Origin of the sequence: Sporosarcina sp. FSL K6-5500, from assembly GCF_038005665.1 — a bacterium.
Lineage (GTDB): Bacteria > Bacillota > Bacilli > Bacillales_A > Planococcaceae > Sporosarcina > Sporosarcina psychrophila.
This window is the reverse complement of the sequence record NZ_JBBOTP010000001.1, coordinates 576,713-634,383: the sequence shown is the minus strand read 5'-3', so window position 1 is coordinate 634,383 and position 57,671 is coordinate 576,713. Positions and strand designations below refer to the sequence as shown.

Genomic DNA, 57,671 nt, shown 5'->3' with positions numbered 1-57,671 from the left:
TCATTACATTTACAGCATTTATTGCATTTATTACATTTTCGTTTATTGTAATCATAATAATTCATTTTTTCACCCCCTTTCTGTAACATCCTATTCGAGCAATAGTTGGGGGGACGGGCAATCAACTACGTGCATAAAATAATAGATTAGGAAATGCCACAGAGAGGGCGGGAGATTTCTTTAATATTTATCCAGGTTTATTAAGGAAAGGGCTTTGGTTTTGAATATGCTCGCCATCTTGGACACTGATGCCCCCAACTAACTAGCCGCTCCGACAAGTTGTCGAAGCGGCTAGTTAGTTAGATATATGAAGCTACTGAAAGTAGTTCTTGAATGAATTTCAACTGTAGGCTACACAAATACTCATTCTGCTGGCTATGTGTATTGACTCTTAAATTTTCTCCTGATTATTTTTAATTACTTCATCTAAATACTTTTTATTTTTCATTATACTGTCATTATTTGGTTTGTATTTTCGGGCTAATTCATTATGATGATAGGCTTTGTCGTACTGTTTTAAGCGATCGTAAAGAACACATAATTGAAGATTGGGTAGCCAAGTAGAAAATGAGGTGTTTTGAAAGCCTATCTGTTGATGATTTTCATATAGGAACGCTTGACTATACCAGTGGATAGCCTCGTGGTTTTTAAATTGTTCCATAAAGTAATACCCGAGTCGGCAACACGCTTCGGGACGAGGAACGTCATAGGCAAGGGTTCGTAAGGTAGAACTAAGTTCTTTATTCTTGTCATTTAATTTATGGTAGCAGTCAGCCAGTCTGAAACACGCCCTAATATTGTCTTCAATCCAGCCCAGTTTCGAATCTAAAAACTCCTCATAGTAAAGGACTGCTGTTTCAAAATCACTATGATCCATCAATTCATTGGCGTAATAGAATGTATCACGGGGGGACAATGTTTTCCCTGAAGATAACAACTTTTTATAGATCGTGATATTACGTCCACTATCATGACTTAAAGGGGAGTGGGTAACTGCTACATCACTATCGAATAAATTACCTGACACGGAAAGAAACTCGTGTACCGCTCCTATCCATTTAAACTCATTTACTTTTTTTACTAGACGATATCTCCTCAAAAGGGAGGTCACATTGCCTTCATGATCAAAACTTAAATGGTAATTCATTGAAACGGCATCAATCGTTGGTTGTAAGGATTGTTTCAATAACTTGAACTTTTCCTGATCTTCAGCTGTAAATACATCATCCGCATCGAGCCAAAGAACATAATCCATTGTTGCTTGTTGGAATGAGAAATTCCGTGCAGCTGAAAAATCGTCAATCCACTGAAAATCAAAAATTCGATTGGTGTACTTATTTACGATTTCTTTTGTTCGGTCGTCAGACCCTGTATCCACAATATTGATTTCATCCACTAACTCGCAAACAGAATCTAAACATCTACCTATTACTTCCTCTTCATTTTTCACAATCATACACAAACTTATCGTTATCACTTTTTATCCCTCCAAGCTTCCTTCTATTTATATGCAGTCTCTAAAATTTTGACGAACAAATTGCGGTCGAATGTTACGAATATATATATATATATTATGTAGGAAATATTCTTGAAAGTCATTTAATGATGATGAATATATTTCTTTATTTAAAAGAGTTTTTAGTTAGTTTCCAATTGTGAATTCATTAAGGAATTCTAAGTAGTCCGTTAAATTTACTAGAACTTTAATAAATGTTATTGTAATATGAGTTGATAAAAAATATGCTTTTTATATTCGTGTAATCGGTTACATAGATGTTAAGAAAGGGGCATTTAATTCAGCAAAAAAATAATGTATAGATTAGGAGAATAGTTATATGGATTTTTCACCATGGGTTTTATTTACGGATATCGGTTTGATATCATTGCTTCTGCTTGTAGGGACGATTATTCGAGCAAAGGTTAAGTTCATCCAACAAATGTTTTTGCCGGCCAGTATTATTGCGGGGCTTCTGGCTTTGCTGTTAGGGCCGAATGGTTTCGGAATTTTGCCGTTTTCAGATCAAATGAAAGTCTATCCGGCAATCTTAATAGCAGTAATCTTTGGAACGCTGCCGTTACTATCACCACGGATTGACTGGAATGCGATTAAGACAAGAGTCGGGAGCATGTGGTCGTACTCTCAACTTGCAATGGTATTAATGTGGGGTGGAGGATTGTTATTCGCACTTCTACTGATAAATCCATTTTGGGATGTACATGACGGCTTCGGTTTGTTACTTGCAGCCGGCTTTGTAGGGGGACACGGAACTGCAGCGGCAATTGGTGCGACATTTGAGCAAAATGGCTGGGAAGAAGCGACTTCTTTGGCTATGACATCTGCCACTGTAGGGATTATGAGTGCGATTCTAATTGGGATCCTCTTTATTAAATGGGGGTCTTCGAAGGGGCATACATCATTCCTTGCTTCGTTCAAAGATTTGCCTGACGAGATGAGAACGGGATTAATCCCGCCAGAATCTAGAACGAAATCTGAAACAGATACGGTATCGTCGATTTCGATTGATCCATATGTTTTTCACCTGTCTATCATTACGATTATCGCCATGGGCGGTTATTATTTAAGTCAATTAGGTGCAATGCTATTACCAAGCGTTGTTATACCGGCATTTTCACTGGCATTTCTTGTTGGATTGTTCGTGAAGAAGATATTGAATTCGACGGATACGGATAAATATGTAAGTAAGGATGTTGTGTCAAGAATTAGTGGAAGTGCAACGGATATTCTCGTTGCATTCGGAATTGGTTCAATTAGTATTTCAGTCGTACTTGATTATGCTGTTCCGTTAATTTTGTTATTTGTGTTTGGTCTTGTGTATGCATTTTTATTCTTCGCGGTATTTTCGAAGAAGTTTTTCCCGGAATACTGGTTTGAAAAGGGGATATTCACATGGGGCTGGACAACAGGAACGGTCGCTATGGGTATGGCGCTACTTAGAATCGTAGATCCAAAATCGGAAAGCAAGACGCTGGATGATTACAGCTTGGCCTATATACCAATTGCGCCGGTTGAAATTATGCTCGTGACATTTGCTCCGATGCTTGTATTGAACTCACAAGGATTTGTCTTTGTTGCTATCACGTTTGCATTTGCATTCGTTATTTATCTGATGGCAATTAAATATAAATGGTTGAATAGAAAAGCGTAATGAAACAGGGTCCCTGCCGTCGAATGACAGCAATGGGGCCCTGTTTTTTTACTGAATAGCAGTCAACCAATAAATTGCGCGAGTTCTTTGTTGAATTTTTCTTTTTTGTAATAAAATATTCCATGGCCGCTGTAGTAGAAAGGGATGAGCGTGGAGGTTTTGATACCTTTTTGCATTTACTCTGCTAAAATGAAAGGACATACCTTATCTTGTATACTATTGAATATAGCGGTAGGTACACGAATTAGGGGGAGGTCGCGCCGCAAGACTTCGTCACGAAGGGAGACTAAACTTTTTTGCGTTATCAGAGGCTTTTAATCCATGCTCTTGGAACCAAACGATAAAGTAATTTGTCGGGAAATGTGCGAGTTTCGAGACTTTATGTCCATCATGACGTGTCATATAGCATCTGGCGATAGCACCGCCCATCGAATGGCCAGCCAACTCAATATTCTTGAGTCGCAATATATCGATAATTATTCGGATGTCATCTGCCAAGCGATTGTATGAATATCCGTCCCATGGTCGACTTGATTTACCAAATCCATGAATATCAATCCCGATGCAAAGATAACCCGTTGCTGGGAGATGATTGTACTGGTACTCAAATATTTTATGATTTGATGATTATCCGTGTATAAATAAAATGGTTTTAGTCGAGATCAGATTGTTATCTTCAATATAAATATTGATACTGTCTACTACTTTCACAAAATAACCCATTTAAATCTCTCCAGTATATTATCCGACATCTTCAGTTGAGTACTGTATAAATGCAGTTATTCAATTACTTAATTTGTTACAGTGGAGATAATGAAAATAGTGGTACTTATAAGTTACTAAATAACTTTGGGATTATGCCGATAATGAGAAAGGATGGTATTATCTAGACGTCATATAAATTTGAATGAAAACTATATATAAGAGGTGTATTTGTGTTTGTTTCTTCAATAAGTAACCAGCAATCGTTCTCTATGCAAGTTCGTGATGCGGATAGCACATCGGATGATACGTGGCGTAAGGTATTTGGTAAAGAGGCAGCTGCGGTGAATCCGTTGGCGGCTGTCAACCACGGTCGTAATGGCTTGATTCTTGAATCGATTCGAACGAATGATTGGTCTAATTATCATGATTTCCAAGCAAAACAACAACCTGCTTGGTACGATAAAGTAAATGGTGAATTTAAACAAAATAAGATGTATTATAGCAATCTGATTGATGTGCAAAATCGTTCGTTGAAAGAAGCAATTCAGTCTGGCGAAGAAACAGAAATTGCGAAACGTAAAGCACATTTGAATGAGTTAATTTCCGATTTCAAGAAAGCACCAGGTGAGGTGCCACATGTTATTGCATTCATTACAGACCCAGCACTTGCGGCAGAGCATGGGATTGGAAAACCATCTAATGATTGGTATAACTCACCTTATAATAATCCGCTTGTAGCATCACAGGGGCGATTTGAAAATCAGAATTGGTACGATAATCCGTATTTCATTGACAATCCTAAAGAATTGACATTTGCAATGGAATCGGTGAAGGAATTCAGACCCGAAATCGCTAAACTTGCCGCTCAAATCAATAAAGGCGCATATGAACGAAATGTCGCATCGACATCATTCACGGCAAAGGCTACACAATCGATTACGGGAGCAGTTATTGAAGAGACTGTAAAAGATATGGAGAAGACTTTAAGTAGTTCGCCGATAGAAACGATACAAGAGCTAGTAAAACCCACTGTAAATAAAGCAGTTGTAATGCAAGCAGAACAGATTATCCAACAGTTCAGTGCAACGACGATTATTGAACAATTGTTTAAACAAAAAGAACAAATGGAAACAAAAAAGTTAAAGACTTTTTACTCGATGGGCTAGCAAAGAATACCAAACAATAGAAATTTTTAAAAAGTGTGAGCCTTGCCGCTCACACTTTTTATATGTTAGGATAATATATACTTTAGATGAAGGAGGAGAACCTAATATGAAAAAATCATTATTGTTTGCAGCATTGTTAGGATCAGCTCTTTTGCTTGGTGCATGCGGGGAGTCGGATAAGAAAGATGAGCCGAAAACTGATGAAGAGAAGAAAAGTGAGGCAGTTGAAAAAGACCTTAAGGAACAAGGAGCTGTCGATAAATCAGAAACGGCAAAATCGGACGATGACTTAAAAGAAGAGTTTGGTAAAGAAGAAGGCGTTTCTTCGGTCGGTATTATCGTGACAGAAGATAGCGGTGGCTTCGTTCTACTCGATTTTGATGTTGCTGCTGATATGAAAGAAGAGAAGGCGAAAGAACTTGCTGGAAAGTTTGCTGAAAAATTAAAAGCTAAATACGCGGATTATCAGATTGATGTTCAAGCCCATAAAAATGGCGAAACGTTTGCACAAAAGACAATAGAGTAACGAATCAGCCTCCTGGTAAATGGGAGGTTTTTCTATGCCCATATATGGTATTATAGATGGATGACTGTACAGATTAAGTAAGGAGAGGGAGGATATTTGTAAATGTTACACAAGAAAAAAATGAAAGGTCCAATGAAAGTCGGACTTATTGTCGTAGTTCTTTCACTGTTTGGCTTTGGTATATTGAATGCTAGCGCGAATCCAATTAGTCCAAGCTTTACGGACGTACATAATGATTTCTGGGCAAAAGATGAAGTAACACAACTTGTCGACTTAAAAATTATTAACGGTTATCCGGACAAGCAGTTCAGACCAAGTTTAGAGGTATCACGGGCACAAGCAGCAAACTTGATAACGAACGCACTCGAGTTGCCATTTTCATCCTACAAGCCGATTTTTAAAGATGTCAGTGCAAAGTCGTCCCATTTGAAAGGTGCCATGGCTACATATGAAGCCGGTATTTTCTTAGGGAAAGAAGACGGGACGTTCGGCGTTGGTGACTCTTTGACACGTGAACAGATGGCGACTGTCATCGTTCGGGCTTTCAAATTGCAAGATACGGGAGAAGAAATCACGTTCAAGGACGATAACAAAATTAGTGAATCTCATAAATTAGGCGTAAAAGTACTTGCGCAACACGGTATCACAACTGGTAAGGAAGACGGTACATTCGATCCGAAAACAGCTGTCAACCGCGCGACATATGTCGTATTTCTACACAGGGCGATGCTGCAAAATAAGCTAATAGAGAAATTGCCTGCAACAGAATTCACGGAGCCAAATACGTACGGTACGTTTGATACCGTCCGACATGAGCAACAATTTGTCGAAGTACCACTTTCGACTACTGCCAAAACCTATTTGCGTTCGAACTATATCATGCAGTTTGCGGGAGAGAAAACCGTCAAACATGCACATGCTACAGATATTATTTACACATACCGCATAAGTGGCTTTCCGTCCGTCACGGTGAAAATGACGAAAAGGGAACTGCCTAACGGCGATTATTTTTTATTCAACGAACTGAGAAATCCTCAAAACATACCAGTAACTGTTGATGTTATCCAGACGGAAGAAGGATTATCGAAAGCCGTGCTTCACGAGTATAGTCGATTCCCAATCAAGAAAAGTGTGGATGAGACATTTGGCTATGACTTGATGACGTACCCCACAGGTATTTTCGAAAAAATACAAACAGACGGTAAAGTATCTCAGCGGATGATTGGGAAGTCATACCAGTCAACAGAACTGAACCAGAAATACCCTACAGGCGCAGAAAGCCATACGAGGGAATTACATCAGGAAAGCGAAGCGTTTAGCGGCGTTATGCTTGGAGAAACGCAACTCTCCGTTTACAGATTACAGTCAAGAGGTTTTGATGTTGTTGACCAATGGCTCCTAGCTTCTGAAGAACGATTGTTTGAGGATCGGAAGCAAATGGACGCTTGGATGCTTGAGTCAGCAGTTAATTATAAAAAACGAAATAAATGGTACACAGCCGAAGGTCCATACAATAAGATGGCGGTAACGGTTGAACCAATGCCGAAGTCGGGTAGAGGGTATGGTCGTAATCTACTTCTTGTGAAAGAGGACCGAGTTATGGCCCTTTACTCCGAAACTGGTGCACGGTATTATGAAAACCTTCTCTATAATTCATTTGCTAATTTGGATGTATTCAGAGGGAAATCGACGTATTGGGAGACAGAAGTAACAAGCACGTATCTGAAAAGCTTGTACGGTATAACGGCTCCGTTCGTCGATACTCGATTCAACGAACAAATTGCATTATTCATGTATAATGGCGGCAAAGCGTTTGAACATAAGGACTATAATGTCGGTCTGAAAAACTATGCCAATTTGCTTGTATCGCAAAAGGAAAAAGGGAATATCATCAAAGTGGACAACGAGTCCTACTATATTTCTGATTACTTCCCTGGGGCGCAAAAAGTGAAGACACATACGTCCATGAACCATGCGCTTGGTGGAATGAACATTCTTTTATTGGCTTATCAAGAGTTAAACGATCCTGCATATTTAGCTACTGCAACGAGTATCCAGACAGCGATCGTAAAGGAAAAGAATAAGTGGATCCGTCCTGACGGTGACATTTGGTATAAAATTTCGCCGGAACGTGAATTCTCTGGACGCGATTATGTTCATTTAACTTTGGAAGATTTGATCAATTCTTATGAATTGTGGTCGGCGATCGATGAATCGAAGTTGCCTATCTTTGAAGAAATGATACGTTCCAAAGCGGGTTATTTGAACGAAAACAAGTTAGGTTATACGACGAAGATTAAAAAAGGCCTTGAGCGTATCAACATGTCGGATATTCTTCCGGCAGGTAGTGAACATACGGACGCACTTTGAGGTAAAGTGATTGAAATGTGAAATCCTCCGCACTGGAATCATTCAGTGCGGGGGATTTTTTGATGGGGGAAGGGGATTGCCATTTTGATTATATATTTAGCTATCACAGTTACGGGCGAAGCCAAGAGAGTTTGACGTAATGCCATTAGAGTTGGATGAAGCCATGAGAGTTTAGTCGTAAGCCATCACAGATTGACGAATTGCCATTAGAGTTTTGTCATTAACCATTACAGTTACAAGTGGTGCTCAGAAAATTTTTTAATCAAGTTATGACCAATGTCACATTAACTAGGGGAGGCTAATTGCGTAAAAAAAATCCTGTCCACTTAAACACCAGTGGACAGGATTTACCTATTTTACTCCGTAATTCGTTCTATAAGGTCTGAACGAATCCAGCCGTAGTCTGCAGGAGGATTGCTATCTGCAATTACCTTATACCATTTGAAACCGTCGCTACCGACTGTTTCATCGACAATAACTACTGGATAGCCGAATGCGGCATTGGCGCCGGGGTCTTTCTGTTTGTAAGAGAATAGTTTAGCACTTAGCGGATCAGGGCTTGTCCGTACATTGACACCTACGGGACCGGTATAAATGATGCGGCCGAGATCCGCTTGTTTGTAATCTTTCTTGCCGAGGAATGTATCGATTCTCCACATATGTCCGGCGATTTTACTTCCCCAGTTTGGATCAGAAGCGTACCTGACATTAAAGCCGACTGCTTTATTGCCTGGAACAGCTCCATACGAATATCCGCCTAGCGGGTTAGCGTAATTTTTGTTCATGTATTCGTTAATAAATGCATCGACACTATTGTTGGGATGTTTGTATGTTCCACCTGATTCCGGACTAGAATCAAACACTTTAATACCGAAAATATTATTTTTCGTTAGTGAATTTCCGCTTATTCCGTAATCACTTTCGTGGATGGCAGTTGCAAGAATGAACAATGCGTTGACACGATGTGTTTCTTCAATTGCTTTTAGGTAGTTACCAAGACCAATCAACTTCGATGTAGTCGGAGCATCTTTGTAACGAGCGAGACCGGTTTTCTGACGGTCTTTCAAAATCTCAGTGATGAAGTAATCAAGTTCTGCACCGCTGTATGAAGAGGGTTGACGGACGGATTGGAATTGGAAGTATGGGTAATGTGTAATTGTGTTTTTCGTACCTACTTCATCAAAATGAACGCCATCAAGACTTGTATACCTTTTCCCGTTTTTCATGGATGAAGCTGCAGGACCGATAGAATAAACCCCACGTGTTTTAGTCAAGTTGTTATACGTATCATGATATAAGACACCATCTGTGCCTACTTCATAAAAGCTGTTGCCCGTGACAAGTTCTGTTGGAACAAGATCGACTTCGTTAGGTTTCGCGTAGAAAGTTAACCCACCAACTTCCAAAATAACATGATTCTCACTACTTCCGATATAGTTCATTTCATAACCTTTTTGAATATATGTTACTTCAGTCCGTAAAGTGGAATCGCTGTAGAGAGAGGTATATTGTTTAGGGTTTTCTGAACCAAAAGCTCGTCCAGATTTTATTTTAATAATCCTATTGTTTTTTCCAATGGCCTTAACAGATGAAGATGCATTGTAAGCAGCCAATGCATCTTCATAAGTTTTATAGAGTGCCGTTGTAGGAAGGAGTTTTCCGCCTGAAATTGTACTTACTTTGTATACTTCAGGATCAACGTCGGGTACAGAAGGAACTTCGGGTTTACCTGGTTCGTTTGGATTCGGCTCACTCGGTTCTGTCGGTTTCAACACTTCCGCGGCAGCGAATAATCTAAATAGGAATGCTGAAGCGTGTGCAATCGTTGCGTTATCTTTAGGGTTGAAATAAACACCATCTTTCCGGTGATCCCCTCGAATAATGTTCAAGTTTACGGCAGTTGAGACGGCGTCAACAAAGTTAGCTGAAATCTTTTTTGAATCTTTAAATTTCAAAGCTGTCTTTTGTGCAGGAAGGTCCATATAACGCATCGCTTTATACATCATACCTGCCATTTGTTGACGGGTAATTTTTTCGCTGGCTTTGAATGTACCATCGGGATAACCCGAAAGGATTCCTGCGCCGGCTGCATTTTGAATCTCAATTGTTAGACCCATGTTTGCCTTTAAGTCTTTGAATGTGTACTTTGTGGAAACAGGTAATTTAAGAGCACGTGCAATGTACGAAGCAAATTCGCCTCTCGTAACGGCTCTATTGGGATTGTAATTTCCTTTTGCGTCTGCACGAATGACGTTTTTTCCAATCCAATAATTCAAGTCGCTTTCCATCTGATGACCTTTAATGTCACTCGCCTGTGCTTGTATCTGGAAGACAGGGGAGAACATGAGTAGTGTGAGTAAAGTGAAAGTAATTAATTTTTTCACTCGTAAACCTCCTTCTATAATCTTACTTAATAGTATCAGAAGTTTGCTAGAATAATAAGGTTCAATTTGCACAAGTAGAATTTGTAATAAATATGAAACTAAAGAATAAGCCACAACGTCCTATAAGATGCTATAATTACGGAGGACTTTGTTCATTATTATGAGACGATTTAGTCGTAGAAAGGGAAAATGTTTCATGACAACTATAAAAGAAAATTTAAAAGATAAAGAAACAATGTATTTCATTGCAGCATTGGCAGTCATCGGCGTAGCATTGATGCTCCCATCATCGATTGCACTTGTTCTATCTTCCCTGTTCTTTGCGTTATTCGCATTTTTCAGACCGCAACAAAGCCTGCTTTTCCTCGTAGTCTATGTGAGTATCCGTCCATTTCTTGTCGAAGTGAATCCGGGACTTAAACTAATCGGGGATCTCATTACGTTCATCGCATTTGCAAAAGTACTCATTGCGGGTAGAAAGAATTGGAAGTCACTGTTTTCGTTCAAATGGTTTGAATGGGCATTTTTTGCTTTCCTATTGTTCGGGGCTATCAGTGGACTAGTCCAAGGCGTTTTACCTTCTGCGGTCATTTTTCAACTACGGACATTTATTATTATGTATTTGCTTTACTATACTGTTTCACGGATGCTGTTACCGGAAGGATGGTTCCAACGGCTTGCATGGGTAACTGTATGGACAAGCCTAATCGTGTCAGTTCATGGCATTATTGAAAAGCTATCTATGAGGCAGTTCCTATTGCCAGATGTATGGAAATATAAAACGTTATCGGCGACGAACTTGGTAAGAATCTATGGGTTACCAGGAAATCCGAATTCACTGGCGTTATTGTTGCTGTTCGGAATTATTGCTGTGCTGTTCCTTCAATCAATCTACAAAACCGAGAAATATAAATGGTTCCTAACGATTAATCTTGTCTTGTTCCTTGGTGTATTTATCCTCACCTATTCAAGGGGAACTTGGATTTCAGCATTTATCCTCGGTGTGATTTTCATTATCATGTCGAAAAACTGGCATCTTATGAAACGACTTGTGATTGCGGGAGTGGCCTCTATCATCCTTGTTTATATACCAGTCAATCTCGGTGTACAGTACTTCAAAGAGCTTGGTCTTGCTGCACCAGACACCGGTCCAGGAAGCATCGCAGAACGATTTGGAGAGACGTTCGATCAAAAAAACTTGGCGCTCATGACGGAAAGTGGTCGTTTCTTCTATATTAATAAAGGGTTTGAAGTATTCAAAGACTATCCAGTGGCAGGAGCTGGATTCGGTTCATTCGGCGGGTCTGCGACACTGTCATACGGATCGCCAATCTATAAGTATTATGGAATCCGTTCAGATATCTACGGCGGAAAGTACTTCTACTCGGATAATCAGTACATTCAAGTAATTGCTGAAACTGGTGTTGCAGGTGTTGCCCTATTCTCAGCGTTTCTTCTAGGAATGTTTGCGCTGTTCTGGAAAGAACGTAAAACAGTATTCGGCAAGTTCATGATTGCCTTCTGGTTTGCGACCGGATTCTCAGGATTCTACTATAATATTTGGGAATTGAAATTCTATACGATGTTCTATTTCATCATCTTTGGAGTGTTCGCATCTTATACAAGTCAATATGTGAAGTTTAAAATTAAAGACTTATAATAGAGCGGTTCGGGGAAGAGTAATCTGCCTCGGACGGCTTTTTTTTGTGTCTACGTAGTCGGCACTTAACAAATAGACTGTTCTTCCAACACCGTTTTGTCGCTAGGTGATGGCCTCACGCAATAAGCCCGTCAGAAGATCATTAGGGAGGGATTGAACTGCATCCCTCCTTGGTCTTATTGCTCCGGCGCCTGCAGGATGCGGGTGTTCAGCCATTGCCGCAGGACGCGGCGATATTTGGCTGCCTTTCATGTGCGCCCTGCATGGGCGAATACTCGGTGGTGAAAGTCCACTACAGGCTTGGCAGTAGGAACTGTTAGCGAAAGACAAGGTGGCTATCGTGAGGTAGTGGCTGAAGGAAGTCGGACGCAAACTCCTGAACTGACGAACAGAAACTAGATAGAAGGCTGAATTAGGTCGGATAAGGTTGCATGACAAACCGAAGTCCAATACTGCCCGAAACCTATACAGTAAATCTAGCAGTTACATGGGAGGAAAGTATTCGCTCTTACCGGGGGAGGTCTTACGAGGGCACAGTGCAAGTTAAATGATAACGAACCAGTGCAATCTCTGTGGTGACATGAAGATGAATCGTAAGAAGTCAGCAGAGGTCATAGTAGTGTTCACTGACAGGACATGAAGGACTGAACAATAATAATTTTGAGGATACAAGGAGGTGTGGAAATTGCGAAAACCGCAGAAAATAGGGAAACCTAGCTACCGTCAGAGAGATAATGTGGAACATGAAGGGTATGACGGAGTGCATAGTAATTTCCATGGTGAACTGAACAATCAAAATGGTGTACATCTGTTTGAGAAAATCCTCTCAAGGAATAATCTCAATCAAGCTTACCTACAAGTTGTCAGAAATAAGGGAGCCGCAGGCTCAGATGGTATAACCTATGACCAGCTACTCCCATACTTGAAGGAGCACAGGGAAGAATTACTAGTGAAATTACATAACGGAACTTACCGCCCGCAACCCGTGTTGCGGGTTGAAATTCCTAAACCAGACGGTGGTGTAAGAAAACTAGGAATTCCAACTGTAATCGACCGGATGATTCAACAAGCAATCAATCAAGTCTTACAACCCATTTTTGACCCTACGTTCTCCGATAATAGCTTTGGGTTTCGTCCAAAGCGTAGTGCACATCAAGCTATCACCCTAGCGAAGTCGTACTACGAACAAGGATACAAATATGTTGTAGATATGGATATGAAAGCTTATTTTGACACAGTAAACCACGATAAACTTATGCACTATATTGAGGAAAAGGTTCAAGATAAGCGTGTTTTACGTCTTATCCGCCAATATCTCAAAAGCGGTATTATGGTAAACGGTTTATTTCAAGCATCCGAAGAAGGAACCCCGCAAGGGGGGAACTTATCGCCGCTATTAAGTAATATTTACTTGAATGAATTCGATAAACTCCTCACAACACGTGGGCACAAATTCGTCCGTTATGCGGATGACTGCAATATTTACGTCAAAAGTAGACGGGCAGGTTATCGAGTGATGGAGAGTTCAACCAACTTCCTTGAAGGCGAACTAAAATTAACCGTAAATCGTGAGAAAAGTGCGGTAGGAAGTCCACTGAAACGAAAGTTTCTAGGGTTCTGCCTATTGGCAACTAAAAACGGCGTCAAAATTCGACCACATCAAAAGGCGAAATCTACTGTGAAGCAAAAGTTGAAGAAAATAACAAAGCGGAACAGAGGGAGAAGCATTGAAGTTCTATTCAAGCAAATCAAGCAGCTAATGACGGGGTGGATAAACTACTACGGTATTGGTGAAATGAAAAGCTTTATGAATGAATTAAACGGTTGGTTGAAACGACGAATCAGGCAATACATTTGGAAACAGTGGAAAAACCCACGAACGAAATGTAAAAATCTAATTCAACTAGGTACCGAAGAGCGAAAAGCCTTTGAATGGTCAAATACCCGAAAGGGTTACTGGAGGATTTCTTCCAGTTATATCCTTCATAGGTCTTTAACAGATAGAAAACTGGCACAACTCGGATATATGGATATATCCGTGAAGTACCAGTTTGTACACTCAAATTATTGAACCGCCGTATACGGATCCGTATGTACGGTGGTGTGAGAGGGACGAACGAATCAAATTTCTGATTCGTTCACTCTACTCGATTAGTGTCGCTCCTTCGCTAGAGTTGTTCGTTATACGGGTGAGGGATACCACCTAGTTAATTCTATATAAGTAGTGCCGAAAATATAGATGGCGCCTTCCGCTTGGGTCTACAGGATGTAGGTCATGCAGTCATTGCGACACGATGTCGCGAACTTAGACTGCTTTTCTCTTAATTTCCTTCTTATGGATTATGGTAATATATCGAATCCTTTGGTAAGCTGTATATTCATAGGAAGGGAGAGTGTCGTTTTATCACTAGTAAAGTAGCTTCAATGAAACGTTTCAGTAAACAAGTCGCAATGACAGCGGTAGCAGCCACGCTTCTTTGGACTGTACCAGCAAGTGCCTCGGCCAATCAGAATGCGGTGAAGAGTTATCCGGTATCATCGGGTGTAACTTATTCTCAATATACGCAATCAGCTTCAAAATACATAAATCATCTATCTGTCAATTTAGGAGATCCATATACAAAATTACAAGTTGGACTTCCTTCACCGATTGCGAAGAGACAAGCAACAACAGTGCTCGCAAATCGCGATTCAAAAGATGGGAACCGTGTCGTTGGAGCGATTAATGCTTCATTTTTCGACATGAAAAACGGCTTGCCGATGTATTTGATTTCACAGGGGAACGAGATTGTTAATGGCGGCGTGATCTCCGATTCGACAAGTAATTATGTAAGTCAACCGATTGCATTTGGTGTGACGAAAGATGGACTTTCTGAAATCGATCAATTTAATTTTAATGTTCGTATGGATTACAAAGGAACAAACCATCTATTGACGGGGATAAATCGTCAGCGTCAAGATGATGAAACAATCATTTTCACACCACAGAATATTGAGACACATACGAATTCCAATCAGTACGGAATTGAAATAGTTATCGACACAGGACAGCCAATTACAAATACACAATACGGCCAGAAACTGACGGGCAAAGTTGTGAAAGTACGCGGTTATGGATCGAAAGAGAAAGTAGAAATACCTAAAACAGGATTCGTTCTTTCTGTCCATGGCGCAAAAGGTCTTGAGAAATTCAAAAATATGCAAGTGGGTGAAGATGTATCCCTTGCATTGACTATCGATGATAAATGGATGGATTCTGAGTTCATGTTGGCGAGCGGTCCGATGTTATTGAAAGATGGCAAGGTGAATATTACGATGAATACATCTAATTCACGAGCTACTGCACTTACCGCGCGTACAGCAATTGCAATTAGTAAAGATAAGAAACAAGTGCATCTTGTAACAGTAGACAACGTAAGAGGCTATAGCAACGGGATGTCGCTTACACAATTCGCAAATTATTTAGCAGCACAAGGCTATGATCGGGCACTCAATTTCGATGGTGGCGGTTCTACAGCGATGGGTGTACGGAATCATGGCAGTAATACGGTCGTGCTGGCAAACCGGACGTCAGATTCTTCGGAACGCCAGGTGTCCGCAATCATGGAAGCAATCAGTACAGCACCTGTAAGCGAACCTGCACAACTTAGCGTTTCGCGCAATCAAGTTGGTACGATGCTTGTCGGTTCAAAAACATCCTTGACAGTGAATTACTTACTGGATGCTTATTACAATCCATTAAAAGTGGACAACAGTCAGATTCAAGTGACAGCAGAAAAAGGTAGCGTTGCTGGTTCGGGACTAACGTACAGTGCCGTAAAAGCTGGGGAAGATCGAGTTTCCGTGCAATATGGAAATGCGAAGCAGTCATTCCCTGTATCAGTTGTCGATGCACCGGCTAAGTTAACAATTGTACCTTCTACAACGAAAGTGAAACCAGGTGCAAGCGTGACCTATAAAGCAAATGCAACGGATGCACTAGGAAAGCCAATCATTTATTCTCCAGAACAAGTGAAGTGGAGCGTTACAGGTGATATCGGAACGATTACACCGGCTGGGGCCTTTAAAGCTGTTAATAAAGCAGGCAAGGGGTCAGTAAATGTGACACTCGGATCGAAAACGACAAGCATTCCTATCGTTTTGTCTGATGATACACCAGCGTTTTCTGATATACCTTCCACTTACGCATACTATACAGAAATAAGTTTCCTAAAAGACCTTGGTTATATACAAGGAGATTTGGATGGTAAGTTTAACCCAGGAAATACATTGTCGCGAGAACATGCGGCCGTCATTTTAAGTCGTGTGTTCAACTTAGATGCATCTGTTGCAAGTACACAACAGTTTAAAGACGTACCTAAAAAACACCGTTATTACAATGAAATCAATGCTATTGCAAGTGCGAATCTAGTAGGCGGTAAAGGGGACGGAACATTCGACCCGGCTGGCCAGTTGACACGTGCTCAAATGGCAGCAATCCTTGTGAAAGCGTACAAACTGTCAGGCGAATCGTCTAAGAAATTCAAAGACGTCCCTACAAGTCACTGGGCGTATAAACAAGTTCATATTCTAGCAAACAGTGGGATTACAACAGGGAATGAAAAAGGCAATTTCGAGCCGAATAAACCTGTGAACCGTGCGCAATTCAGCGCATTCCTATACCGCAGTATTAATAAATAAGAAAAGCGGAAGGCGCCGTTTTAGCCCCGAAAAGCGCAAGACACTAGACACCCTATGAACAGGTGCTTTTGGATCACTTTGGACTGAACGACTACTATACAATTATTGGGATTACTTACTGCGTAGGGATGCGACAAAGTCGCATCCCTACGCAGTTTTTCCGTTAATCTTATGGTGGCCGTTCGTCCGTTGCTCTCCAAAGTTACAGGTACACGAAGTGCTAAAAACTTTGGGAACGAGTGAATAACCACTCACCTATTTATAAAGGAGCAGCCAAAGATGCAATTTTGGCTGCTTACTCCTTTTTAATAGCGTTTCCTTTTCGAATGAAAGGCAGTGTCACTTTCTATCTAGCGTCACACTGTTACTTGTATGATCTTTGCTTTATTAAAAGCTGTGACGTGCCCGAAATTTCATCTTCGGGCACGTGTAACCTCTATAGAAAGGTTGTTATTCTTTCATCGTCCAAAGCGAGCCGGAAATGTACAAGTGCAACTTCAGGCTAAAGGGTTCCATTTTCATCGAGTAGCACAGCTATGTTATACTAAATTCATCATGTAGTAGAGGAAGTCGGCTAATGAAAATAGGTATTGTAGGCAATTATGGCAACGATAATAACGGGGACGAAGCGATCTTATTCAGCATTATTAAACAAGTGACGTCAACGTTCAAGATAGACAGTAATGATTTAACGGTATTTAGTAATAATCCTAAACAAACAGCAGAACGGTATGGAGTGACTAGTTTTCCACTGTATTATAAAAATGGCAACGCAGTAAAGACATTTTTTAAAACGTACCAAAATAATAAGAGAATCGTAAAGACGTTTGATTTGCTGATTATTGGTGGCGGCGGAATCTTAATGGATTTATATAAAAGGGAAGCGCCATTATTTGGGTCATATGCAATGATGGCTAAAAATTCGAAGACGCCTTATGTTGTTTACGGATGCGGCGCGGGTCCGCTAAGTAGCGGTATAGGAAAATGGTTCATTCGCTATATGGCTAAACATGCGGAAAGTATCTCGGTGCGCGATCCCGAATCTGTTGAACTGTTGAAGTCAATCGGTGTGAAAGAACACGTTCTGACTATCGGCGATCCAGCATTTTCCCTGCGTCAAACGGGTGTTGAGAAATCGACAGTTCCGACGAAAATCGGTATCACAGCTGTTCCTTATTACAATGCAGGCTATTGGCCTGAAGGGAATCCTGCCATCTATAACGATTATATAGAAGGCATGGCAAAGAATCTGGACAATCTAGCTGAACTAGACAATGTTGAGCTGACATTTTTCGCGACAAAATACCCACAAGATGCAGATGTTACAAAAGATATTCAGAAGAAAATGACACATAAAGATAAGACGACAATCATCGATGATAATCTACTACCAACTATGATCCTTGATGTGACAGCACAGCAAGACATTATTATTGGGACGAGACTCCATTCCTTGATTTTGGCAACATGTACTGAAACACCTGTCATGGCAATTTCTTATCATCATAAAGTGAATGATTTCATGAAACTTGCTGACCTGGAAAAGTATGCATTTCCAATCGGAAACATCAACAAACAACAAACACTATTCCTGGATGCATTCAACGACATGAAAGAAAACTGGCCTGCAACGGTTGAAAGTACGAAGAAACTCTCTCAAGATTTGTATGATGAATCGATGAAAGGAACAGAGCAGTTTATAAAGGCAATAAAGAAAAAGTAAATGACATAAAAACAGCCACAAAAGTGAAACTTACTTTTGTGGCTGTTTTCGTATTGTGAATGAATGGAATGAAACTGTTGTTGACAAACAAATCAATAGATTGGTATTATGTGTGTAACCGGTTACACACATAATAGAAAAGGGTGAAATAGTTGGCCAATATTCGGGATGTAGCGAAAGAGTCCGGTGTTTCAGTAGCGACTGTTTCACGCTTTATAAACCAAAAAGGATATGTTAGTAAAGAAGCAAAAGAGGTTATTGGACGGGCAATCAAAGAATTGGATTATAAACCGAACCTTGTTGCGCGATCATTAAGTACGAAGCAAACGAAACTTATTGGCTTAATTGTACCGGATATTATGAATCCGTTTTTCCCAGAGCTTGCTCGTGCAGTGGAAGATGTTGCACTAACTTATGACTATACGGTCGTGTTGTGCAATTCGGATGAAAAAGCAGAAAAAGAAATCCACTATATTGAGACATTAAGGCAAAAATATGTAGCGGGTTTCATCGTCACAACGAATCAGTTGCAAGCGAGTCATTATCAAAATTTGGATATACCAGTGGTTGCACTGGATCGTACGATAGATGCTTCGATACCGACAGTTTCATCGAACAACAAAGAAGGTGCACGGTTAGGAACTGCCCATTTAATCGAACAAGGTTGTCAACATATCGTCTGCATGCGTGGACCGACAGGACTTGGACCGGCGGATGACCGATTAGACGGTTTTTTAGAGGCTGTAGAAGGTAAGGAAATAGTGACGCATATTATCGAGTGTCCATTTCATTTTGAGCAATCAGAAGAGATAGCTAGAAAATTTCTGTCAGAGCACAAAGGAATTGATGGGGTTTTTGCAAGTAGCGATGTCTCGGCGGCAGGTGTGTTGAAAGCAGCACATTCACTAGGAATTATCGTACCTGATGAGTTGCAAATTGTCGGGTTTGACGGTATAGCACTTGGCGGTATGTTATCACCTGGGCTAACAACAGTAGCGCAAGATATATATAAGCTAGGGGCACTCGTTACACGAATGCTTATTAAGTTAATTGAAGAAATAGAGCTCGAAGAAAAAGAAATTCAAGTTCCGGTTAAACTGATTATTCGAGGGACAACGAGGAGTGAACAATGATGATTACGGTTGTCGGTAGCGTCAATATGGATTTAGTTGTGCAAACGGATGTTTTCCCAAAACAAGGCGAAACAGTTTTAGGTCAATTATTCACCACGGTGCCAGGAGGCAAAGGAGCCAATCAAGCAGTGGCTGCAGCCCGTCTTGGCGGGAATGTCCATATGGTGGCAAATGTTGGGAATGATGGTTTTGGTGAGGAATTACTGGAAAACTTGAAGGGCAACTCAGTAGACGTTTCCGGAGTAACGGAGAGTACGGGGGTAGCTACTGGCATTGCCAATATATTGTTGTCGGATGGAGATAACCGAATCATCGTCGTACCAGGTGCGAATTATGAACTGACGCCTGCATGCATTGATGAAATGAAAGAAACGATTCGAGCAAGTAAACTTGTTTTACTGCAACTTGAAATACCGATACCGACAATTATACATACGTTGAAAATCTGCGCTGATCTGAATGTTCCTGTGTTATTGAATCCGGCACCTGCTGGAGGTTTCCAAAATGAATTTATGTCATATCTTACGTACCTAACACCGAATGAGACAGAATGTGAACAAATTTTTGGGCCGGATATGGAGGCTGCGTTGGAAAGTTATCCAAATCAATTAATTGTTACACTCGGCAGTGCAGGAGCTCGTTATTATGATGGTGAAAAGCATGTCATCATAGAAGGTTTTAAGACAGACGTTGTCGATACGACAGGAGCAGGGGACACGTTCAACGGTGCATTTGCGTATGCGATTGTCGAAGGATTTGAATTGACTGAAGCGGTTACGTTTGCAAACGCTGCCGCATCTTTATCCGTCGAGAAATTTGGTGCACAAGGTGGTATGCTGGCGCGCGCTGACGTAGAACTGCGACTCGGGAGTGATTGGCGATGAAAAAACATGGCATATTGAATCGTGAACTGGCAGCCGTTTTTGCAAAGCTTGGTCATACCGATCAAGTGACAATAGCGGATTGCGGATTGCCTATACCAGATGGTGTCCATTGTATCGATCTTTCATATACGATTGGAAAACCTTCTTTTATTGAAATAGTAGGCGTGGTTTTGGAAGATTTGGAAGTAGAACATGCATTTATTGCGAGTGAAATAGAGAGTAGTAATACTGAAGTGTATGAAATCCTTTGCACTAAATTACCAAGTATAACAAAGCTGGCACATGAAGATTTGAAGCAATTGACGCACAAGTCAAAAGTAATCATTCGCACCGGCGAAGCAACGCCTTTTGCAAATATTGTTCTGCAGTCGGGCGTCATATTTTAAGAGAGCTTGGAGATCTGGGTGACTGTCACCGTCAAAGACTGCTAAATGAAAGTGGGTGAAGAAGTATGATTGAAATGACTGGGATTTCAAAGTCTTTTGATGGGAACTCCGTTCTTACTAATGTGGAATTCTCCGTGAAAAAGGGAGAGATTCATGCCTTAATGGGTGAGAATGGTGCGGGGAAATCAACGCTAATGAAAATACTAACCGGTATTTATGCACGTGATACAGGTGAAGTCAAAGTGAGGGGCAAGCTAGTCGATTTCAAAAACCCGAAAGAAGCAGAACATGCTGGAATTGCAGTTATACATCAGGAACTAAATATATTGCCAGATTTGACGGTCGCTGAAAATTTGTTTTTGGGGAATGAAAAGACGTTTGGTAAAAGTGGTATTTTAAAAACCAAAGAAATGAATAAGAAAGCAAAGGTGATTTTGGGAGAACTCGGACTGGATGTTGACGTAAAAACAGTTGCCAGGGAACTTTCGGTAGGTAAACAGCAAATCATTGAGATTGCCAAAGCAATGTCATCGAATGCAGAAGTGATTGTTATGGACGAGCCGACAGCTGCACTAACTGAGCGAGAAATCGTATCGTTGTTTGAAACAATCAGAGCTCTTCAATCGAACGGTGTATCGTTTGTTTATATATCCCACCGGATGGAAGAGATTTTTGCATTATGTGACCGAATTACCATTTTACGTGATGGCAATTATGTTGGCGTTAAAGAGATTAAAGAAACGTCATTTGATGAAATTGTTCAGATGATGGTCGGACGCGAACTGGGTGAACGATTCCCAGAACGTAACGCTACAATTGGTGATGTGAAATTGACCGCAAGTGGTTTAACACGCAACGGGCATTTCGAAGATATATCGTTTGAGTTGCGTAAAGGTGAAGTTCTCGGAATTGCAGGTTTGATGGGAGCGGGAAGAACCGAAGTTGCTCAATCCTTATTCGGTTATAAAAAATTGCAAAAGGGAACTATTTCACTTAATGGAAAACCTGTGAAAATTAGCAGTCCACTGCAAGCGAAAAAACTAGGTTTCGGCTATGTTACGGAAGACCGAAAGTCGGAAGGCCTTATCGTAGATTTCTCGGTAAAAGACAATTTAAGCTTAACGAATTTCAATAAAGTTTCAAGCAATGGCATCATCAAAGCGAATGAAGAGAAAGTGTTGTACGAAACAATGGTTAAACGGTTGGGTGTCCGAACGTCGGGTCCCAATCAAGCTGCCAAATCGCTTAGCGGGGGAAACCAGCAGAAAGTCGTTATTGCAAAATGGCTGGGTATCGAACCGAATGTGCTGATTTTAGATGAGCCGACTCGGGGTGTCGACGTCGGAGCAAAAAAAGAAATTTACTCGATCATTAATGAACTTGCCGAAAAAGGTGTCGCGATTTTGATGATTTCGTCGGAACTTCCCGAAATTATTGGCATGGCAGATCGGGTACTTGTCATGCATGAAGGTACTCTTACAGCCGAACTGCAAAAAGCTGAAATGACGCAAGAACGAATTATGCATTATGCTACGGGAGGTGACAAAGTTGCTCAAATCTAATACACAGTCGGTACTGCAAAAAATCGGACCCCTTATTGGGCTCTTATTAATTGTCATTATCATTTCAATCATGAGTCCGAATTTTCTTACGCTTAACAACTTACTCAATGTTTTAAGACAAGTGTCGATAAATGCGCTCATAGCATTTGGGATGACCTTCGTCATTTTGACAGGCGGCATCGATTTATCTGTTGGGTCGATATTAGCTTTAACGGGAGCGGTGACTGCCGGATTAATGGCTGGTGGAATGGACCCGCTTCTCGCAATGTTCCTCGGATTACTTCTAGGAGCTGTTCTTGGTGCAATTAACGGCGTCATAATTGCCAAAGGAAAAGTTGCTCCGTTCATCGCAACACTTGCGACGATGACGATTTACCGTGGATTGACTCTTGTATACACAGAAGGAAAACCAATTTCAGGACTTGGTGATTCACAAGCGTTCCAGTTGCTAGGGAAAGGGTACTTCTTCGGAATTCCTGTCCCTGTTATAACGATGGCCATTACTTTTGGGATTTTGTATTTCATTTTGAAAAAGACTACATTTGGTCGCCGCGTATACGCAGTAGGCGGCAATGAAGAAGCTTCACGACTTTCTGGAATCAGCGTAGATCGTATTAAAATTTACGTTTATGCACTGACGGGAATGCTAGCGGCACTTGCAGCATTGATTTTAACATCAAGGCTAAATTCCGCTCAACCAACTGCGGGTAACATGTTTGAACTTGACGCCATTGCGGCAGTTGTCCTTGGGGGGACAAGTTTGACGGGTGGACGGGGTTGGATTGTGGGGACGTTGATTGGAGCACTCATTATTGGTGTTTTGAATAATGGTCTTAATCTTATCGGTGTATCCTCCTTCTTCCAACAAGTGGTGAAGGGTGCAGTTATATTGGTCGCGGTTCTATTGGATCGTAAAAAAACAGCTTAAGGGGATGTTGGGAAATGAAAAAAATGAAAATAGCATTGATCATGGCGATTATGCTCGTACTTGCAGCATGTTCAACAGAGGCACCAGGAGCCAAGAAAGATGAAGAAACTAAAGGTGGAGAAGGAAGTTATAAAATTGGTTTTTCCATTTCAACGTTGAATAACCCGTTCTTCGTAACATTGAGCGAAGGAGCAAAAGAGCAAGCGAAAGAAATGGATGCAACGTTAACAGTTATCGATGCACAGGATGATGCAGCAAAACAAGCGAGTGATGTAGAGGATTTAATTCAACAAGGCGTGGACTTGATTTTGATTAACCCGACGGATTCTAGCGCAGTTGTAGCCGCGGTTGAATCTGCAAACAATGCAGGAATTCCTGTTATCACAGTCGACCGAAGCTCTGAAGGCGGAGACGTTGTTTCTCATATCGCTTCAGATAATAAAGCAGGCGGAGAATTAGCTGGTCAGTTCTTAGCTGAGTTAGTTGGCGATGGAGCAAAAGTTGTAGAATTGGAAGGAATCGCTGGTTCTTCGGCTGCACGTGACCGTGGAATGGGCTTCAATGAAATAGTAAAAGGTAAATTGGATATCGTTGCTAAACAAACAGCGAATTTCAACCGTGCAGAAGGATTGACAGTTATGGAGAATATCATGCAAGCAAACCCTGACATTAAAGGCGTGTTCGCGCATAATGACGAGATGGCACTTGGTGCTCTTGAAGCAATTGAGGCTGCAGGGAAAGAAGTTAAAGTTGTTGGATTCGATGCAACAGATGATGCAGTAAAATCAGTCGAAGCGGGCAAATTGGCTGGAACTGTCGCTCAAAAACCGGATCTTATCGGTAAAAAAGCAGTAGAAGCAGCTGTTCTATCACTTAAAGGTGAAACAGTGGAAGCGTCAATTCCAGTTGAATTGGAATTAATCAAGAAATAATATGCTAATGAATTGCGAAAGCCGCCCTAGATTAAATTCCGGGCGGCTTTTTTTATTCCTTTGAGTGTCTAAATTAGTGTGTAGACCGATCATATAACTACGCCAACCGAGCATATCCACTGTCAAAGCGATCATATATCCATGACACCCAGCATATCCACTGTCCAAGCGATCATATCCCAATGACATCGAGCATATCCACTGTCAAAGCGATCATAACCCAATGATACCGAGCATATCCACAGTCAAAGTGATCATATATCCTTGACACCGAGCATATCCGCAGTCAAAGCGATCATATCCCACTGAAACCGAGCATATCCACAGTCAATGCGATCATATAGGCGTGACACCGAGCGTATCCACAATCAAAGCGATCATATCCCACTGACATCGAGCATATCCACAGTCAAAGCGAACATATAGGCGTGACACCGAGCGTATCCACAGTCAAAGTGATCATATATCAATGACACCGAGCATCCCCACAGCCAAAGCGATCATATCCCAAAGAAACCGAGCATCCCCACAGTCAAAGCGATCATATCCCAAAGACACTAAGCATATCCGCTGTCAAAGCGATCATATCCCAATGACACCGAGCATATCCACAGTCAAAGTGATCATATATCCTTGACACCGAGCATATCCGCAGTCCAAGCGATCATATCCCACTGAAACCGAGCATCCCCACTGTCAAAGCGATCATATAACCCCGCCAACCAAGCATATCCACTATTCAACCAATCATATAACCTCACCAACCAGCATATCCAAACGACTAACACTCAACCTCGCCCCTAATCACCCTAAAATCCAAGCGCTTTCCTAACATCGGCCATATACGTCTGACCAACAGGCAACTCTGTCCCATCTCTCAATGTAAGTACTAGATTGGAAGTAATGTCCCTGGAAATGCGCTGGATAGATGGGATGTTAACAATGTAAGACCGATGGATACGTAGAAACGTCTTTGGCAGTCGTAATTGTAAATCTTTCAGCGTGTAGCTGATACAGAATTGTTCACTTGCAACATAAAACCAAGTTTTCTTTTGCAAGCTTTCTATATATGCGATCTCTTCAATTGGAATTGGACACCATTCTTCTTCCTGTTTGCCCGTGAGGAAACGAAAGGGTTCTTGTTTCAGTATATGATAGTTTGAAGGCAAAATGACGAGTAGTGCAGCGGGCTCGCCTTGGAGGTCAATCGGATAACCGATTCCATAATACGGGGACCCGAACAATGTGTTATCCATAACTTTATCAACTTTGAGTCGTTTATTAATTACTTTATCCGCAATGCTGCCGGGTACAACAGGTTGCCCTTCTATTAGTTGGATATCCTGAATGCCTTCCACATAATAAATGTAGCGGTCGCCCATGGCAATCGCGATTGCGGCGTCTTTCGGTATCCAATCACCTAGTATAGAAACATATTGTTCTAACGTTTCTCTTGTAATTACCATATTTGTTTCCCCCTTGTTTTCTATGAAACTCTAAAATAACAAACTACTTCGTCATCGTAAAATCGAGTTCATCCTAAAATAATGCCCTTTCGTCGGAAAGTACAGACAACTTTGTATCTTCTGTTATATATTACTGTATAACAACTTCAGCTGTTATGAAACAGTACTAAAGAATTAATTTCATAACTGGTTGAACATAAAAAAACTGGAAGGTGTGACTGTAGATATGACTAGACAAGAGCAGATTAAACAATTGGAGAAAAGCTGGGCGGAGGATAGCAGATGGAAAGGAATTGAACGTCCTTACACTGCCGAAGATGTTGTGAAACTGCGTGGATCTGTTTTAATCGAACAAACACTGGCAACAAAAGGTGCAACTCGCTTATGGAGTTCATTGCATGAAGAAGATTTCATCAATGCTCTTGGTGCTCTAACAGGAAATCAAGCTGTTCAACAAGTAAAAGCTGGACTTCAAGCAATCTATCTAAGTGGTTGGCAAGTGGCGGCAGATGCAAACCTTTCGGGTCAAATGTATCCGGACCAAAGTTTATATCCGGCAAATAGTGTTCCTTCTGTCGTCAAACGTATCAACCAGGCACTTCAACGGGCTGACCAAATCGACCACTCAGAAGGGCGCGTAGACGGTTTTGACTGGTTCGCTCCAATTATTGCAGACGCTGAAGCAGGTTTCGGAGGACCACTTAACGTATTCGAATTAATGAAAGGCATGATAGAAGCTGGAGCAGCAGGCGTTCACCTTGAAGACCAACTTGCATCCGAAAAAAAATGTGGACACTTGGGTGGTAAAGTATTGCTACCTACACAAAATGCAATCCGTAACTTAGTTGCTGCAAGGCTTGCGGCTGACGTTCTCGGCGTACCAACTGTTCTTATTTCACGTACAGATGCAGATGCAGCAGATATGGTCACAAGCGATATTGATCCAGTAGACGCTGAATTCCTTACTGGAGAACGTACACCTGAAGGGTTCTACCGTACAAAACCAGGTATCGATCAAGCGATTGCACGCGGATTAGCATATGCACCTTATGCCGACCTTGTCTGGTGTGAAACATCGCATCCATCTCTGGAAGAGGCACAACAGTTTGCAGATGCAATCCATGAGAAATTCCCTGGAAAGATGCTTGCTTACAACTGCTCGCCTTCATTCAACTGGGAAGCAAATTTGGATGAAGCGACAATCGCGAAATACCAAGTGGAACTCGGCAAAATGGGTTACAAATTCCAGTTCGTTACACTTGCGGGCTTCCATTCATTGAACCACAGCATGTTTAACCTTGCACATGACTATAAAGACAATGGAATGGCGGCCTATTCAAAACTGCAACAGGCTGAATTTGCTAATGAAGACAAAGGGTACACAGCGACTAGACATCAACGTGAAGTTGGAACAGGATACTTCGACGAAGTGTCACAGATCATTTCTGGCGGTACATCTTCTACGACCGCGATGAAGGGCTCGACGGAAACCGCGCAATTTGTTTGATCTTTCGGTTCCAGTTGCTGCCACAATTCGAAGGGCATGAATGGTATCAGTAATTGGGCACCAACAACAATCGGGGAGGGTGATCAATCTGTCTACGAATCAAGTGACATCTCATACTATAAAAGTTTTAGGCGAACTGACTGCTGAAAGTGAAGAGATTTTAACGCCGGAAGCACTTGCATTCCTACAATCTCTTCATGATAACTTTGACGAAAGACGGAGAGAGCTTTTGGCTAACCGGCAACAGCGTCAAAGTAGCATCGACAGTGGAATAAAACTGGATTTCTTACCCGAAACACAACATATACGGGATGGGGATTGGACAATTGCTCCCCTCCCGCATGATCTACAGGACAGACGAGTGGAAATTACAGGTCCTGTCGGTCGGAAGATGGTCATCAATGCATTGAATTCAGGTGCAAAAACATTCATGGCTTGTTTTGAAGATGCAACATCTCCCACATGGGCAAACATGTTGGAAGGACAGCTCAATATGAAAGATGCCGTTCGGCGGACGATTGAGTTTGAACAGCATTCCACTGGAAAGACATACAAGTTGAACGATGAACCCGCGGTGCTCATGATACGGCCGCGCGGATTGCATCTGCTGGAAAAGAATGTCGTAATTGATGGAGAGTCGATTGCAGGAAGTTTCTTTGACTTCGGATTGTACTTTTTCCATAATGCCAAGGAATTAATCGCTCGCGGATCTGGGCCATATTTCTACCTACCTAAGCTTGAAAGTCATTTGGAAGCAAGATTGTGGAACGATGTGTTTGTCTTTGCGCAGCAGCAACTTGGAATTCCAACCGGTACAATTCGGGCAACGGTGTTAATCGAAACGATTGCGGCGGCATTTGAAATGGACGAAATTCTATATGAACTTCGGGACCATTCAGCAGGTCTCAATTGTGGACGCTGGGATTATATTTTCAGCTATATTAAACGGCTGCGCAATCAACCGGACGTTATCTTGCCTGATCGTGGGCAAGTAACGATGACATCGCCATTCATGCGGGCTTATACATTGCTTTGTATTCAAACCTGTCATAAGCGCAATGCACCGGCAGTCGGTGGGATGGCTGCACAAATTCCAATTAAAAATGACCTAGAAGCAAACGCAGCAGCATTTGGCAAAGTAAGTGACGATAAACGCCGTGAAGCGACGGATGGACATGACGGAACGTGGGTAGCGCACCCAGGACTTGTCGCGGTTGCGATGGAGCAGTTCAACGAGCATATGCCGACACCGAATCAGATTGGTCGTAAACGAGAAGATGTCAAAGTTACCGCTGATGACCTGCTGGAAGTCCCAAAAGGAACGATTACGGAACAAGGCTTGCGAATGAATTGCAGTGTAGGCGTTCAATATATCGCATCTTGGCTCAGGGGGAACGGGGCAGCTCCTATTAATAATTTGATGGAAGATGCGGCGACAGCTGAAATTTCAAGATCACAAGTATGGCAATGGATTCGTCATCCGAAAGGGAAACTTAGCGATGGGCCGGATATTACAGAGAAATTGGTTGCAAAAGTATTGCAAGAGGAACTGGAATTAATTAAACAGACTGTTGGTGACACTGCGTTCACTACTGATAAATATGAAGCAGCTGCAGAACTGTTTTCAGCATTGATCGTGCAAGATGACTTCGTTGAATTTTTGACACTGCCGGGGTATGAAAAATTAAATTGATTTACAAATGGAGGTAAAAAATATGAGAGTGGAGGAGATTTATATGCAAACAAACAACAATAGGAAAGAATTGCCGAGAAAAATTTGTCGTGAATGTGGATGTGAAATTGTAGAGCAGATTGAATCCCCATTGTTTGAGTGCGAGCGGTGTATTGGTTCGAATGAAGAGTGACATAGCAACGGCTCTATTCCTACAAGTGGAATAAAGCCGTTTTTACTTGCTTCTATTAACTATAAGAGGATTTACGCTACAAGTATGGAAGTAGTACTAGAGCTAGTAATTGTATTTTGAAAATAAGTGGGGGGGAAATAGAATGAGAAACGAAGAAATGTTATTGATACCTGGACCGACGCCTGTTGTCGATTCCATTTATGATGCGATGGCGAGTGAAACAAGAGGGCATACTGATCCGAGATTTGTTGCAATTTACAAAAATGCCATTGAGCAGACACGTGAAATGTTGCAAACAGATGGGGAAGTTTTTGTCGTTGCCGGATCAGGAACGATTGCAATGGAAATGGCGCTTGTTAACACAGTCGCGGCTGGGGAAAAGATATTAGTTGTCAGCCAAGGTTATTTCGGTGACCGGTTCATTAAATTAGGGCAAGCTTTTGGCATTGAGGTGGATGTGCTTCAATCGGAATGGGGCAAACAAGTTACGCCTGAAGAAGTGGAGGCGAAACTTGTTGAAGGGCATTATAAAGCAGTAACAATTACGCATGCAGACACATCGACTGGTGTTGCAGCAGATCTCGAAGCACTTGTACCAATCGTGAAAAAACATGGTGCACTTGTCATTTTAGATGGTGTTTGTGCAACGGCTGCGATGGAAGAAGATATGAGTAAAACATACGGCCATCCAGATTATAAAATTGATGTTATTTTGACTGGCTCTCAAAAAGCAATTGGCGTTCCACCGGGATTAGCGATTGTCGCCTTTAACAAAACCGCTTTGGCTGCTAGGGAGAAGATTGAACGCGTTCCGGCTTATTATTGCGATATCTACAATTGGATTCCTGTCATGAACGACCCTTCAAAATATTTTGCAACACCGCCAGTGAACTTGATTTATGCCTATAATGAAGGAATGAGACTCGTTCACGCAGAAGGCTTGTCGACAAGAATTATTCGCCATACGGCATTCGGCAAAGCGGTGCGAGCTGCGCTTTCTGAATATGGCATGAAAGCAATTGCTGATGAAAATGTAGCAGCATCAACATTGAGCTGTATCCTCTATCCTGATGGTGTCGGCGACGCGGAATTTCGCGCAACGCTTGGTAAAAAAGGTGTCATTGTGGCAGGATCACTTGCTCATTTAGCAGGAAAAGCGTTCCGCATTGGGCATATGGGGAACACAACTGAGGAAATGTTGGAACAAGCGGTTGAATTAATTGGTGACACGTTGAATGAAATGGGTCATTCAGTTGATTCGGCGAAGGCAGTTCAGCGGTTTAAGCAAGAAGTACGTGTGGGTGTTTGAGATGGGGCTATCCTTTAACGGGTAGCCTTTTTTTATTGGAAAAAGGGGTGAGCGATCATATAACCCGGTAATCGATCATATCGGAGTGCGACGTGATTATATAACCCGCCAACCGAGCATATCCGAGTGCGTCCCGATCATATAACCTGATATCCGATCATATCCGCGAGCGACCCGATCATATAACCCGGCAGCCGAGCATATCCGCGTGCGCCCCGATCATATAACCCGGCACCCAATCATATCGGAGTGCGCCCCGATCATATAACCTGGTAACCGATCATATCCGAGTGCGCCCCGATCATATAACCCGGCAACCGAACATATCCGCGAGCGCCCCGATCATATAACCCGGTAATCAATCATATCCGTATGTGGCCCGATCATATAACCCGGCACCCGATCAAATCCGCGTGCGACCCGATCATATAACCCGCCAACCGATCATATCCGCGAGCGACCCGATCATATAACCCGGTAATCGATCATATCCGTATGTGGCCCGATCCTATAACCCGGCACCCGATCAAATCCGAGTGCGTCCCGATCCTATAACCAGGTAATCGATCATATCCGAGTGCGTCCCGATCATATAACCCGACAACCAATCATATCCGAGTGCGACCCGATCATATCCGTGTGCCACCCGATCATATAACCAGGCATTCGATCATATCCCCTCACCACCCGATCTTATCCACCAGCTAACTCTATTAATAAATTTCCTTACTACCACTTGCCATTAACGTTAACGTCAATGTTAAACTACTCATATAGTTGAAAATTCCAACACTTCAAAGGGGGAGCTAAAGTGAAGGATATTACTGAAGTTGCCCAGGCATATGATGTGTCAACCCGTACAATCCGGTACTATGAGGAACTTGGTTTGTTGAAACCCGACAGGACTGCGGGAAATAGAAGGATTTATCCGAAAGCAGAGGTCGTAAAGCTGCGACTGATTTTGCGCGGAAAAAGGTATGGATTCACGCTGGATGAAATAAAGGAGATGATTTTACTTTTTGACAAAGATCGGACTGGGATAAAACAATTGGAGCGGACAATCGATTTTGGCAATGAAAAAATCGGACAAGTAGAGGACAAAATTCAGGAGCTTACGGAAATGAAGATTGAGATGGAACAGCTTCTTGTGCAATTCACCGAAAAACTAACCAATTTAAAGGGGGATTAAGGAAATGAACAGTTCACAATTGTTGGAGCGTAATGCAAGAAAATATCCTAAGACTGAAGCGGTTATTGGAATGGGGAAACGCTATACGTATAAAGAACTTGATCAGCTTGTGAATCGTTTTGCGCACGGCCTCAAGCTTCTTGGAATTGGGCGAGGAGACAAAGCTGTTCTATATATGCCAAACGTTCCGGAATTTGTTATCGCCTATTTTGCAGTTCAGCGGCTTGGGGCAATCATTGTCCCGATAAATGCCAAGATGACGCTGTCAGAAGTCGAATATGTACTTGAGAATTCTGATGCAAAAGCCTTCATCGCACATGACTTGCTGTTTGAATCAGTGAAAAACTTGGATAGCAATTTAGTGTTAATCAAAACAGGAGCCCCCCTAGACGGTAAATGGATCAGTTTTGAAACAGTACTCAATGATAATGATTCCTCAATTGAATGCAATTTACCCGATTCCAGTGAATCGACCATTTTATATACTTCCGGCACAACAGGTAAACCGAAAGGCGTGTTATTCAGTTATAAAAACATCCTAACAGTTGCGCAAATGATTTGTGTTGAGATGGAAATTAAACCGGAGAGCCGCTTGCTCATCATGATGCCGCTTAGTCATTCTGCACCGCTCCATCTGTTTTTCATGGCGGGGCTAATAGTTGGTGCGACTAGCGTCTTAACACCAACATTCACACCTGATCTTTTAATTGATACCGTTGAGCAAGAAAAAACGACGCACTTCTTCGGGGCACCTGTCGTTTATTTATTGACAGCGAAGAATCCGAAGATGGAAACAGCTGATTTGTCTTCAATGAAATGGTGGATTTACGGCAGCGCGCCTTTATCGCAACCGGAAGTTGAATTTGTGCAGAAAAAGTTCAAATCGGATAACTTCATCTGTGTGTACGGACTGACAGAAGCGGGTCCAAACGGCACGTTATTGAGCGCAAGTGAACATAAAACGAAAGCAGGCAGTATTGGAAAACGGGCGGCACTTCATGCAGAGTTTAGGATTGTTAATCCAAACGGGGAAGACGTACAACAAGGCGAAGTGGGGGAAATTCTTTTACGCGGGGAAGGCAATATGCTTGGCTACTATAACAATATAGAAGCAACTGCTGAAACATTCATAGGGGACTGGTTGAAAACAGGTGACTTGGCGAAAATAGATGAAGACGGTTACATTTGGGTTGTCGACCGGAAAAAAGATCTGATCATTTCCGGTGGAGTCAATATTTATCCGAAAGAAGTTGAAGAAGTACTTATTACACATTCGGCAATTAATGAAGTGGCAGTAGTTGGCGTGCCGCATCCGGAATGGGGCGAAACGGTTAAGGCTTATTTTGCGGCAAGTGAAGTGCTTAATCTAGAAGAGGTTAAACAATTTGCGCAAGAACAGCTTGCGCAGTATAAAGTACCGCGTTTGTATGAACAAGTTGAGGCTCTACCGCGTAATGCATCCGGCAAGATATTAAAACAACCATTGAGAGAAGGCGAAGTAAATGGTCTTACAGCAAAGGTCGGAAATTGAAACACCATTGAATTTCTTTGAGCACGATGAGACATTACAAACACTATTAAAAGAATCCTTGTCTCCTAAATTTTACGATTATGCCCATTCAGAATTAACGAAATTTGGTTCACTGGTTGCTAATGAAATCGATAAACGTGCCAAACATACTGACCGTGAAGGGCAACCCCGTCTTGAAATCTATGACAAGTACGGAGATGATCGTTCACATGTCTGGGTCAATGAAGGCTATAAAAAGACAGTGGAAGAAACGTATCGGACAGGGATTGTGGGCTATGTTCATAAAGATATCCCGGAACTCGGCCATAAAGGAAACTACCTCTACAGTTTTGCGCAAGGCTACTTATTATCACAAGCAGAACCGGGATTCCATTGTCCTGTGACGTTGACGCAAGCCACAGCTTATTTGCTCGATCATTATGCTAATGAAGAAGTGAAAGAGAAGTTCCTGCCGCATGTTTGCGCAACAGGTGATATGGAGTTATTTGAAGGCGCGACATTTTTAACGGAGAGACAAGGAGGTTCAGACGTAGGTGCTAATGTCGTGAAGGCGGTGGCAGACGGTGAAAATTATCGTTTATCTGGAGAGAAGTATTTTGCATCCAATGCTGGAATGGCAGGCGTCGCGATGGTTCTTGCTAGAATGGAAGGTTCAGCAGAAGGCTCGCGTGGACTGAGTTTATTTGCGGTGCCTTGGCGACAAGACGACGGTTCACTAAATGGTATTAAGATTCGGAGATTGAAAGATAAGCTTGGCGTGCGGGCAGTACCATCGGGTGAAGTGGAGTTTGATGGTGCTCTAGCTTATGTCGTGGGTGATCCCAAAAAGGGCTTCTACTATATGATGGAAGCGTTGAATTTATCACGAATTTGTAATGCCGTCGCGTCACTTGGCATCATGCGCCGTGCGTTCAACGAGGCCTTGATGTATGCAGAAAGACGCAATGCATTTGGCAAAAAGTTGACTGACTTTCCGATGATCCAGGAAAGTTTAGCGACCATGAAATCGAAGCTTGAAGTCGAACTGGCAACAACATTCGATCTCATTAAGCTCTTTGATAAAGTAACTTCTGGGAATGCATCTGACGAAGAAACTGCATTAAACCGCCTGAAGATTGCGCTCGTTAAAAAAGAAACCGCAGAACAGGCAATCCATTTCGCTCATGAAGCAATTGAAATGCATGGTGGAAATGGCTATATAGAAGACTTCGTCACACCGCGGTTACTTCGCGATGCACAAGTATTAACGGTTTGGGAGGGGACCGCGAATATTTTAGGATTGGAGCTCCTCAGGCTCGTCAATAAATTCAGTGCACACTTGTTATTCATTGACGAAATGACGGAAAGACTAGACGCTGTTCCCGAAAGCTTATGGAAACTACGGATATCCAATGCAGTGGAGACACTAGCAAAAGACCTCACGATATTTGCAAGTTTGAACCCTGACAATCAAACAATCGAAGCAAAGGGATTAATGCGTACTATGGCTTTACTCTATGAAGGGGTCGTTGCGCTTGAATGGTCGGAACAACATGGAGGTCGACATGAAAAGCTGATGGAGATTTTCATCGAAACGAATTGGCCAGAACGAACGATTGGGGAAGTGAAGAGGAGTGTGAAATATTTTAGTGATGTACTGTAACACGTGTTGATTAACCAAAAACAACCCGTAAATAACATGATCACCTACTTGTCGCTACATATTTGTTTCGGTAATCGTATGGTGGTCCTTCATCCGTCGCTCTCCAAAGGCATAGGTTCACGAAGTGCTAAGGCTTTTGGGAACTAAAGAATAGCTAGCTTCTTACTTGGAAAAAAGCCGCCAAAGATGCAATTTTGGCGGCTGTAAATTTCTATAAGGTGTTTTCTTTTTTAATTTAAAGATAATGATCAAGTGAAAACGGAGTTTACCTATCCCTTTTTGCTTATTCGATCTCCCGTGATTTCTTTAAGACGACTAACTCGTATGCATCAACAGAAGTAAATTCACCTTTTACTTCCTGTTGCGCTGTATTCTTATCAAAATTATTATTCGCCATCACTCTCCATATTGCCGATGAAGGTAAGCGCAACTCATAGGATTTTTTTGTTGGATTAATATAGATTGCAAAATCTTCGTTATCTCCAAGTAATGTGAAGCCAAAAACAGGAGCGGGCGTGTCTAATATATATAATCTTCTCCTAATATCTTGGTTAGAAGTAAGGCGAAATACATCATATTTTTTTCGAAGCGCAATCAGCGTTTTAATAAATTCAACATAGTCATTTTCTACTTCTCTTTTCCGCCAATCTAATTGATTGATCCAATCACTGGAAATATAGCTATTCTCATCGCCCTGTTTAGTTCTAAACCATTCTTGACCAGCATGGATAAACGGAATCCCTTGGCTTAATAACGTGATTCCTGAAGCAAGTTGGTGCATTTTCTTACGCGTCAAATCGCTGTCTTGATCATTGCTAAGTAGAAGCCGATCCCATAGTGTATGGTTATCGTGACATTCGACGTAGTTAATTGTTTGGTTCACTTCGGACACAAATGGTGTACCAAATTCTTCTAAAGTGGTCCCAGATACGAGGTGGGGCAGCCTTTCGATGAAACGACCTTGACCATTTACATAACCAGTTTCATGTTTGTTAAATAACTGACCTTTGAGTGAATCGCGGAAGTAGTCATTGAAAAATTTAAGACCTGTTAATTGATTGGAGTGCATGGAAGTAGCTTTCTTTTCGGAAGCTAATGCTGTTGGAAGATCCCAACCTTCTCCTAAAAGCATTATTGGCACTGATTCTTCTTTACAGCGCTCATGAATTTGGTTCATTGTCTCGATATCGATGGCCCCCATTAAATCGAACCGGAATCCATCTACATGATAGTCATTCAGCCAAAATTCAATCGTATCTAAAATGAATTTCCGGGCCATTGCTCGCTCTGTTGCAAAATCATTACCTACCCCAGTTCCGTTGCTAAGGCTTCCATCACTGTGATAACGGAAGTAATAGCCTGGAACAAGTTTTTCAAATGGTGATTCTTCCATGATAAAAACATGATTATAAACGACATCAAGGATGACCGCGATTTCTGCCTGATGAAACGCTTGAATCATCTTTTTACATTCAATGATTCTTGCTACGGGGTCATTAGGTGTTAGGGAATAACTGCCTTCTGGTACTTGAAAGTATAATGGATCGTACCCCCAATTATAGTCATCGTTCGGACTAGTCTCATCTATGCGTGCAAAATCATTAATTGGTAAAAGTTGAACATGCGTGCAACCTAATTCTTTCATATAAGTGAGCGCTGTTGAAAAACCATTTTTTGTCGTTGTAGCTGTTTCTGTCAAACCTAAATATTTACCTCGATTAACGACACCGCTTTCTTCTTGATTGGTCGCGTCTCTTACATGTAATTCATAGATAATTGCATCTTGTAAATTCTGAAGTTTTGGCCTGTTTCGTTTGTTAAAGTTAGGTGGGTCAGTTCTAGCAGGGTCTATAATCACGCTTTTTTCACTGTTAGCAAGCATAGCTTTTGCATAGGGGTCATTCAAACGTGTCGTTTGTCCATTGACAATAACCTTATAATCATAAGAAAAACCATGCCAATCACCATCAATTTTTAGTTGCCATAGACCACTTTTTTGTCGATTTAATAAAAAATCACGATTATCTAAATTTAACTTTACAGAAGTAGCCGTCGGGGCCCAAATAGAGAATGTGGTTGCGGAGTGTTCATAGTCAGTCCCTAATTTAGTAGTCAAATCAGCATAGTGCTGATCAAACCAATCCGTTCGGACGATTGCTCTAGGGTAAACAGGGACCTTCGCTGTGCCCCATAAGAGCACAAGACTTTCTCCGATTGGCAGTTCTTCTAAAAGAATAATCCTTACGGTGGAATCGGCGTTTACTTTTTCAACCTTTGTCGAAAAATACTTCTCTTTTGCTGCCCAATAAATGACGGGAGGTTCTTCCGTGTGCAGCAATATAGATATATCGTTCACGATAACGGTTAACACGTGAACATCATCGATCCAAGCTACATGAGTTTCCACAAAAGCAACCCCTTTTCTTGTTTGAATCTAACATACAAGACGTATGGACGCCGAGTTCTCTATTGCCAATACCTAAAACCTACCTCCGCTTTTGCCATTCATACTTGCTTATTCCTAGTATATGTTCTACCCCTATTTTAAGAAACTTACTTGAATTTTAACCAGGAATTAATATATTTCCCTAAAAAATAGTTGTCACATTATTCTAAAACTAAGTAACGCAATTGATTTCTATATGGATGTGGAGTCAGAGTTAAGTCATTCATTCGACATTAATTTACATTAAATTTACCAATAAAAGAAATTTGTAGAACGATTTAACATTCATTTACATAATAATCTGCTAACATAGAATTTGGTATAACCCTTAGCAATAAGGTTTCTACGTAGCGTTTGTAGCTGCTTTAGATTGTGAAAGTTGATTCTTTTTATATCGAGCTATTACAAAGAAGTGAATAATAAAAGATCCACGACAAAGAAGAACTAGTCATATTCGTATACCATCCTGAATATAATCTTAATTGGCTCAAGAAAGGAGTCAGCACGATGTATTACAATATTTCAGAACAAGAACTATTTTTATTTCACCAAGGTACTAATTATCATAGTCACCAATTATTAGGTTGCCATACGATTGAATGGGAAGGGACTCAAGGCTATCGATTTGTAGTGTGGGCACCTAACGCTAAAGAAATTCATGTAGTCGGTGACTTTAATCAATGGAAAGGCAATTTACACCCATTAAAGAGAGTCACGAACGAAGGGTTATGGATTGGTTTTTATACGGATATTCCCGAAAACATCCCTTATAAATATGAAATTGAATCGGACAATGGTCAAGTGCTACTGAAAGCAGATCCATATGCTCTTCAATCTGAGCTTCGACCTAAAACGGCATCTTTAACCCCGATTCTATCCGGATATGAGTGGAGTGATGATGATTGGCAAGAAGAAAAGAAAACGTTTGATGTTTATTCATCACCCGTATCGATTTATGAAGTTCATCTAGGCTCTTGGAAAACAAATGTAGACGGTGAATTTTATTCATATCGCGAACTTGCTGATCAATTGGTTCCTTATGTAAAATCGCTAGGTTATACACATATTGAATTACTCCCACTTGCGGAGCATCCATTTGATCTGTCGTGGGGTTATCAAATAACTGGTTATTTTTCTGTCACGTCTCGTTATGGTCCACGTGATGAATTTAAATACTTTGTTGATCAGTGCCATCAACAGAACATCGGTGTAATTATGGACTGGGTTCCTGGTCACTTTTGTAAGGATGATTTTGCACTTCGTCAATTTGATGGGGAGGCATTATATGAATATGCCGATCCTCGTAAAGCTGAAAAAAAGTTGTGGGGAACATTAACCTTCGACTTTGGACGACCTGAAGTACAAAGCTTTTTAATCTCTAATGCACTTTTTTGGCTGGAAGAATATCATATCGATGGGATTCGTGTAGATGCAGTAGCTAGTATGCTCTATCTTAACTTTGATAAATCGGAAGACAAGGATAAAATCTACAATTCATACGGTGGAGATGAAAATCTTGAAGCATATGCCTTTATCCGCAAATTAAATGAAGTTATTTTTTCATATGAGCCTGGGGCAATGATGATGGCTGAAGACAGTTCAGATTTACCACTTGTTACGGCACCTACACATGTAGGAGGGCTTGGTTTTAATTTTAAATGGAATATGGGCTGGATGAACGACACGCTTACCTATATGGAAGCAGATCCAGTGTACCGAAAATGGCATCACAATCTACTAACTTTCCCATTTATGTATACACATACAGAAAACTTTCTACTACCGCTGTCACACGATGAAGTCGTTCATGGTAAAAAATCATTGCTCGATAAAATGCCTGGTGATCAGTGGCGGCAGTTTGCAAACCTGAGATTACTTTATGGCTATATGATGGCGCACCCTGGTAAAAAGTTATTATTTATGGGAGGTGAGCTAGCACAGTATGCTGAATGGAAGGATCAAGAACAATTGGATTGGCAACTTTTAGATTATCCGCTTCATAAAGCAATTTTTAACTATGTTAAAGCGCTCAATCATTTCTATCTGGAATATCCTGAACTTTATGAATTAGACCATAATACTGAAGGGTTTGAGTGGATTGATCCTCATAATATCGATCAAAGTGTGATTGCTTTTCGTAGACGTAGTACAAGCCCAGGGGAAGAACTAATCGTTGTCTGCAATTTCACACCGGAAGTCCTTTTTGACTATAAAATTGGTGTGCCCACTCCTGGGACTTATCAAGAAATTTTTAATTCAGATGCTAGTCAATTCGGGGGATCTGGACAGGTAAACGATGCTGACCATTTTAGCATTCCGCAAGAATGGCACAGATTATTACAGCATATAAAAATAAAGGTACCACCATTAGCTATCACAATTTTTAAATGCAAAAAAGTACCTGAATTTATTGAGGAGGCTAATTAATGAAAAATTGTGTAGGCATGTTGTTGGCTGGTGGAGAAGGGAAACGTTTAGGCAAATTAACGAACAACTTAGCGAAACCAGCAGTGCACTTCGGAGGTAAGTATCGAATTATTGACTTCACGTTAAGTAATTGTGCCAACTCAGGACTTCAGACATTGGGCGTGATGACTCAATATTCACCACTTGAATTAAACAAACATATTGGAAATGGAAAACCGTGGAACTTGAATCGGCAAAACACTGGTGTGACGATACTTTCCCCTTATACCGCGAAAGACGGAGGAGACTGGTATTCTGGTACGGCTGATGCAATCTATCAAAACATTCATTTTATCGACCGGCATGACCCAGAATATGTCCTTGTCATTTCGGGTGATCATATTTATCAAATGGATTACGCAGCAATGTTGGAAGAACATAAACAAACGGGCGCTGATGTCACCATTTCCGCAATTCCAGTGGCTTGGGAAGAAGCATCGCGGTTTGGAATTTTGAATACAACTGATGACATGCGCATCTACGAATTTGATGAAAAACCGCAAAATCCAAAAAGTAATTTAGCGTCTATGGGCGTTTATATATTTTCATGGGCAACATTAAGATCCTATTTGTTGGAGGATGCTGAAAATAGTCAATCCAGTCATGATTTCGGAAAGGATATTATTCCATCGATGGTTAATAATAATCTTCGTTTGTATGCGTATCGTTTCGAAGGTTATTGGAAGGATGTCGGTACAATCGAAAGTTATTGGGAAGCCAATATGGACCTGCTGGATAAAGATTGGAGTCTCTTGTTAAATAATGAAAACTGGAGAATATACACCAACGAAACGAACATTCCCCCAGAGTATATCGGGGAAACTGCAGTTGTGAAGCAGTCATTGATCAATTCTGGGTGTTGGGTGTGTGGAACAGTTGATAGTTCTGTATTGTTTGAGAATGTAGTGATTCATCCTGATAGCATGGTTAAACAATCCATCTTGTATCCAGGCGTAGAAGTAGGGAAGAACTCGATTCTAGAACGAGTAATTGTAATGGAAAATACAAAAATTCCTGAAGGCACACATATTAGCATTGGACTTACTGAAGAGCCGCTCGTGATCAATCAAGATACATTGAGTGGGATTTTAGCGTTAAGTTATATCGGATAAGAAATAGAAGTACGATGGCTTGTTGGACTCTCTGTTGAAGTAATGTTGTGTATATTAGAACCATATATTCGGCACTACTTATTTGAAGTTAACTAGGTGGTATACCTCGCCAGTATAACGAGTAAATCTAGCGAAGGAGCGAACAAGTGTGAGCCGGAGCAATAAGACCGCCAGTGATCTTCTGACGGGCTTATTGCGTGAGGCCATCACCAAGCGACAAAGCGATGTTGGAAGGACAATCTATTTGTTAAGTACCGACTATCTATACAATTTAAGGGGGAAAATAGATGAACACAATGATGGGCCTTATTAATCTGGAACACGAGCATCATTACTTTCATGAATTAACTTATTTTCGTAGTGGTGCCACAATTCCTTTTGCGGGTCGTTATCGTTTGATTGATTTTCCGCTTTCGAATATGGGGAATTCTAATGTAGAGGCAGTGGCTATTTTTACCCGCAATAAATATAGATCCTTAATGGATCATCTTCAAACAGGTGGTAGCTGGGAGATGGATGAGCGCAATGGTGGCTTGTTTATTCTTCCACCGGATTGGAACGATCCATCTGATATTTCAAAAGGCGATTTGAGTTTTTTTCATAATAACCGTGATTATTTTGCTCGTGGAAAATCTTCCTATGTACTGATTAGCGGAAGTCAATTTATATCAAATACGGATTATCAAGATGCATTTAAAAGTCATCTTGCTAATAAAGCAGATGTCACGCTGATTACCACTCATGTTGAGACGTTAAATACTGAACATGATTCTGCTTTTCGAATTGAAGCAGACGAAGATGGCTGGGTCACTACTATCACGAATGATAAGCAAGAAAATGACCTTTTCACGGGTGTTTATATTATCAACAAAGACTTATTAATGACGTTAGTTGATCAATGTATTGCACACCACCAAGATCATTTTTTTGTCCATGGCATTAAAGAGAATCTTGCTACGTTAAAGGTTCAAACGTATAAAAACAATGGTTACGGTGTGTTTATCAATTCAATCGAGAGTTATTATCGGCATAATATGAATCTATTATCAGAGGAGAATTATAAAGCATTATTTTATAAACTACCATTTATTCGGACGAAGGTTGGGAATCAGCCACCTACGAAATATCGTAATGAAGCGAATGTCAAAAAATCAATTCTGGCAAATGGTTGTATTATTGCTGGCGAGGTAGAGGGCAGTGTTTTGTTTCGAGGTGTAACCGTAGAAGAAGGTGCAACGGTAAAAAACTCGATTATCATGCAGCGTTGTAAAATTGAAGCAGGTGTCCATTTGGAGAATGTGATATTAGATAAAGACGTTCATGTGACCGCAAATCAACAATTAATCGGATCAAAGGATAAACCCTATGTCGTTGCAAAAAGACAAGTCATGTAAAAAAAGAAATCGTTGGTTGGAAAGGGAAGATTTCATATGAGAAATGTATTATTTGTAGCTTCGGAATGCACACCTTTTATTAAAACCGGTGGATTAGCAGATGTGATCGGGTCACTTCCACAAGCATTGAAAGAGAATGTAGGAGTCGAGGTGCGAGTGATTCTTCCACTTTATGATGAAATACCGCTAAAATGGCGAGATAAAATGGAGTATGTCATGAGCTTTAATGTACCGCTTGGCTGGCGTAATTCGGAAGCAAGTATGTATTCATTAGAATATAACAATATCATTTATTACTTCGTTTCAAATGAGTATTATTTCACCCGTAAAGGGGTATACGGGTATTACGATGACGGTGAACGATTTTTGTTTTTTAGTCGTGCTGTTATTGAAGCATTAACCCATCTAGATTTTAAACCGGACGTACTTCACGCACATGATTGGCAAGCGGGTATGGCTGTTGCTCTTGCTAAAATTATTCAGCCCATATTCGATATGAAAACGGTCATGACAATTCATAATATTAAGTACCAAGGGCTGATGCCAATCGACATATTTGAGGATTTCTTTGATATGTCACGGGAGCATATCGGTGGTTTTGAATGGAATGGAATGCTGAACTGTTTGAAAAGCGGCTTGTTTCATGCAGATAAAATCACAACGGTTAGTCCGAGTTATGGAGAAGAAATAAAAGATCCTTACTATGGTGAAGAACTTCACCCATTTCTTTTGGAACGGTCCGCTGATTTAATCGGTGTGCTTAATGGTATTGATACTAAAGATTATAATCCTCAAACGGATCCGGCAATTGCAGTTAACTACCGTTCTTCAAGAGCTAAAAAGAAGGAGAATAAACTTATACTTCAAGAAAAACTAGGATTGCCAATAATAGCTGAAAAGCCGCTCTACATTATTATTACTCGGCTTGTTGAACAAAAAGGCTTGCATCTTGTTCAACATATTTTAGATGATTTTCTCCACGAAGATGTTCAATTCATAATCTTAGGAACCGGGGATGAAGAATTTGAAACGTATTTTGCGGAAGCCGCTGAGAGTCATCCCAATAAACTTGTGACCTTGTTGGCTTTTGATGAAGGAGTAGCGCGACAATTATATGCAAGTGCCGATTTCTTTGTCATGCCTTCAAAGTTTGAACCTTGTGGATTAGCCCAACTCATTGCCTTACAATACAAAACGGTACCAATTGTGCGGGAGACAGGGGGATTGAGGGATACAGTTCTACCGTTTAACGAACTAACTGGTGAAGGAAATGGATTTAGTTTTACAAATTACAATGCTGATGATTTATTGGCTACATTACGCTATTCTTTAAGAATTTATCATGATCCTATTCAGTGGCCGGTAGTGGTGAAAAATGTGAATAAAAGTCAGTTCAGTTGGAAGAGTTCAGCTCGAGATTATGCAACCATTTATGACCAGTTAACGACAATAAGTGTATAGGGGGCAGAATCTTGCTTGAACTAACTGTGGATGAGTTTAAAGAGCGGATCATAAGCAAATTACAAACAGACAAAAGTAAAGAAGTAGCAGATGCGACCAATAAAGAAATTTATTATGTGATTGCTTCAATTGTCAATGAGGAGATCCTACCGCATTGGCAATCGACTAAAAAAAGATATAACGAGAAAAGCTGTAAACAAGTTTATTATTTATCGATGGAGTTTTTAGTGGGTAGTTTAATTGAAAGTAACCTGCTTAATTGTGGGATGCTTGAACAGTCAAATGAGGCGCTGAAGCAGTTAGGGTTCGACCCTGATAACATCTATGCCCAAGAGCATGATGCTGGTTTAGGGAATGGCGGGTTAGGCAGATTAGCGGCTTGCTTTCTCGATTCATTAGCCTCACTTAAATATCCTGGACATGGTTTCGGAATACGATATCGCTACGGTTTATTCGAACAGCGAATTATCCATGGTAACCAGGTTGAGCTTCCGGATTATTGGTTAAAGGATCAGTACGCTTGGGAAACACGAAAAGAAGACGAAGCTATTTGCATTCATTATCACGGAAACGTACATATGTTTCAGCGGAATGATGGAAATATTGAATTTAAACATGAAAATACAGATAAGGTAATGGCGATACCTTATGATATTCCTATTGTTGGCTATAAAAATGAAGTGATCAATACACTTCGTCTTTGGAGTGCAGAATCAGTTGGTCTAGATCGGGACGGCTCATCAGAAGAAGGAATGCATTATTACCATGATCTTGATCATAAGCATTCGATTGAACAAATTTCAGGATATTTATACCCTGACGATTCGAAGTATGAAGGAAAAGAGTTGCGCTTAAAGCAACAGTATTTCCTTGTTTCTTCCAGTATACAAAATATCATTAAGGACTTTAAAAAGAACCATCAAAAATCGTTGAAGTATTTACCTGAAAAAGTGGTTATTCAAGTGAACGATACGCACCCAACTTTAGCAATCCCTGAACTAATGAGAATACTTATGGATGAAGAGCACTTCAGTTGGGACAGTGCTTGGGAAGTAACGACGAAAGTAATTGCCTACACGAATCATACAACATTGAGTGAAGCGCTTGAAACCTGGCCGAAAGGCATGATGGAGCATCTACTTCCGCGTATTTATATGATTATTGATGAAATCAACGAGCGTTTTTGCAAAGGACTCTGGTTTGATCATCAGGAGCTTAGAGAGAAAATTCCGGAGCTAGCCATTATCGCTGATGAGCAAATCCACATGGCACGGCTCGCAATTGTTGGGAGCTTCAGTGTGAATGGTGTCGCGCAAATTCATACGGATATTTTAAAGGAAAAGGAAATGAAGAATTTTTATGAACTATTCCCGGATCGTTTTAACAATAAGACGAACGGAATCACCCATCGCCGTTGGCTGTTGCAAGCAAATCCTAAATTATCGGGACTTATAACAGAGTCAATTGGTCCACAGTGGATACAACGCCCCAAACAGCTTATTAGCTTATTAAAATATTCGAAGGATGCTTCATTTTTAGAGAAATTTCATCAAGTGAAGCATGAAAATAAGCAAATATTAGCGAACCTCATTCATGAGCGCACGGGTATTTTAGTGGATGATCAATCAATTTTTGATGTACAAATTAAACGGCTTCATGAATATAAACGTCAGTTACTTAATATTTTCCACATTATTTATTTATACAATGAATTAAAAGAAAATCCAAATCTAGATATGATTCCTCGCACATTTATTTTCGGAGCAAAGGCCGCACCTAGTTACCATTTAGCGAAAGAAGTAATCAAGCTTATTAATAAGGTCGCCTCGATTGTGAACCACGATGCGGCTATTCAGGGTAAACTAAAAGTTGTTTTTTTAGAAAACTATAATGTTAGCCTTGCTGAAAAAATTATACCAGCAGCCGATGTTAGTGAACAGATATCAACTGCGAGTAAGGAAGCATCAGGTACGGGCAACATGAAAATGATGATGAACGGCGCTTTAACAATTGGTACACTAGATGGTGCAAATGTTGAAATTAAAGAGGCTGTTGGCAATGAAAATATTTTCATTTTCGGTTTAAAAGCGGATGAAGTATTGAATTACCATCAACATGGCGGTTATAATGCTACGGATATTTACAATACGGATGACAGGATTAGCCGGATTTTAGACCAATTAAATCAGGGTGAATTTGGATCGCATGAAATTGAGTTCAAAGACATTTATTACAATATTCTATCCCAAAATGATCCTTATTTTGTCTTAAAAGATTTTGAACCTTATCTTGAAACTCATGAACTAGTGGAGCAAACGTACCGTGATAAATTATCCTGGCTCCATAAGAGTGTAACGAATGTCGCTCACTCAGGAAAATTTTCCAGCGACCGAACAATCCAAGATTATGCGACAGAGATCTGGAAGTTGAAAAAACAGGTTTGAATCAAATGGAAAGAAACCTTATCAAACACTAGGCGTTCAGTGTACAGTTGCTTTTAGATCACTTTGGATTGAACGACTCTTATCCGATTACCGAGATATTTTGATCTATGGGGATGCGACGCAGTCGCATCCCCATAGATCTTGTTTTTCGATAATCGCATGGTGGTCGTTCATCCGTCGTTCTCCAAAGGTATAAGTACACGAAGTTCTAAAGCTTTTTGGGATGAAAGAATAGTTAGCTTCTTAGTTGGATAAAGGCAGTCAAAAATACAATTTTGGCTGCTTACTCCTTCTCTATGGTTTTTCTTTTTTATTTTAAGGAAATGTTAATTTCTACAGGATATCACGTAATAACAAGTGTGATTTTGCTGAAAGATAAGTAAGGAACGCATTGTAGAAAATGCAAACGTGCCCGAAATTGTATCTTCGGGCACTTATAACTTCTGTGAAAAGTAATCGATTCTTAATTTTTAAACAACTGCAGTTTTCACTTAAACGTTGTAGATACGCGACAGGCAACCCTCCTCTTCTCCTCAGTAAAACTGTCGTGATTAATTTAGCCGAAAGCGAGCAGAAAACGTACTAGTCCAAATGAAGAATTTTGCGCCTACCTTACAAGTAACTTATGCAATAAAAGTGGTTAATCAACAGATGTGAAAAAAGCTGACTCACAAGAGTTCAGCTTTTTTTATTGTGTGAAGAGGTAACCGACCGTATACAATCGTATCCAGAAAATGTGAATAAATAAATATTGAAAGACTATTGCGAAGTGGCGGAATTATAGTTACAATGTTAAGAATCAGATAAATGAAACTGCGTTTCAAATAATGAAACCATTGAGGGGTGTATTAATGGTTCGAACATTAATGGAAGTAGATAAATTACAAGTTGGTATTCAAGATGATGGAATAAAGACTGCGATTGTCAATGGAATTAGTTTTCAATTGAATGAAGGTGAGACGCTTGGAATCGTAGGTGAATCAGGTTGTGGAAAAAGTATGACAGCGCTTTCACTTATGGGATTGCTGCCACCGGGAGTTGAATGGCAAAGTGGGGATATCCATTTGAATGATCTTCATTTTAAAGACTTCAGTAAAAAGGACTGGCGTAAAGTTAGAGGGAAGAAAGTATCGATGATTTTCCAAGAACCGATGAGTTCCTTGAATCCGGTCTATACAGTCGGAAAGCAAATAATAGAAATGATTTTAAATCACGAAAATATCGATAAAAAGCAAGCGAGAGCCCGTGCGCTTGAAATGTTGCAATTAGTGGGAATACCGAGACCTGAACAAGTGCTGGATGAATATCCACACCAGTTGTCAGGTGGGATGCGTCAGCGTGTAATGATTGCGATTGCCATGTCTTGTAATCCGGAAATTTTAATTGCGGATGAACCTACGACCGCATTGGACGTTACGATTCAAGCACAGATTTTGGAACTGATGAAAAAACTGCAGCAACAGTTGAATATGTCAATTGTGCTAATTACACATGACTTGGGCGTTGTTGCTGAAATGTGTGACCGTGTCATCGTTATGTATGCGGGAGAAATTATAGAAGAGGCAAAAATTGTCGATTTATTTGATCAGCCGAAGCATCCCTATACGAAAGGGTTGCTTGCATCATTGCCTGATATTAATGAACAACAAGAATATCTATCTTCTATTCCAGGAATGGTGCCTGCACCAGGTAGTATGCCGAGTGGGTGTCGTTTTGCACCACGCTGCTCAATGGTCCATGAAAGATGTACACAAAGCCCACCGCTAATTGAAACTGAAAATAAAAACAAAGTGAGATGCTGGTTATATGATGAAGCAAAACTGGAGGTGATGACCAAATGATTGAACGGGAAGAACTACTCCGAGTTGAAAACTTGAAGAAATACTTCCCCATTAAAGGGGGAGTATTTGGCAACACGACGACACAACATGTAAAAGCGGTAGATGGAATTACATTCAACGTGAAGAAGGGTGAAACATTCGGAATTGTTGGTGAGTCGGGTTGTGGTAAGAGTACAGCTGGCCGAACAATCATGCGAATGATGGAACCGACAGAAGGGAAAATTTTTTTCCAAGGACAAGATATTACGAATATTAATAAAGATGAAATGCGAAAGTTGCGGAAAGATATCCAAATTGTTTTTCAAGATCCGTATGCATCATTAAATCCAAGAATGCGTGTCTATAAGATTATTGAAGAACCGTTAATCAATTTTGGTATAACGGATAAAGCAGAAAGGCATAGACGCGTGCTTGAAGTTGCTGACCAAGTCGGGTTATCACAGGCACAATTGAAAAGATTACCGCATGAATTTTCGGGTGGTCAGCGTCAACGAATTGGAATTGCACGTGCTTTAATTTCAAAACCAAAACTCATTATAGCGGATGAACCGGTTTCCGCATTGGATGTTTCTATCCAGTCACAAGTATTGAATCTTATGAAAGACTTACAAAAAGAATTTGGCTTGACTTATATTTTCATATCCCATGATTTAAGCGTCATTAAGCATTTTTGTGATCGTATTGGTGTTATGTATTTAGGTAAGATGGTGGAAGTTTCAGAGAAGAATAAGTTATACGACGATCCACTGCATCCTTATTCAAAAGCTTTGTTATCAGCGCTTCCTAGTCCGCACCCACTTCAGAAAAAAGAACGAATTATTTTAAGGGGGGATGTTCCGAGTCCAGCGAGTCCACCGAATGGCTGCACATTCCATCCAAGATGTTTTTCTTGTATGGAGGTCTGTAAAACGGTGAAGCCGGAACTTCAACTTATGGATGAAAATCATTCAGTTTCTTGTCATTTATACAAGACTGCCGAGGTAGAGCATGTATGAGTAAAACGATGGAAAAAGGGTTGCAATTGCTTGATTTATTTACAGAAGATCATCCCTACTGGCGGTTAGATGAAATTTCAGCTTATACAGAAATTCCGAAACCAACAGCACTAAGACTTTTGAGGACATTGGTAGAGGCAGGTTTCTTACAGCGGACACCTGTTGAAAGGAACGGCGCCATAATAGATGGTGACAGCTATTCGCTTGGTTTGAAGTTACTACAGCTAGGCGAACGTGTGGCAAGCGGTTTGGAAATAAGAAATATTGCACTTCCTTTTATGCGGCAATTGCAAATGCAGTTCAATGAGGCTGTTCAACTGATTACACGGGAAAATAATAATGGCGTTTACATTGAAAAAGTGGAAAGCACTCGGCCAGTTAGATTGTACACGCGTGTCGGCAGACATGCCCCGCTTTATGCAGGAGCATGCACGAGGACATTACTATCATTTTTGCCAGATGAAGAAATAGACGCGATATTATCAATGCCTCTTACGAATTATGCCAGCCAGACTCCAAAGTCGGCAGAAGAAGTATGGTCCTTGATTAAGCAAGTTAGAAGTGAAGGATACGCTTATAGTCTGTCGGAGCTTGAAGAAGGAACTGTTTCGATTGCAGTTCCAATATTTAATCGTCATGGCGAGGTAGAATACTCAATCAGTATTGCAGGGTTTCCTGTATCCCTGCCAAAAGAGAACGCGAATCACTTCTTACAATCTCTTTGGGATGCAGCGGCAAATATATCGGAGAAAATAGGCTATACCGATCTGTATCCGTATAGAAATGCACTTAAAAAATCATAGTATGGGGGAGAAATTATGACGAAGAATAAAAATCTAGTTGTTTCATTGTTATTGGTAGTAATGCTTGTGTTAGCAGCTTGTTCAGGCGGCGGAAATGACAAAACAGAAGGAACTAAGAAAGAAGCAAATGGGAAGAATCCCGCGGCTGATCGCGGAAATGAAATAGTCGTTGGTATTAATAGCGATCCACAAAGTTGGGATCCTATCGATACGTTCTTGCTAGACTGGAGTACTGTTGCAATATCAGTATTCGAAGGACTAGTAGAAAGGGATCTTGATTTGGAGTTGCAACCGGGACTTGCAGAAAGCTGGGAATACTTAGATGACAGTACGCTAGAGTTCAAATTACGTCAAGGCGTTGTGTTTCATAATGGAGAACCATTCAATGCAGAAGCAGTGAAGTTTACGTTCGATCGTTTACTGGGTGAAGAGGGACAAAAAGGGCCTCAGTATTCAAACTATAACTCTATTGACTCTGTCGAAGTAAAAGATGAATACACAATTACAATGAAGTTGAATTCCCCAGATCCAGTTTTGCTTACCAAACTAGCCGGATATGGAGCAGTCATTGTACCACCAGGTTATGTGACAGAAGTTTCGGATGAAGAGTTTAATGATAAACCGGTAGGTACAGGTCCATTTAAAATGACAGGTTATAAGCGTGATCAAGAAGTAGTTCTGGAGAAAAATGAAGACTATTGGAAAGAAGGACTTCCAAAACTTGATAAAGTAACCTTCAAAATTATACCTGAAGCTTCTACACGACTTGCAGAACTGCAAACAGGAAAAATTGATATTATGAAACGTGTTGAAGTTGCGCAAACAAAAACAGTGAAAGACACAAACTTTTTAAAGCTTGAAGAAGTTGGAACACCGACTGTATTCTCTTTACGTTTTGATACAGCAAATGCACCTCTTGATAAAAAAGAAGTAAGACAAGCGATTAACTACGCAATTAACAAAGATGAAATTATTGAAGAAATTCTAGGTGGCTATGGTATTCCAATCAGTACGTATCAAAGTGAATTGTCATTTGGTAATAATCCAGATTTGAAACCGTATGCATATGACCCTGAAAAAGCAAAAGAAATGTTAAAAGCAGCTGGAGTTGCTGAAGGAACAGAACTAGATGTATTCATTCCTGGGAATGATGGAAACTTTAAAGAAATCACACAGGCAGTTGCATTTTATCTGGAAGAAGTCGGATTGAAAATGAATATAAACAGTGTAGATAATACAACATTAATTTCAGATTTAATTCCAAACGGTAAAGCAGGCCATATGTACCGCCAAGGCTGGGGTGGTTGGACATTGGACTTCGATAATACAGCGTACTTAATGTACCACGAAGGCGAACAATGGAACCCATCTTTTAAAGATGAAAAAGTAGAAGAATTATTGGCTGCACAGCGAGCAACAGTTGACCAAGATGAGAGACATAAAATTTTCATGGAATTGACAACACTCTTGTATGATTTAGCACCTGAAGTGAACTTGTATCAAGCAGTAGATTTATATGCAGTAAACGAGCGTTTGGAAAACTTCCAACCACCGCATGAAGATCGTATGCGTCTTGAAGAAGTTACTGTCAAATAAGCTGGTTACCGCTAGGCAATAACCAATTCATATAGAGATAGTATGGTCCTCATACTATCTCTTTCTTTTAAAGAGGACGGAGGAAAGAAAATGATTGCATACCTTACCCGGAGGCTATTTCATACAGTTCTAGTCGTTTTAGCTATTTCCGTTATTATATTTTTCTCAATACGATTGACCGGGGATCCTGTGTCCGTCATGTTTTCAGCAGGTGAACCATCTAAAGAAGCGATAGCCGAAGTCAGAACTGCACTCGGATTGGATAAACCATTGTACGTGCAATATGGTATTTTTCTTAAAGGTATAGTCACATTGGACTTTGGTGAATCATTCCGAAGCGGCACACCGGTTATAGGATTAATCTTTGAAAGGCTTGGGGCTACACTAGTGTTAGCACTTGGTGGAATAATTGTTGCGGTTTTGATTGCGTTTCCAGTAGGAATAATATCGGCTGTTAAACGTGGAACACCTGTTGATTTCTTTGGAAGAATATTTTCATTAATAGGTATATCTTTCCCTAACTTTTGGCTTGGGATAATGTTGATTTTGATATTTGCTGTAAATTTAAAATGGTTGCCGTCTTCAGGATTCGATGGTCTTTCATCACTTATCCTGCCGTCAATTACACTCGGAATGATTTTATCGGGTATTTTGGCTAGATTAATCCGATCATCAATGTTGGAAGTGATGAATCAGCAATATATGTCAACTGCGAGGTCGAAAGGAATTAGTGAATGGTCCGTCATTATCAAACACGGATTCCGGAATGCTTTATTGCCGACAATTACATTTTTAGGGTTACAGTTCGGTTCATTACTTGGTGGAACGGTTATTGTTGAACAAGTATTTTCGTGGCCAGGCATCGGACGTTTAATCATTGATGCCATCAATCAACGAGATTATCCGGTCATTCAAGGTGGAGTGATTTTCCTTGCGATTATCATGGTTGTTGTTAATTTAATTGTAGATTTAAGTTATACATTGATAGACCCTCGGATTAAAGCTGGAAGAGGTGGTAAATCATGACAAAGTTGCAAATCGAAGAAGTTGAAACGCGTCCAGAGAAAACAATATTGCAACGTTTTTTCCGTTTTGTTAAGAAAAACCCTGCTGGCTTTGTTGGAATGATTCTAGTGTTTCTAGCGGTCGGTTCGGCACTATTCGCTCCGTGGATTGTATCGTTCGATCCGTCTAAAGCAAGTCTGACCTCTCGATTAGATCCTCCATTTTGGGCCGATCCATCAGGAGAATCAACGTTTTTCCTTGGAGCTGATCAGCTTGGCCGGGATTTATTTAGCCGCATCATTTATGGTGCACGAATTTCATTGATGGTTGGATTTTTTGGGGTCTTAATATCCCTTGTTATCGGTACAATAATGGGGCTAATTTCAGGATTCTTTGGTAAATGGTTGGATGATTTAATTATGCGTGTTGCAGATATTCAACTCGCATTCCCATTCATTTTGTTTGCTATTGTAATTATGAGTGTTCTTGGGACGGGCGTTTGGAAGATTATTATTATTTTAGGAATAACATATTGGGTAGGTTTTGCTCGACTAATTAGGGGTCAAGTTATTTCGTTGAAAGAGCAGGAATTCGTTCATGCAGCAAAGGCAATTGGAGGAACAAACTTTACAATAATACGGAAACATATTTTACCGAACGTTATGTCCTCTATCTTAGTACTGGGAACAATGTATATTGCAGAGTTCATTTTACTCGAGGCATCGCTTACGTTTCTTGGTCTAGGTGTAGATCCAACGATTCCGTCATGGGGCGGTATGCTTGCAGATAGCCGAAACTACATAACATCGGCATGGTGGACATCCGTATTTCCAGGTATAGCAATTATGCTAACAGTGCTTGGCTTTAATTTACTTGGAGATTGGCTTCGCGATAAGTATGATCCGAATATGAAAATGTAGGGGATGAGCAAATGAGTCAGATTTCCGCACTATGGTCACTAGAGGGCATGCTTGTTGATAAAAATAGAGACGGCGTCGTGGATGGTATATCTTTGTTCATTGATTTACCCGAAGGCTTATTGCCAGAAGGACTTATCGATTTTTGCGCAAGAGCGGGGTTTGAAACAACAGCGCTGTCATTTACGTTTTTTGAAGAAGTTGGACAGAAAGTGACGATGTCATTTGAGCATTCAGAAGAAACGACAACGGCTACATTTTTGGATGGAAAACTGGTCTTAACCTTTAAAAATGAACAGGAACTGTCGTCATTGTTACGAGAGTTAGCATTTGGTGAGTTTGATTTAACGGATAAAAAGAACGAACATTTTTATACTGATGTTGAAAGCATAAGTGACATCTGGAGTTTCTCAGGTTTTGGTCAACATACAGAAGCCTCACCAACTAGGACACTTAGCTTACAAATCACAGTAGAAGAGCAGATGATGACAACATTATTGTTGAAAGAATTGTGTCATTTTGCGGCAAGAACTGCTTTACATAGCACTGAAATCCAACACGCTTTAACTGGACAGGATGGGGCACATATCCAGTTTACAGTTGCATCCGGAGAGCAATCAGTATTGACGTTGGAAGAAAAGAATCGAATTCGATTGGCGGGTACGAAAACAGATGTACCGAATGCCCTTCGCACATTGGCAGAAAGCAACCATTGGAGTGAGGGCGGTGCATTTGGTCACTGGGAGCAACACGTTATTGATGACAAGCCACAGTCCCCATTATTAATAGAAGAAAGTTGGTCGGATGAAGGGGAAATTGAACGTGTGATACGTGCAATGCAATCTTTAACAAACTTAGAGCATGCGGATGTTGAAGTGTATCTATCTGAGCCGCGTGAAATCCGTGAACAGCTGGCTGCACAATTGAAGTCGGATTATCCTGCAATGAACTCAATCCGAGTTAGATCGTCATTTAAAACGGGGTTTCATTGGATACAGGAAGAACTGATTTCGGAACTAACTGAGGACATCCGAGAACTGGTCATTGAAGTACAAAAAGAAGAGCGTGCACAAGCTTTGGAGTTACCAATACGTTGGATTCAAGAAATCTATCCGATTGATAGATATATCGAAGAAATAACGGCTATCCGTGCTGATGATGTTACATTTAGCTTAAATAGCGAATTAGAAGGTACTTACGCCGTGTACGGTATGTTACAGAATAACGTGAAAAAACTACTTGGCAAGCTGCAAGTACCTGTATCGAAAATGAACTATGTTGATGGTGAACATGTTGTTTATCCATCAACAAGTGCGGTCCGTATCATTCGTCATGGTGAGGTAATTGAAGAACAAATCATCGAAACAGATCGGGCACAATTTTACCGCTATTATACGGAAGAAATTTTACCGAAACTACGAAAATCTGTTGAACTCTACAATGAAGGACAAGGGCATGTACGACCGTTATTTGATCGGATTGAACTTGACGTCTGGATGAGTGAAGAAGAACAGAAACTTCCGGTTGATGAAGAACGGATTTCATCACTTGAAGCATTACATGAGGATTTGTATTTTAATACGCTCGACTATTTTGCGAAAATGGGTATTGAAGTAGAAGGTAAACCGTTTAATGCACCCGGTGGCGTCCATCCCTATATGCATGTACGCATAGGGGAGAAACCGGAAGCGAGGATTCGTATCTATCAATGGGATGATAAACATACCGTAGATGTAACCACTTCAAGTGTCACATTTACTGCTGATGGTGCCTTTGACCAAGCGTCAATGAATGTGGATAACAAAGTGATTTGCAAGCGAATTGAACAATTTAATTTACCGACTAAACATATTCACGAAGAGGTAAATATGTGGTTAAAAGAACAAAAAAGTTACAAGGTAGTTTATCCGGCTCATTCTTATAATGGACATGCCATTCCAGTCATCGAGTGTTATGAGCCGACAGGTGAAGTATTTGAATCCACATTGAAAATGACATTAATGAAAAAGACAATATTTATAGAAGCAGGCCATCATGCGAATGAAATTTCGAGTATACCTGCCATCTTGGAATTAGTAGACAATTTGGATCTTCAATTTAAAGATCTTTATAAGGAAATGAATGTTGTTGTAATACCATTGGCTAACCCGGATGGTTATGAACTGGTTAAAGAGTTAATGTATGAACACCCCGAATGGAAGCACCACGCAGCAAGGTATAATGCAGTCGGTTTGGAGTTTGCGCATATTCGTTTTCAAAAAACAATGTTTGGTGAAGCGAATGTTTACCCCGAAATTATGCGGAAATGGGCACCGGACATTATCGTTGATGATCACGGAATACCAGCACATGAATGGGTTCAACCTTTTGCAGGTTACAATAGTCCACCTAGATTTCCAGTATCCTATTTTCTCCCGAGCGCTAAGATTTACGGCATTGGCCGCACTTCTCCGGAGGTAAACCATTTACTGCACCAAAGGAATTTGGATAAAATCGTTAGCAATGTAAGTGGATTTATAAAAGATACCAAAATCGCAGTGGAGAATGACTATTGGCAACAACGTTTTATTAAATATGGAAATCAGTGGCTTCCTGAGATCTTCCCAATTGAAGAAGCGGAAGGAATCCATTTCTATACAGAAACAACTGTGACACCAACGTATAAATCTGTTGGGATTATGCGTTATCCTGAATGGGTTGCGGCAGATATTATTTCAGAAGCAGCCGATGAAATCGTCAATGGAGAAGCGCTTTTGGACTGTATCAATGCGCATAAAGTTTTTGATTTGGCGATTATCGATACCTTATTCCAAGCGCAGGTGCAGATAGAAAGGGCAGGTCTCAAAATGAGTCGTCAACGTCCTATCCAATTATAAGAAAGCAGGTCATCATGATGAAAACACTTTTACTTACAGGGTTTGAGCCCTTTTTAAAATTCACTGTTAATCCGACGATGAAAATCGTAGAAGAACTGCATGGCAAAGTGATCGGCAATTACAAAATTCACAGTGAAGTATTGACGGTAGACTTCCAATCATCCGGCGAGCAACTTCTTACTCATATTGAAGCGCTAAAACCAGATGCAGTGATTTCACTGGGGCTTGCGGGAGGCCGTTTTAAAATGACGCCTGAACGGATTGCGATTAATGTGAAAGACGGCGAGCCTGATAATAATGGTAATACGCCTGTTGATGAACAAATTCAAGCGCAAGGTGAAGCGGGATATATGTCAACACTGCCAGTTCGCGCAATGGTTAATCGATTACTAGAAGAAGGGCTGCCGGCTGAAGTTTCAAATACTGCAGGCACATATCTATGCAACAACGTCATGTATGAAGGACTGCATTATGCAGCAACACAACGCCCAACGTTGAAATCGGGTTTTCTTCATATACCTGCTTCACATGAATTGGCGATTGAACATGGCAAAATTCCAAGCTGGTCACATGAAGATTTGAAAAAAGGCGTCGCCGTATGCATCGAAGTGCTATCTGCTGATGAATCCTAACAAGCAAATTATTCCCCGTGCAATGGTGATGAACGAACAAACAATACGTTTCGACTTTGGCCCGGAGACAAGCCGAGAAATCTATCACACAATCCAGCAATTTTGTCAGGTTGTTGAATGTGACAGGAATCATTTACTTGAAGAGGTCGTACCGAGTAATAAAACGGTAACTGTTTTTTTTCGCAAAGAACTTGTGAACCCTAGTGTAATCATTGAACAATTACTGAAAAAGTGGGTGAACAGAACTGACAGTATATTGAGTGTAAACACGCGTACCATTGAAATACCAGTCTGTTATGACACCATGTTTAGTGAAGATATACCGCGGATTTGCAACCATACAGGGCTGACACGTGAAGAGGTAATCGCCATACATACAGGCACAAGCTATAAGGTGTATATGATTGGTTTTTTACCAGGATTTCCGTACCTCGGGGAATTGCCGGAGATACTCCATGTCCCACGTTTGGAAAAACCACGATTAAGCGTACCTAAAGGAACCGTTGGAATTGGAGGCACGCAGACAGGTATTTACCCGATAGAATCTCCTGGAGGTTGGAATATAATTGGGCGGACACCACTCGATCTATACTGTTTGAAACGTGTTGAACCGTTTTTAATACGTGCAGGTGATCAATTGAAATTTCGTTCTATATCTCTTGAAACCTTTAATGAGATGAAAGAAGAGTTAGCGCGTGCACCTGAAATGATTATGCAGTTTGTAAAGGAGGGATTATAATGCGAATTGATCTAAATGCAGATGTCGGTGAAAGTTTTGGTCAATTTAAGATTGGGGAAGATGAAGCCCTTTTCATCTCGATAACATCCGCCAATGTTGCGTGCGGATTTCATGCTGGTGACTTTAATGTTATGCAGAAAACGGTAGACCAAGCGGCTAGACAAAAGGTTTCAATTGGCGCACATCCCGGATATCCTGATTTACAGGGATTTGGAAGAAGAGAGCTGAT

General features: G+C 40.8%; 43 protein-coding genes (2 of these 43 running past the window's edge). 36 read left to right on the top strand and 7 right to left on the bottom strand.

Annotated features, from left to right (window positions below; genetic code table 11):
* Positions 1-65, bottom strand: the beginning of a protein-coding gene (locus tag MKX62_RS02860) for a collagen-like repeat preface domain-containing protein (protein ID WP_340740633.1). It extends 2,245 nt beyond the left edge of the window; the window shows 65 of its 2,310 coding nt (coding positions 1-65); it begins with the start codon at positions 63-65; its stop codon lies beyond the left edge, outside the window.
* A gap of 326 nt (positions 66-391) precedes the next feature.
* Positions 392-1,477, bottom strand: a complete 1,086-nt coding sequence (locus tag MKX62_RS02855; protein WP_340740632.1) for a tetratricopeptide repeat-containing glycosyltransferase family 2 protein — start codon at positions 1,475-1,477, stop codon at positions 392-394.
* Between the two features lie 358 nt (positions 1,478-1,835).
* Between MKX62_RS02855 and MKX62_RS02850 the strand changes: the two genes are divergently transcribed.
* On the top strand, positions 1,836-3,167 hold the full coding sequence (locus tag MKX62_RS02850) for a sodium/glutamate symporter (protein ID WP_338655386.1): 1,332 nt from the start codon (positions 1,836-1,838) through the stop codon (positions 3,165-3,167).
* Between the two features lie 273 nt (positions 3,168-3,440).
* Here the strand turns inward: MKX62_RS02850 and MKX62_RS02845 are convergent, their stop codons facing one another.
* Positions 3,441-3,725, bottom strand: a complete 285-nt coding sequence (locus MKX62_RS02845; protein ID WP_340742537.1) for an alpha/beta fold hydrolase — start codon at positions 3,723-3,725, stop codon at positions 3,441-3,443.
* Positions 3,726-4,102: 377 nt separating this feature from the next.
* Here MKX62_RS02845 and MKX62_RS02840 point away from each other — a divergent pair, with 377 nt between their 5' ends.
* From MKX62_RS02840 to MKX62_RS02830, 3 genes are all read left to right on the top strand, one after another.
* Entirely contained in the window at positions 4,103-5,038 is a 936-nt protein-coding gene (locus MKX62_RS02840; RefSeq protein ID WP_340740631.1) for a hypothetical protein, read from the top strand.
* A 106-nt stretch (positions 5,039-5,144) separates the two neighbouring features.
* Positions 5,145-5,564 (top strand): hypothetical protein, encoded by a 420-nt coding sequence (locus tag MKX62_RS02835; protein WP_340740630.1) that lies wholly within the window; start codon positions 5,145-5,147, stop codon positions 5,562-5,564.
* Between the two features lie 102 nt (positions 5,565-5,666).
* Positions 5,667-7,934: an S-layer homology domain-containing protein gene (locus MKX62_RS02830; protein ID WP_187045679.1), complete on the top strand. Its 2,268-nt coding sequence runs from the start codon at positions 5,667-5,669 to the stop codon at positions 7,932-7,934.
* A gap of 356 nt (positions 7,935-8,290) precedes the next feature.
* Here the strand turns inward: MKX62_RS02830 and MKX62_RS02825 are convergent, their stop codons facing one another.
* A complete protein-coding gene (locus MKX62_RS02825; protein ID WP_340740629.1) occupies positions 8,291-10,318 on the bottom strand; it encodes an S-layer homology domain-containing protein in 2,028 nt (675 codons plus the stop codon).
* A 196-nt stretch (positions 10,319-10,514) separates the two neighbouring features.
* Here MKX62_RS02825 and MKX62_RS02820 point away from each other — a divergent pair, with 196 nt between their 5' ends.
* The 10 genes from MKX62_RS02820 to rbsB all read left to right on the top strand — a co-directional run bounded on the left by MKX62_RS02820 (position 10,515) and on the right by rbsB (position 24,206).
* Positions 10,515-11,978 (top strand): O-antigen ligase family protein, encoded by a 1,464-nt coding sequence (locus tag MKX62_RS02820; protein WP_340740628.1) that lies wholly within the window; start codon positions 10,515-10,517, stop codon positions 11,976-11,978.
* 685 nt (positions 11,979-12,663) lie between these two features.
* The gene (gene ltrA, locus MKX62_RS02815; RefSeq protein WP_338652480.1) at positions 12,664-14,049 is read left to right on the top strand and encodes a group II intron reverse transcriptase/maturase; all 1,386 of its coding nucleotides are present in this window, start codon (positions 12,664-12,666) and stop codon (positions 14,047-14,049) included.
* 353 nt (positions 14,050-14,402) lie between these two features.
* Positions 14,403-16,658 (top strand): S-layer homology domain-containing protein, encoded by a 2,256-nt coding sequence (locus MKX62_RS02810; protein ID WP_187045676.1) that lies wholly within the window; start codon positions 14,403-14,405, stop codon positions 16,656-16,658.
* A gap of 577 nt (positions 16,659-17,235) precedes the next feature.
* Positions 17,236-18,381 carry a polysaccharide pyruvyl transferase family protein gene (locus tag MKX62_RS02805; RefSeq protein WP_340740627.1) on the top strand — a complete coding sequence of 382 codons (1,146 nt, stop codon included), beginning with the start codon at positions 17,236-17,238 and terminating at the stop codon, positions 18,379-18,381.
* 152 nt (positions 18,382-18,533) lie between these two features.
* A complete protein-coding gene (locus tag MKX62_RS02800) occupies positions 18,534-19,514 on the top strand; it encodes a LacI family DNA-binding transcriptional regulator (RefSeq protein ID WP_067212272.1) in 981 nt (326 codons plus the stop codon).
* Positions 19,514-20,398 carry a ribokinase gene (rbsK, locus tag MKX62_RS02795; protein ID WP_340742536.1) on the top strand — a complete coding sequence of 295 codons (885 nt, stop codon included), beginning with the start codon at positions 19,514-19,516 and terminating at the stop codon, positions 20,396-20,398. Before MKX62_RS02800 ends, rbsK begins: the two co-directional genes overlap by 1 nt.
* Entirely contained in the window at positions 20,395-20,784 is a 390-nt protein-coding gene (gene rbsD / locus MKX62_RS02790) for a D-ribose pyranase (RefSeq protein WP_340740626.1), read from the top strand. The genes rbsK and rbsD overlap by 4 nt, the downstream gene beginning before the upstream one ends.
* Before the next feature lie 65 nt (positions 20,785-20,849).
* Positions 20,850-22,346 carry a sugar ABC transporter ATP-binding protein gene (locus MKX62_RS02785; protein WP_340740625.1) on the top strand — a complete coding sequence of 499 codons (1,497 nt, stop codon included), beginning with the start codon at positions 20,850-20,852 and terminating at the stop codon, positions 22,344-22,346.
* Positions 22,333-23,274: a ribose ABC transporter permease gene (rbsC, locus tag MKX62_RS02780; protein ID WP_067212262.1), complete on the top strand. Its 942-nt coding sequence runs from the start codon at positions 22,333-22,335 to the stop codon at positions 23,272-23,274. Before MKX62_RS02785 ends, rbsC begins: the two co-directional genes overlap by 14 nt.
* 14 nt (positions 23,275-23,288) lie before the next feature.
* Positions 23,289-24,206 (top strand): ribose ABC transporter substrate-binding protein RbsB, encoded by a 918-nt coding sequence (rbsB, locus tag MKX62_RS02775; RefSeq protein WP_340740624.1) that lies wholly within the window; start codon positions 23,289-23,291, stop codon positions 24,204-24,206.
* Between the two features lie 623 nt (positions 24,207-24,829).
* Here rbsB and MKX62_RS02770 read toward each other — a convergent pair.
* Both MKX62_RS02770 and MKX62_RS02765 read right to left on the bottom strand, forming a co-directional pair.
* Complete coding sequence (locus MKX62_RS02770; RefSeq protein ID WP_340740623.1) at positions 24,830-24,994, bottom strand: hypothetical protein; 165 nt, start codon at positions 24,992-24,994, stop codon at positions 24,830-24,832.
* 21 nt (positions 24,995-25,015) lie between these two features.
* Positions 25,016-25,672 carry a LytR/AlgR family response regulator transcription factor gene (locus MKX62_RS02765; protein WP_067212257.1) on the bottom strand — a complete coding sequence of 219 codons (657 nt, stop codon included), beginning with the start codon at positions 25,670-25,672 and terminating at the stop codon, positions 25,016-25,018.
* A gap of 226 nt (positions 25,673-25,898) precedes the next feature.
* Between MKX62_RS02765 and aceA the strand changes: the two genes are divergently transcribed.
* The 7 genes from aceA (at position 25,899) to MKX62_RS02730 (ending at position 34,715) form a co-directional block, all read left to right on the top strand.
* Complete coding sequence (gene aceA / locus MKX62_RS02760; protein WP_340740622.1) at positions 25,899-27,179, top strand: isocitrate lyase; 1,281 nt, start codon at positions 25,899-25,901, stop codon at positions 27,177-27,179.
* Between the two features lie 40 nt (positions 27,180-27,219).
* A complete protein-coding gene (gene aceB, locus MKX62_RS02755; RefSeq protein WP_340740621.1) occupies positions 27,220-28,872 on the top strand; it encodes a malate synthase A in 1,653 nt (550 codons plus the stop codon).
* Positions 28,873-28,879: 7 nt separating this feature from the next.
* Complete coding sequence (gene yhfH / locus MKX62_RS02750) at positions 28,880-29,044, top strand: protein YhfH (RefSeq protein WP_399628794.1); 165 nt, start codon at positions 28,880-28,882, stop codon at positions 29,042-29,044.
* 142 nt (positions 29,045-29,186) lie between these two features.
* Positions 29,187-30,353, top strand: a complete 1,167-nt coding sequence (locus MKX62_RS02745; protein ID WP_340740620.1) for a pyridoxal-phosphate-dependent aminotransferase family protein — start codon at positions 29,187-29,189, stop codon at positions 30,351-30,353.
* Positions 30,354-31,164: 811 nt separating this feature from the next.
* A complete protein-coding gene (locus MKX62_RS02740; protein ID WP_340740619.1) occupies positions 31,165-31,542 on the top strand; it encodes a MerR family transcriptional regulator in 378 nt (125 codons plus the stop codon).
* 4 nt (positions 31,543-31,546) lie between these two features.
* Positions 31,547-33,073 carry a class I adenylate-forming enzyme family protein gene (locus MKX62_RS02735; RefSeq protein ID WP_340740618.1) on the top strand — a complete coding sequence of 509 codons (1,527 nt, stop codon included), beginning with the start codon at positions 31,547-31,549 and terminating at the stop codon, positions 33,071-33,073.
* Entirely contained in the window at positions 33,045-34,715 is a 1,671-nt protein-coding gene (locus MKX62_RS02730) for an acyl-CoA dehydrogenase family protein (RefSeq protein ID WP_340740617.1), read from the top strand. Before MKX62_RS02735 ends, MKX62_RS02730 begins: the two co-directional genes overlap by 29 nt.
* A gap of 283 nt (positions 34,716-34,998) precedes the next feature.
* Here MKX62_RS02730 and pulA read toward each other — a convergent pair whose 3' ends face one another.
* Positions 34,999-37,122: a type I pullulanase gene (gene pulA, locus MKX62_RS02725; protein ID WP_340740616.1), complete on the bottom strand. Its 2,124-nt coding sequence runs from the start codon at positions 37,120-37,122 to the stop codon at positions 34,999-35,001.
* A 546-nt stretch (positions 37,123-37,668) separates the two neighbouring features.
* Here pulA and glgB point away from each other — a divergent pair.
* From glgB to MKX62_RS02650, 15 genes are all read left to right on the top strand, one after another.
* Positions 37,669-39,588 carry a 1,4-alpha-glucan branching protein GlgB gene (gene glgB / locus MKX62_RS02720; protein ID WP_340740615.1) on the top strand — a complete coding sequence of 640 codons (1,920 nt, stop codon included), beginning with the start codon at positions 37,669-37,671 and terminating at the stop codon, positions 39,586-39,588.
* Complete coding sequence (locus MKX62_RS02715) at positions 39,588-40,739, top strand: glucose-1-phosphate adenylyltransferase (protein WP_340740614.1); 1,152 nt, start codon at positions 39,588-39,590, stop codon at positions 40,737-40,739. Before glgB ends, MKX62_RS02715 begins: the two co-directional genes overlap by 1 nt.
* A 287-nt stretch (positions 40,740-41,026) precedes the next feature.
* Positions 41,027-42,133: a glucose-1-phosphate adenylyltransferase subunit GlgD gene (gene glgD, locus MKX62_RS02710; protein ID WP_340740613.1), complete on the top strand. Its 1,107-nt coding sequence runs from the start codon at positions 41,027-41,029 to the stop codon at positions 42,131-42,133.
* Positions 42,134-42,169: 36 nt separating this feature from the next.
* Positions 42,170-43,594 (top strand): glycogen synthase, encoded by a 1,425-nt coding sequence (locus tag MKX62_RS02705; protein ID WP_340740612.1) that lies wholly within the window; start codon positions 42,170-42,172, stop codon positions 43,592-43,594.
* A gap of 11 nt (positions 43,595-43,605) precedes the next feature.
* Positions 43,606-46,038, top strand: coding sequence for a glycogen/starch/alpha-glucan phosphorylase (locus MKX62_RS02700; protein ID WP_338655408.1), 2,433 nt, complete (start codon positions 43,606-43,608; stop codon positions 46,036-46,038).
* Positions 46,039-46,889: 851 nt separating this feature from the next.
* Entirely contained in the window at positions 46,890-47,879 is a 990-nt protein-coding gene (locus MKX62_RS02695; protein WP_338655409.1) for an ABC transporter ATP-binding protein, read from the top strand.
* On the top strand, positions 47,876-48,874 hold the full coding sequence (locus MKX62_RS02690; protein WP_338655410.1) for an ABC transporter ATP-binding protein: 999 nt from the start codon (positions 47,876-47,878) through the stop codon (positions 48,872-48,874). Before MKX62_RS02695 ends, MKX62_RS02690 begins: the two co-directional genes overlap by 4 nt.
* Positions 48,871-49,677 carry an IclR family transcriptional regulator gene (locus MKX62_RS02685; RefSeq protein WP_338655411.1) on the top strand — a complete coding sequence of 269 codons (807 nt, stop codon included), beginning with the start codon at positions 48,871-48,873 and terminating at the stop codon, positions 49,675-49,677. Before MKX62_RS02690 ends, MKX62_RS02685 begins: the two co-directional genes overlap by 4 nt.
* Positions 49,678-49,692: 15 nt before the next feature.
* Complete coding sequence (locus MKX62_RS02680; protein ID WP_340740611.1) at positions 49,693-51,273, top strand: ABC transporter substrate-binding protein; 1,581 nt, start codon at positions 49,693-49,695, stop codon at positions 51,271-51,273.
* A gap of 90 nt (positions 51,274-51,363) precedes the next feature.
* Positions 51,364-52,299, top strand: a complete 936-nt coding sequence (gene nikB, locus MKX62_RS02675) for a nickel ABC transporter permease (RefSeq protein WP_187045654.1) — start codon at positions 51,364-51,366, stop codon at positions 52,297-52,299.
* The gene (locus tag MKX62_RS02670) at positions 52,296-53,198 is read left to right on the top strand and encodes an ABC transporter permease (protein ID WP_187045653.1); all 903 of its coding nucleotides are present in this window, start codon (positions 52,296-52,298) and stop codon (positions 53,196-53,198) included. Before nikB ends, MKX62_RS02670 begins: the two co-directional genes overlap by 4 nt.
* Positions 53,199-53,209: 11 nt before the next feature.
* Positions 53,210-56,071 carry a M14 family metallopeptidase gene (locus MKX62_RS02665; RefSeq protein ID WP_338655413.1) on the top strand — a complete coding sequence of 954 codons (2,862 nt, stop codon included), beginning with the start codon at positions 53,210-53,212 and terminating at the stop codon, positions 56,069-56,071.
* Between the two features lie 17 nt (positions 56,072-56,088).
* A complete protein-coding gene (gene pcp / locus MKX62_RS02660; protein WP_338655414.1) occupies positions 56,089-56,703 on the top strand; it encodes a pyroglutamyl-peptidase I in 615 nt (204 codons plus the stop codon).
* Positions 56,693-57,442 carry a 5-oxoprolinase subunit PxpB gene (gene pxpB / locus MKX62_RS02655; RefSeq protein ID WP_340740610.1) on the top strand — a complete coding sequence of 250 codons (750 nt, stop codon included), beginning with the start codon at positions 56,693-56,695 and terminating at the stop codon, positions 57,440-57,442. The genes pcp and pxpB overlap by 11 nt, the downstream gene beginning before the upstream one ends.
* Positions 57,442-57,671: the 5' end (the start) of a LamB/YcsF family protein gene (locus MKX62_RS02650; RefSeq protein WP_340740609.1), read on the top strand. It continues 535 nt past the right edge of the window; 230 of the gene's 765 nt are visible here — the first part of the coding sequence; it begins with the start codon at positions 57,442-57,444; its stop codon lies off the right edge, out of view. Before pxpB ends, MKX62_RS02650 begins: the two co-directional genes overlap by 1 nt.

What these genes read in the sequence shown, in the direction of transcription:
- MKX62_RS02850 (WP_338655386.1), top strand. Translation starts at nt 1,836, where the DNA reads ATGGATTTTTCACCATGGGTTTTATTTACGGATATCGGTTTGATATCA.
- MKX62_RS02835 (WP_340740630.1), top strand. Translation starts at nt 5,145, where the DNA reads ATGAAAAAATCATTATTGTTTGCAGCATTGTTAGGATCAGCTCTTTTG.
- MKX62_RS02830 (WP_187045679.1), top strand. Translation starts at nt 5,667, where the DNA reads ATGTTACACAAGAAAAAAATGAAAGGTCCAATGAAAGTCGGACTTATT.
- MKX62_RS02820 (WP_340740628.1), top strand. Translation starts at nt 10,515, where the DNA reads ATGACAACTATAAAAGAAAATTTAAAAGATAAAGAAACAATGTATTTC.
- MKX62_RS02810 (WP_187045676.1), top strand. Translation starts at nt 14,403, where the DNA reads ATGAAACGTTTCAGTAAACAAGTCGCAATGACAGCGGTAGCAGCCACG.
- MKX62_RS02805 (WP_340740627.1), top strand. Translation starts at nt 17,236, where the DNA reads ATGAAAATAGGTATTGTAGGCAATTATGGCAACGATAATAACGGGGAC.
- rbsK (WP_340742536.1), top strand. Translation starts at nt 19,514, where the DNA reads ATGATTACGGTTGTCGGTAGCGTCAATATGGATTTAGTTGTGCAAACG.
- rbsD (WP_340740626.1), top strand. Translation starts at nt 20,395, where the DNA reads ATGAAAAAACATGGCATATTGAATCGTGAACTGGCAGCCGTTTTTGCA.
- MKX62_RS02785 (WP_340740625.1), top strand. Translation starts at nt 20,850, where the DNA reads ATGATTGAAATGACTGGGATTTCAAAGTCTTTTGATGGGAACTCCGTT.
- rbsB (WP_340740624.1), top strand. Translation starts at nt 23,289, where the DNA reads ATGAAAAAAATGAAAATAGCATTGATCATGGCGATTATGCTCGTACTT.
- MKX62_RS02765 (WP_067212257.1), bottom strand. Translation starts at nt 25,672, where the DNA reads ATGGTAATTACAAGAGAAACGTTAGAACAATATGTTTCTATACTAGGT.
- aceA (WP_340740622.1), top strand. Translation starts at nt 25,899, where the DNA reads ATGACTAGACAAGAGCAGATTAAACAATTGGAGAAAAGCTGGGCGGAG.
- aceB (WP_340740621.1), top strand. Translation starts at nt 27,220, where the DNA reads ATGGTATCAGTAATTGGGCACCAACAACAATCGGGGAGGGTGATCAAT.
- yhfH (WP_399628794.1), top strand. Translation starts at nt 28,880, where the DNA reads ATGGAGGTAAAAAATATGAGAGTGGAGGAGATTTATATGCAAACAAAC.
- MKX62_RS02745 (WP_340740620.1), top strand. Translation starts at nt 29,187, where the DNA reads ATGAGAAACGAAGAAATGTTATTGATACCTGGACCGACGCCTGTTGTC.
- MKX62_RS02735 (WP_340740618.1), top strand. Translation starts at nt 31,547, where the DNA reads ATGAACAGTTCACAATTGTTGGAGCGTAATGCAAGAAAATATCCTAAG.
- MKX62_RS02730 (WP_340740617.1), top strand. Translation starts at nt 33,045, where the DNA reads ATGGTCTTACAGCAAAGGTCGGAAATTGAAACACCATTGAATTTCTTT.
- glgB (WP_340740615.1), top strand. Translation starts at nt 37,669, where the DNA reads ATGTATTACAATATTTCAGAACAAGAACTATTTTTATTTCACCAAGGT.
- MKX62_RS02715 (WP_340740614.1), top strand. Translation starts at nt 39,588, where the DNA reads ATGAAAAATTGTGTAGGCATGTTGTTGGCTGGTGGAGAAGGGAAACGT.
- glgD (WP_340740613.1), top strand. Translation starts at nt 41,027, where the DNA reads ATGAACACAATGATGGGCCTTATTAATCTGGAACACGAGCATCATTAC.
- MKX62_RS02705 (WP_340740612.1), top strand. Translation starts at nt 42,170, where the DNA reads ATGAGAAATGTATTATTTGTAGCTTCGGAATGCACACCTTTTATTAAA.
- MKX62_RS02695 (WP_338655409.1), top strand. Translation starts at nt 46,890, where the DNA reads ATGGTTCGAACATTAATGGAAGTAGATAAATTACAAGTTGGTATTCAA.
- MKX62_RS02690 (WP_338655410.1), top strand. Translation starts at nt 47,876, where the DNA reads ATGATTGAACGGGAAGAACTACTCCGAGTTGAAAACTTGAAGAAATAC.
- MKX62_RS02685 (WP_338655411.1), top strand. Translation starts at nt 48,871, where the DNA reads ATGAGTAAAACGATGGAAAAAGGGTTGCAATTGCTTGATTTATTTACA.
- MKX62_RS02680 (WP_340740611.1), top strand. Translation starts at nt 49,693, where the DNA reads ATGACGAAGAATAAAAATCTAGTTGTTTCATTGTTATTGGTAGTAATG.
- nikB (WP_187045654.1), top strand. Translation starts at nt 51,364, where the DNA reads ATGATTGCATACCTTACCCGGAGGCTATTTCATACAGTTCTAGTCGTT.
- MKX62_RS02670 (WP_187045653.1), top strand. Translation starts at nt 52,296, where the DNA reads ATGACAAAGTTGCAAATCGAAGAAGTTGAAACGCGTCCAGAGAAAACA.
- MKX62_RS02665 (WP_338655413.1), top strand. Translation starts at nt 53,210, where the DNA reads ATGAGTCAGATTTCCGCACTATGGTCACTAGAGGGCATGCTTGTTGAT.
- pcp (WP_338655414.1), top strand. Translation starts at nt 56,089, where the DNA reads ATGAAAACACTTTTACTTACAGGGTTTGAGCCCTTTTTAAAATTCACT.
- pxpB (WP_340740610.1), top strand. Translation starts at nt 56,693, where the DNA reads ATGAATCCTAACAAGCAAATTATTCCCCGTGCAATGGTGATGAACGAA.